Here is a 57,310-nt window from a genome sequence, read left to right as displayed (position 1 = left end):
GTTCACCTGCGACGGGCAGGTCGCGGAGTTCAGCGACGAGGACCGGCAGTACGCCGCCCGGTACGAACGCCTCAACTGACCAGTGAGGGCGCGGCCGATCGCGCCGGCCGCGCCCCCTATCTGGTCATGACCTGACGGCTCTACTCGGAGATCGCCTGCTGCTTCGACTCCGGCTGGTCGTGGTTGTTGCCGCCGGCCGCCCGCTCGCCGAGCCGGCTCAACAGGCCGGCCAGGTCCACCCCGGTCAGGTCGGAGCCGAGCTGCAGCCCTTGCGAGACGTTGGTCGCCACCGACTTGGTGAGCGACGTCGCCCCGTCGGTGGAGATGACGGTCATCTTGTCGATCGCCTTCATCGGCTCCGACGCGGCGCCCACCACATCCGGCAGCACCCGCACCAACAGGTCGAGCACGGCCGCTTCGCCGTAGTTCTCGAACGCCTCGGCCTTGAGCCGCATCGCCTCGGCCTCGGCCCGGCCCTTGGCCAGGATCGCTTCGGCCTCCGCCTTACCCTCCAACTCGACCGCTTCGGCGATCGCCGAGCGGCGCTGCTGCTCCGCCTCACCTTCCTTGGCGCCTTCGACCGCGGCGGCTTCGGCGAGCGCGGAGCGGTGCGCCTTCTCACCCTCACCGGTCAGTCGGGCCCGCTCGGCTTCGGCCTGGGCGGCGGCGATGGTCGACTGCCGGGCGGCGTCCGCCCGGAAAACGTCGGCGTTGCGGGCGCCCTCGGCCTCCTGCTCCACCCGGTACCGCGCCGCGTCGGCGGGCTTACGGATCTCGGTGTCGAGTTCCCGGTCCTTCAGCTCGGCCTGCCGCTGCGCCACCTTGTGCTGCTCGGTCAGGATCGCCTGGTCACGCTCGGCCTTGGCGAGCGGCCCGGCGGCGTCCGACTGGGCCTTGGCGGCGTCGATCTCGGCCTGGATGGCGGTGCGCTTGATCTCCAGGTTGCGCTCGGACTCGGCGATCGACTCCTCGGCGATCAACCGCTCCCGCTCCGCGGCCTGCCGGGCCTGGGCCTCGGCGATCGCCGCGTCCTTGAGTACCCGAGCCGCCTCCGGCCGGCCCAGATCGTCCAGGTAGGAGCCTTCGGCGAAGATGTCCTGCAACTGGAAGGTGTCGAGCACCAGACCCTGGTTGGTCATCGAGTGTTCGGCCTCTTCGGCCACGGCTGAGGCGAACGCCGCCCGGTCCCGGATGATCTCCTCGACGGTGAGCCGGCCGACGATCGAGCGCAGCGCGCCAGCGAGCACTTCCCGGGTGAACTGGTCGATCTCCGCCTGCTGGTGCAGGAACCGCTGGGCGGCGGCGCGGATCGCGGTCTCGGATCCGCCGACCTTGACGATCGCCACGCCCTGGAGATTGGTCCGGATGCCCTGCTTGCTCACCGCACCGTTGATCTCGACCCGGATGCCGCGGCTGGACAGGTCGAGAGTATGCAGCTTCTGGACCACCGGCAGCACGAACACCGAGGCGCCCATGACCACCTTCTGACCGGAGAGGTCACGGATCCGGGTGCCGTCGGCGGCGCTGGTGGTGCGGCCCTTGCGCCCGGTGACGATGAACGCCTCGTTCGGCCCGGCGACCTTTATCCGGGAGATGACGAAGACGATGAGGAGGAAGACCAGCAGCACGCTGCCGCCGATCGCGATTACGAGAGGTTCCATGCTTTCCTTAAGGTCAGGTGCGGGTGGGACGGAGCCGGCCACCGCACGGCAGCGCGGTGGCCGGGTGACTCGCTCAGGGAATGGTCTGCGTCGGCAACGGTTCGACGAAGACGCTGGTCTCGCTGCGGGCCGAGATGACGAAGACCTCTGCCCCCAACGGGACGGCGGTGTCGGCGGTGGCGCTGAACTTGACCGGCTGTCCGCCGAGCATGAGCCGGACTTCGCCGTACCCCTCGAGCGGGATCGGTGTGATCACGACGGCGAGCATGCCGGGCAGGTCGTCGGTGGTGGGCGTGGCGTCGGTGGCCATGTGTTGCGCCGCCCGGGTCAACCGCAGGGTCAGCCAGCCGGCCGGGATCGCCGCGACGACCCCGATGCCACCGGCGGCCAGCAGCGCAGGGAGGGGCCGCTGGTCGAGTGACGCGCTGGCGATCGCCGCGGCGAAGCCGAAGGCGCCCAGCCCGGCGGCGACCACCTCGACCGGCACGAAGCCTTCGATGTCGAGCAGTTCGACGCCGAGTAGACCCAGCGCCAGCAACAGCACGCCCACGCCACCGATGATCAGGAAGAGCACGGTCATCGCAGCCATCGCCACCCTCCCCTCTCTACACTCCCGTGAGCCGAGGATAGCCCTCGGCCGCCACCCGGGCCGCCCCCGCGCCGCTACCCGGGCCCCCACACGCCGTCCGCGCGTCGTCCACACGCCGCCCCCGCGCCGCCCGCGCGTCGTCCGCGCGTCGTCCGTGCGCCGCCGCCGACGCTGCGGACATTTCGGACTTGGTTGGCTGGGGAGGGATCTTGCGTCCGGTTATGTCCGACATTCCGGCATGCAAGATCCCTCCCCAGCCAACCAAGAAGCACAGCTCAACGGTGGGGTTAGCCCCCGATGACCCAGGTGATCATGCGGAAGACGCCGATCGCGGCGAGTATGCCGACCACCCCAAGCGCGATCATGACGAAAAGGCAGGGGATCGCGGCGGTGCGGCTACGGGAGGGCGACGAGAGTGGCCCATCGTAGGTGCTCGGCGGGCCGGCTGCAGCCGCCTCCTCAGTCAGCGCGGTCAGCCGCTCGCGAGCACCCGCGTCCGGCAGCGCACTAATTGGACTGTCCCAGCGCAGCAGCCGGAGCCGGAGCCACGGGTCAGGATTGGCCCGCTCGAACGCGGCGCGCTCCTCGTCGGTGACGTCGTCGAGCAGGAACGCCCATCGACCGGCCTCGACGAGGTTGCCGGTCTGCCGGTAGACGGTGGTGAGCAGATGGCGAAGCTCAAGGTCCTCGGGCTGGATCGCGACGAGGGTCCGGAGCCGTTGCGTCGCGGTGTAGGTGTGGCCGAGCGCAAGGTCCTGTTTGACCCGTGCGAGCACGTCCGCTTTTGCCACGCTCCGATCATCGGTGAGAATGGGTGTCCATCGCCACCCGTACTACCGGCAACCAGATAACAAAACGGTAACGCTCCCTATCGGAGGGTTGCGCTACGTCAGCCGATCAACCACTCCACGACAGTGGCCAACCCGAGTACGGCGAACGGGGTACCCGCCACCGACGCGGCGGTCAGTGCCCGGCGATGCCGACGAGGCAGCGGCGACCAGCGGGCGGCCAGTCGACGCCAACGATCCGCGAGCCCCGGCGCCGGCGCGGACTCCGCCCCGGCCACCGGTCGGTCCGGCCGCTTTGCCGTCGCGGGTGGGTCCGGCCGCTCGACCGTCGCCGTCGCCGTTGCGCTCGCTGTCGGTTTCGCTGTCGCGTTCGCCGTCGACGAGTCGGGTGGCGCCGTCGCTACCAGTTGGCCGGCGCGTCCGGCCACGACTGGTCGACCCGGTCGCTCAGCCTCTGCCGCGGCGATCAGTTTGGTGAGCCGGCGCCGCGCGTACGCCGTGGCTGCTTCACTGGCCCGGTAGGGCCAGCGCACCTGCCGCAACCGCACCGCCGCCGAGGGGAACGCCCGCTCGAAGGCGTGGGTGTCGCGGGAGTCGGCACCGATGGTGAGGTAGTCCCATCGCCCGGCCTGGATCCGGTTGCCCACCCGGCGGTGGACCGCGGCGAGCCGGCGCCGAAGGTCCAAATCGTTCGGGTACGCTGCCACGAGACTGCTTAGCCGCTGGATAGCGGGGTGGGTGGAGCCACGGGCCAGGTCGGCGGCCACCCGGTCAAGGACGTATGTCTTGCCCATGCCCTCACTATGAGTCTGCGCGGCGACGGAGTCCAGCCCTCGCGTCGATTCCCTCACTCGGCGTGATGGCCGACCCTGGCATCATCCGTTGTGATGAACCGTCCCCGGTCAGCGGCTTGTGATCATGCGAGCGGCCGCAGTTACCGTGACGGCCATCACTTCCCTCGGCGTGCCCTCTTTGATCACAAGCCGCTGATACCCCAGTCACTCTCCGCGGATGAACGCCTCGACTGCGGCGTGCGCCTCATAGTCGAAGAACTGCTTCGGGGGGGACTTCATGAAGTAGGCGGAGGCCGAGAGCACCGGTCCGCCGAGCCCGCGGTCCTTCGCGATCCGGGCCGCCCGCAGCGCGTCGATGATCACGCCGGCGGAGTTCGGGGAGTCCCAGACCTCAAGCTTCAGCTCGGCGTTGAGCGGGACATCGCCGAAGGTGCGCCCCTCCAGCCGGATGTAGGCCCACTTCCGGTCGTCCAACCACGGCACGTGGTCGGCCGGCCCGATGTGCACATCGTGGGCGTTCATCTCGTGCGGCACCTGCGAGGTCACCGACTGGGTCTTGGAGACCTTCTTGGAGACCAGTCGAGTGCGCTCCAGCATGTTCATGAAGTCCATGTTGCCGCCGAAGTTCAGCTGATAGGTGCGCAGCAGCTCGACGCCGCGGTCCTCGAACAGCTTCGCCAGCTGCCGGTGCACGATGGTCGCGCCGACCTGGGACTTGATGTCGTCGCCGACGATCGGCAGCCCGGCGGCCTCGAACTTCGCCGCCCACGCCGGGTCGGAGGCGATGAAGACCGGCAGCGCGTTGACGAAGGCGCAGCCGGCGTCGATCGCCGCCTGGGCGTAGAACTTGGCGGCGTCCTCCGAGCCGACCGGCAGGTAGCAGACCACCACGTCGGCCTGGGCGGCGCGTAGCACCTCGGCGACATCGACCGGGGCGTCGTCCGCCTCGTCGATGACCTCCTGGTAGTACTGCCCCAGCCCGTCCATGGTCGGCCCACGCACCACGCTGACGCCGGTGGGCGGGACGTCAGCGAACTTGATGGTGTTGTTCTCGCTGGCGACGATCGCCTCCGCGAGGTCCCGGCCAACCTTCTTGGCGTCGACGTCGAACGCGGCGACGAACTCGATGTCCGAGACGTGGTAGTCGCCGAACTGGACGTGCATCAGCCCAGGTACGCGGTCGGTGGGGTTAGCGTTGCGGTAATAGTGGACGCCCTGCACCAGGGACGAGGCGCAGTTGCCAACGCCAACGATGGCGACGCGGATCGGGCCCATTGCGGGTCCTCCCTTTCTGGTTGGTCAGTGCCCCAGGAAATCCTGTGGCGGGTTGGCTTGTGGAGCTCCCGACGTGCCGGGGCTGGGTTCGTCCCGGTGCGCCTGGGGTGGCCGGCCGGAGCGCTCATTGGCGATCAGCTCCTCCAGCCAACGGACCTCGCGCTCACATGCCTCCAGGCCGTGGCGCTGCAACTCAAGGGTGTACGCGTCGAGCCGCTCGGCGGCGCGGCCGAGCACGTCGCGCAGTCCTTCCCGACGCTCTTCGATCTTGCGGCGGCGGCCTTCGAGGATCCGCAACCGAGTGGCCCGGTCGGTCCGGGCGAAGAAGGCGAAGTGCACCCCGAAGCCGGCGTCGTCCCAGGTCTCGGGGCCGGCTTGGGCGAGCAGATCGTCGAAACGCTCTTTGCCCTCCGCGGTGATCTTGTAGACGATGCGACCCCGGCGGCTGGTTAGCGGCGGCACGGCGTCGTCGGTGGCCGGGGTCTCCCCCGATTCAGCGATCAGCCCGGTGGTTTTCATCCGGCGCAGCGTGGGGTAAAGAGTGCCGTAGCTGATCGCGGCCCGGATCGCCCCGAGCTTGGTGGCCAGCTGCTTGCGCAGCTCGTAGCCGTGCATGGGGCCCTCATGGAGGAGGCCGAGGACGGCAAACTCCAGCGTCGCCATGCCGTAACCTCCTTCCGGGGTGTCGCTCGATCTACCGAACCGATGTAGCGACCCGACGTGTCGAGCCGATGTATCGAAACGATACATCGGCTGGCGTGGCGATGGCAAGCGTGCTGGCGTGGGAGCCCCGTGCTGCGTACGCTTCTGCGCATGCGTACGCAGCGGCAGCTGGTCGATTACTCGCTTCGCCGGCGAGCGCTGCTGCGTGATGTCTACGCCGGCCTGGTCTCGACCTACGAGGTGTGTGACGCCTCGCCGTACCTCAAGAACGCCGCGAAATACCACGGCGACCCGATCGACGCGCGATGCCCGATCTGCCGCCGGGAGAACCTCACGCTCGTCCATTACGTATATGGAGATGAGCTGCGTCACGCGGCCGGCCAGGCCCGTCCCCGGGCGGATCTACCGGCGCTGGCGGCGCGGCTGCGCGAGTTCCAGGTGTACGTGGTGGAGGTGTGTCGGGGCTGTGACTGGAATCTACTCGTCGAACAGTTTGTGCTGGGTAGTGCGGTGCAACCGGTGACCGAACCAGCGGGACAGGCGGTGTCCACGCGACCGAGACGGAGTGCGCGGGCATGAGATGCTGGGGTGGCGTAGGTCACGTCTGTCCACTGGTGGGTCGTAAATCCGTCGGAGCGAGGGCATGGTGTAAGTGATGAGTTCGTACGACCACCCCCAGTCGTATCGCCGCACCGGTGGCTCCGGTGCGGCTTATGACGACGCGTACGACGAGTACGGGCAGTATCAGGACGCATACACCGCCGATTCCTACGGCGCCGACCCGTACCCGGCCGACTCCTATTCACGAGACCCGTACGCTCGCGATTCGTATCAGCCGGAGGCCCACCAGGGGCGGGGCGGCCGCCCCCAGGGCGCGGCGTCGCGCGACGAGTACGCCCGCGACCCCTACCCGTCCGGTGGCTACTCGCGAGGCGGTCAGCGGCACGACGACTACGAACCGACCGGCAGCGGCCGGGTCGTCTCCGGCCAGCCGGCTGGCCGCGCCTCGGTCGCCCGGGCGGCGGCGCCGGTCAGCGCCGGCTCGGCCGGCCGCGCCAGCGTGCCAGTGCCGACGCAGCCGGCCGCGCCCGACATCGACCACGACGATCCGCACCGCCCCCGGTATGACTGGTCCGGCGGCGCCGCCGCCGGTGCGGCGGCCGCGCCCACCGCGCCCGCCGCCGGTCGGGCGGTGGCGGGTCGCGCCACCGTTCCGGTCTCCCCCGGCGCCGGCCCGGCCGCGCCGGGTAGTCCCGCCGGCCGCGCGAGCGTCCGCCCGAGCGGCCCGGCGGGAGGTGGCCCAAGCAAGCCCGGCGCCGGCGCCGGTGACGGCGAGCCGAAGCCGCCACGGAAGAAGAAAAAGCGGCACTGGCTGCGCAACTCCGCGCTGACCGCGCTCGCGGTGCTGGTGATCATCTCCGGCGGCGGGATGGTGGCGCTCAGCTACTACGTCGAGTCGGTCCCGCCCCCCGAGGATTTCGACCTCGAAGAGGCCAGCACGATCTTCTACGCCGACAACAGCGAGATGGCCGTCATGCAAGAGGTCAACCGCGAGATCATCGACACCAAGGTGCCGGAGCTGCAGATCGTCCGGGACGCGGTGGTCGCCGCCGAGGACAACGACTTCTTCGACCACAGCGGCGTCGACTTCATGGGGATCATGCGGGCCGCCGTGAACAACATGCGTGGCGGTCCCCGGCAGGGCGCCTCCACCATCGACCAGCAGTACGTCGGCGTGGCCGCGGACATCCGCAGCGACGCCAGCTACAGCCGGAAGATGGAAGAGGCCGCCATGGCCTACAAGATGAACCAGGACTACTCCAAGCTGGAGATCCTCGACTTCTACCTCAACACCATCTACTTCGGGCGCGGCGCCTACGGCATCCAGGCCGCCGCCCAGTCCTACTTCGGTAAGGAAGCGCAGGAGCTGGACGCCAGCGAGGCGGCGGTGCTCGCCGGTGTGATCAGGCTGCCGGACGACCAGAGCGGCCTCTCCCCGTACGACCCCCGGCACAGCCCGGACGACCAGCAGATCGCCATCGACCGGTGGAATTACGTCATGGGTCAGATGGTGGCGACCGGCGTGCTCACCCCGGAGGAGCGGGCCGAGTTCACCGAGCTGCCGGAGGCGATCAACCCGGACAGCATCTCCGACTGGCACGAGGGCCCGCAGGGCAACATCGTCCGGCAGGTCCGGCGTGAGCTCGAGGCGATGGGGATCGAAGACCTCACCACCGGCGGCTACCGGATCACCACCACCATCGACCCGGCCGTCCAGGAGGCCGCGCTCGACGCGGTCCGCCGGCAGAACGACGCCGCCCACTGGGAGGACCTGCCGGAGAACGTCGACGCCGCGATGGTCGCGGTCAACCCGGAAGACGGGGCGGTGCTCGCCTACTACGGCGGCGAGGACGGCACCGCGTTCGACATGGCCGGCAAGAACTGGAACGAGGCCGAGCAGCGCTGGGAGGGCGGCCGGCCCCCCGGCTCCACATTCAAGATCTACACCCTGCTGGCGGCGATTCGCGAGGGCGTCTCGGTGGATTCGCACTGGCGGACCTCGGAGTACGATCCCGGCTTTGGCCGGCCGATCGAGAACGCCGGTCGGGACGCCCGGGAGACTGGCTGCGACGGCATCGCCCCGGACTACTGCACCTTGGCGTGGTCCACGGTCGAGTCCTTCAACGTGCCCTTCTTCCACTTCGCGGAGGCTGTCCCGAATGGCGAAGGCCCGGCTCGCATCCTGGAGGCTGCCCGCGACTCCGGCATCCAGCTGATCACGGGCACGTCCAATGACGGCGATGCCTTCCGGGCGGACCCCCGGGACCTCACCGAGATCGAGGACCTGAGCAGCCTGGGCCGCGAACCCTTCGACTACCACGTCTCTTTCGGCATGTACCCGGTCACCGTCCTGGATCACGCTAGCGGCGTCGCGACTCTGGCCAACAGCGGCATCTACAACGAGCCGCACTTCGTGGCTAAGGTCGAGCAGCGGATCGACGGCGAGTGGCAGACAGTTGAGTCCGCTCGGATCAATGGCCAGCAACGGATTGAGCCGGCACACGCGGACGCGGTGACCGGCGTGCTCACCGAGGTGCCCGGTTCGACCGGGGTGCCGCTCGACAATGGCCGGATCGCGGCTGCCAAGACCGGCACCTGGGAGCACGACAACGGTGGCAACGCCGACGCCTGGATGGTCGGCTACACCCCGCAGATCGCCGCCGCGGTCTGGGTCGGTGACGCCAAGGGCGATCCGATTCTGGACCAGTTCGGCAACAACATCGGCAGCTCCGGCCTGCCATCGCAGATCTGGAAGCAGTTCATGGACGCTGCCCACGCCGCGAAGGAGCTCCAGAACGCGGAGTTCCCCCAACCCTTGCCGGTCGGCGACCCGAACCACCAGTTCGCCAACGGTGAGCAGCCGCAGCAGGAGACCCGGGAGCCGGGCGACCCGCGGTGCCGCTTGCCCCACGTCAGCTGCCCGGAGCCCGATGACGACGAGGACCGCGGCGACGACAACGGCGACCCCGGCAACGGTGACGACAACGGCGACGAAAACGGCGGTGGTGGCAACATAGGTGTGCCACAGCCACCGCCACCCGGCTTCCCTGGTGACGAAGGAGACGACGGCGAACGGCAAGATCAGGGTTGACCGAGTCGGGCGATCTGGGGGGAGAGAGTGCTCCCAGGTCGCCCCGGCTTCGGTGCACGTGAGCCTGCCGGTACGTAGCGTCGATCGCATCAGGTGAATACCATCTGACGGATGACGGGTGTGAGCGACGGACGCCCCAGATGGTTCTCCCGTCGTGGGTATGTCCCGACCGGGGCCGTGGTCGTGACGATGTCCCTGCTGGCCCTGGGGTGCCTGGCCGCGCCGGTCCTCTACCTGCGACACCAGGCGCAGCAGGCGGTGGCTCCGGTGGACGAGCGCAGAGGGCAGGCGGAGCAGGCCGTCGCCGAGCAGGTAGAAGACTTCGCTGCGGCGGTCGCGGCGGAGGGTGGTGAAGACCTTCCCGACCTTCGCATCGACCAGCTTGCCACCGAGCGAGACACCACGGTGCGGCAGATCATCCGTGACCCACCGGGGGACGCCACGCTGGTCCTGGTCGTCGATTCCCAAGCGAGGTACAACAGCTTGCTGAACCACAGCGCGGTGGTGGACGCCTGCTACGAGCTGGTCTTCTCGCCAGCCGCCGCAGTTGACGCCGCCGCTGAGTGGACGGTGGCGGCGGTGGACCCGTGTCCGTCCACGCAACGCCGGCCGGAGCCGTCTCCCGCCCCCTCCTAGCCGCCTGCTGGTAGTCTCGGCCGCCGGTTGAGCTGGACGAGGGGCGTGTGGTGGTGAGCGAGCAGAGCGAGACCGAGCTGCAGTCGGAGGTGCTGGAAGATCTCCGGGGCGCCCGGCACTACCGGCGGTGGCTGGTGCGGCTGGCCGCGCCGTACCTCGGGGATTCCCCGATCGAGATCGGCAGCGGGATCGGTGACTACGCCGCTGAGTTGGCGGTCGGGCGGGAGAGTTACACCGCCACCGAGTACGACCCGCAACGGTTCGCGGTGCTCGCCGACCGGTTCGCCGACCACCCGGTGATCAACGCCCGGCGGCTGGGGTTGCCCACCGACCAGACCGGCGGTTACAGCGGCGCGGCGATGTTCAACGTGCTGGAGCACATCGAGGACGACAGCGCCGCGCTGCGCAGCCTCGCCGGGCTGGTCCAGCCAGGGGGTGCGGTGGTGGTCTACGTTCCCGCGTTCAACGGGGCGATGAGCCGCTTCGACCGGATGATCGGCCACTACCGGCGGTACACCAAGCGCAGCCTCGCCGCCACCATGACCGCGGCCGGGCTGCGGGTGGAGCGGCTGCACTACGTCAACTCGGTCGGCCTGATCTCCTGGTTCCTGCTGATGCGCTGCCTGCGGATGGTGCCGCGGGACACGCTGGCGCTGCGCTGCTACGACGCCACGGTGATCAGGTCGGTCTCGTGGCTGGAGCGGTTCCTGCGGCCACCGTTCGGCCAGTCGGTCTTCGCGGTGGGCCGGGTACCTGAGCGCCGATCATGAGCGTGTAAGCAGACACACCGCGCGTTTCTGTCAACACGCTCATGATCGGCGGGCACCCCGGTAACCCTGATAGCGTCAGCGCGTGGTGACCGGCCCCGATCAACCCCCGTCAACCTCCGCGCACGCCGGCCGGCGGCGTCCCGCGGTGGATGCCCCCAGCCGCAGCGACCGGTTCGTCGGCGGGCTCGCCGAGCTGATCGGCGGCCGGCTCGGTGATCATGCCGTGCCGGAGCCGGCCGGCGGCCGGCCGGGCCGGTTCTGGAGCGCCGGCCGGATCGTGCTCGCCCTGACCTGCCTCACCCTGGTGGCGCACTGGTTGCAGAAGTCGCCGTGCCGGCAGGGCGAGACCTGGGTGCTCTCCGGCCAGCTGTCCCAGTTCTGCTACAGCGACATCATGGCGCTCTACGGCGCCGAGGGCGGGCTGAGCCAGGGCGGACTGCCCTACCTCGACTATCCGCTGGAGTACCCGGTCCTCACCGGCTATCTGATGAGCCTGGTCGGCTGGCCGGTCAATCAGCTCGGGGCAGCGTTCGGGATCAACGAGTTCACCTGGTTCTACGACGGCAACGCGCTGCTGCTCGGGATCTGCGGCGTGGCGAGCGTCGCCCTGCTGCTGTCGCTGCGGCGACGCCGGCCGTGGGACGCGATGCTCTTCGCCGCGTCGCCGGCGCTGCTGCTCAGCGCCACCGTCAACTGGGACCTGTTGCCGATCGTGCTCGCCGTCGGTGGGCTGCTCGCCTGGGCCCGGCGGCGGCCGGTGCTCGCCGGGGTGCTGCTGGGGCTCGGCACCGCGGCGAAGCTCTGGCCCGGTTTCCTGCTCCTGCCGTTGATCGTGTTGGCGTTGCGGACCGGCCGGCACCGCCCGGCGTGGCTGGCGGTGGCGGCGGCGGTCGGCGCCTGGGTGGCGGCGAACCTGCCCGCGGTGGTGGGGGACTATCTGCGCAACGGCAGCATCGACAACTGGCTGCAGTTTCTGCGGCTCAACACCGACCGGGCGATCGACTGGGGCACCTTCTGGTATGTCGGCCAGTATCTCGACCGGCAGCTGCTCACCGGCCCGGGCCCGTTCCAGTGGCTGGGTGCCAACGTCGACCCGCATCTGAACTGGCTCACCTATGGCCTGTTCGCGCTGTCCTGCGTCGGGGTCGGGGTGTTGGCCTTGAAGGCACCGCAGCCACCTCGGGTGGCGGCGCTGGCGTTCCTGACCGTGGCGGCGTTCCTGCTCTTCAACAAGGTGTGGTCGCAGCAGTTTGTGTTGTGGCTGCTGCCCCTGGTGGTGCTGGCCCGGCCCCGGTGGGGGGCGTTCCTGGCCTGGCAGGCGGCGGAGGTGGCGTACTTCTTCACTTTCTACGGGCAGCTGCTGCGTGGGGTGGGCGACGCCGGGCGGCCAGAGGGCCAGTTCGTGATGCCGGAGGGGTGGTTCATCCTCGCCGCCACCCTGCGTTGGGGGACGGTGGTGCTGCTCTGCGTGTACATCATCCATGACGCGCTGCACCCGCGCGACGACGTGGTGCGCCGCAGCTACCGCGACGACCCGGCCGGCCCGGACCCGGAAGGTGGTGTCTTCAACGACCCGCCCGGCGGGTCGTCACGGACCGTCCAGGTGGAACAGCACCACCCCGTCGACATCTTCTCGCGCGACCCCCAGCTCCTCCCCGGTCTCCAGCAGGACGTCCTCCCACGGGGTGTCCACGATCCGGTCCGGCAGGACGACCACCGTCGCGACGCCGAGTGACCGCAGGTGCGAGACGCTCTCGTGGTCCGGGAAGGACTGGGTGACCTGCCGGGTCTCATACAGGGTGGCCGGGGTGAAGCCGGAGCCGCCGTTGACCACCGGCTCGAACCGGTCGGTCGACCAGAGCATCACCAGCTGGTCGGTGTCCTGGTTGGTGGGCAGCACCAACACCGGGCTGGCCACGGTGGCCAGCGGGGCCGGCGGGCGGGGCACCACCTCATGCGGCGTGGTGTTCAACCCTTCCAGCAGTACGAGCATGACCGGGACCAGCGCGGCGAACCGCAGCCACGGCCCCGGGGTGGCGGAGCCGTTGCGCACCAACGAGAACTCCCGGGACCGTTCCCGGAAGGCGGCGAGCGCGCCCGCGGCCAGGATGCCGAGCAGCAGCGTGATCCAGATGATCAGCCGACCGGGGGTGCGCAGCGCGTCCCAGCCAGGCAGGAACTCATGCAGCGGCCGGTAGAGCAGGCCGTCGAAGAACTCGGTGCCCATAGCCAGCAGCACGGTCACCACCACGCCGGCCGCGAGCGCCACCCGGACCCGCAGCGACCAGACCGAGAACCACACCCCGGCGGCGGCCAGGCCGAGCAGGGCGAACCCGGGCAGCAGCGCCATCTCCGGCGGCCAGCTGACCAGGTCCCGGCTGGGGGCGTGTAGCGCCCCCCACAACCAGGACTCCTCCGGTGCGGTGAAGAAGCCGCGCAGCGGTGGCGAAAAGTCGTAGAGCACGTTGAAGTTGCGGCGGGCCTGCGGGTGGGCGTCGACGACCGCCAGGTACGGCAGCGCCATCAGCACCGCCACGGCGGCGAAGACCGCACCACCGATCAGGTTCGCCACCACGATCCGCCGGATCCGCTGTCGGGGGCGGCGTCGGATCCGGCGGATCAGCCAGGTGATCCCCACCGCGGCGCACACGCCGAGCAGCACATAGGCGAACGGGAGCCCGATCCCCCAGCCCAGGCTGATCTGCCAGGCGGCGACCAGCCAACCCGCGATGATCCACCCCGGTCGTACCTTGCGAGGGGTGAACCCCTTGCGTCGCAGGGTCCAGCCGTGCCCGCGGGCCAGCATCGCCAGCGCCAACGCGATCGCCCCGGTGGAGAGCACGTGCAGGTGGCCCGCCTGGGCCAGCCGCCAGGGCGCGTACGCGAAGGCGAGCGCCGGCACCAGCGCGGCGATCCGGTCCACCCCGAGCTGCCGGGCCAGCGCGTAGGCGCCTACGAAGGCGAGCGCGTGCACCAGCACGTACATGATGTTGTAGCGGACCAGTGCGGCCTCCGGCCCGTCCCCGATCATGCCGGCCGGGGCGTACCCCAGCAGTGTGTCGGTGAAGACGTAGCTCCACCGGTCGGGGAAGAACGCGTTGCCGTGCCACAGTGAGCTGGGATCGTTGAGCAGAATGTGGCCGGGCCAGGCGAGCATCCAGGAGACCAGCGTGGGGTCGCCGAGGTCCTGCGGCAGGGTGTAGGCGGGGTACCGGAGCGCCGGCCAGGTCAGCAGCACCGCCAGGGCGAGCGCGCCGGCGCAGACCAGGGTCCACTCGTGGCCGAGTACGCCGCCGACCACGCCGGCGGCGCGGCGGATGCGGCCCGGGCGGCGCTCCGGGGTGGGCGCGAAGGCTGCCCACCGCTCCTCGGCCGGAACCTCCTCTGGTTCGGCGGCCTCGGCGGCCTCATCGGTTTCGGTGGTCTCGGCGGGCCCAGCGGTCTCGTCGGTCCCAGCGGTCCCAGCGGTCTCGGCGGTGTCGTTGGGCTCGGCGGCCTCGTCGCTCCCAGCGGGTTCGGCGAGGGGTTCGGTGGTGGGTTCGGGGTCGTGCTGTTCGGTCGTGGCCATGGCGGGTGACCCTCAGCCGGCGAGTTGGGTTCGCAGGAACGCGATGTCCGCTGCCTGGCCGGCCTCGCCGCCGGGAGTCTCCACCACCACCGGTGCCTGCGCCGCCCGCACCACCGCGACCACCAGCTCCGGATCGAGCTGGCCCTGGGTCAGGTTGTCGTGCCGGTCGCGGCGCGAGTCGAACGGGTCACGGGAGCCGTTGGCGTGCACCAGGTCGATCCGGCCGGTGATCGCCTTCACCCGGTCGACCAGGTCGAGTAGGGCTTCGCCGCCCGCGTGGGCGTGGCACGTGTCGAGGCAGAAGCCAGCCCCGAGCGGCCCCACCACATCCCACAACCGGGCCAGCGCGTCGAGGCTGCGAGCGCAGGCGTTGTCGCCGCCAGCGGTGTTCTCGATCAGCACCGGCAGCGGGAACCCGCCCTGGTCGGCGGCGTAGGCGAAGGTTTTCCGCCAGTTTTCGAACCCGGCTGCCAGGTCGTCGCCCTGGTTGACGTGGCCGCCGTGGACCACCAGCCCCAGGGCGTTCACGGCGGCGGCACCGTTGGCGTGGGCGAGCAGCAGCTTGCGGCTGGGGATGCGGACCCGGTTGTTGAGGGTCGCCACGTTGATCCGGTATGGCGCGTGGATGACGATGTCGACCTCGGCGGTCCGCAGCGCCTCGGCGTCGGCCCGCGGTTTGGGGTCCTCCCAACCCTGTGGGTCGGTCAGGAAGAACTGGACCACCTCGGCTTGGCGGGCGGCCGCGTCGGCGAGCGGGTCGGCCCGCTCGACATGGGCACCGATGCGCATGGGCTCCAACCCTATCGAGCCGCCGCGTCACCGGCGCGGGTGGCATCTCGTTGTGCCGGATGAGTCCAGGACGTTCCATTCCGGCCCGACCGCGCGCCGGGAGCGCAGACCCTGGGGGGCTGAGAGAAGGATGCCATCACCATTGCCATCGGCCCGGGCGCCGCGCCGGGGCCTCGCTGTCGTTGCCGCCGCCGCCCTGGTCGGGGCGCCGCTGCTGACCAGTTCGGTGGCGGGCGCCACCGGGGCAGCCGAGCCGGTGGCTGACCAGCCGCCGGTTATCACCTTCACCGGCGGCTGCGGGCTGCTGGGGATCGGCGGTATCTCGACTCCGGACGTGGCCACGGCCCAGGTAACCGCCGGCTCGCAGCTGCGGTTCGGCAACCAGCTCGGCCAGCGAGCCACGGTCTGGTTGGGTGAGCAGCCGGAGGCTTCGGTGCCGGCCGGTGGTACGGCGGATGTGACCTTCTCCGAGGTGGGCACAGTGCCGGTGAGTATGCAGATCAGCTGCCTGATCGGCAAGCCGGTCGGCGAGGTCACGGTCGATGTGGTGCCGAAGGGTACGCCCTCTGCCGGCCCTCCCTCTGCCGGTCCTCCCTCTGCCAGCCCGCCGTCCGCTAGCCCGCCGCCGGCGAGTGGCCCACCGGGTGGCATCGGCACGCCGACCGAGTCGGCCGGTGCTGGTGCGGGGGACGGTGTCGCCCCGCCTGAGAGCGGGTCCGCCGAGAACGGGTCCGCCGAGGGCGGGGGCGACTCGCCCAACGGTGGCGGCTCCGCGGCGTCGCCGGACGGGCCGGGTGCCGCGCCGCCGGCGAATTCGGACGGTAACCCCGGCGGCGGCCAGCTCGACTCGCCGGCCGATGGCCCGATGAGCGAGCCCGGCGGCGCGGAGCCGGCGCCGGACCGGTCGTCCGCCGTCGAGGGTGGCGCGGAGCTTGAGGAGGCGGCTACGGTTAATCCGCCGAATGCGGGCCAGTCGGGTGACATGGCGCCGGCTTCGCGGACCCGGGGTGACGACGGGCTGATCGGGTTGCTGGCGCTGGTCGCGACGATTTGCCTGGTGGGTGCGTCGGTGGGGGCGGCCCGGGTGCTCGTTAGTCGGCGCGTCAGCGCGGCAAAATGGGCATAGACTGCCTAAGGCGATAAAATACATATAAGCCCCGCGGGGCGCCAGAGGTCCATCCTCGTCGGTGTGGTCGTTCCTCCCCAGGTCCCACCCAAAAGAAGTGGATCCGGCGCCCCGCGGTCATCATCCGCGCGCTACGATGGCACGCGGCCTGGTGTAATCACCAGGCCGCACGCATGACCCTCCTGCCACGGACGGACCGTGGCCGCTGAGCCCACAGGAGGTGAGTGAGTCTTGCGTCATTACGAAGTCATGGTGATCCTCGACCCGAGCCTGGAGGAGCGGACGATCTCCTCGTCGCTCGAGAACTACCTGAAGGTCATCCGCAACGCGGGCGGCTCGGTAGAGAAGCTCGACGTCTGGGGCCGCCGCCGGCTGGCCTACGAGATCAACAAGAACACCGAGGGGATCTACGCGGTCATCGACCTGCAGTCCACCTCCGAGGCGGTAGCCGAGCTGGACCGTCAGCTGCGGCTGAACGAGTCCATCCTGCGCACCAAGGTCCTTCGGCCCGAGGTCCACTGACCAAGGTCACTGACCAAGGCCGACGTCCGTGTCGTACGGGCGTGACACTCTGCTGGCGAGTCCGAGACCCGCCAGTGAGGCAGGAGCAGTAACCGAGGAGAGGCAGCCATGGCAGCTGGAGACACCAACATCACGCTGATCGGCAACCTGACCGACGACCCGGAGCTGCGGTTCACCCCCTCCGGTGCGGCGGTGGCCAAGTTCCGGGTCGCGTCCACCCCCCGCTATCTAGACAAGCAGAGCGGTGAGTGGAAAGACGGCGAGGCGCTGTTCCTGACCTGCAACGTTTGGCGGCAGGCGGCGGAGCACGTGGCCGAGTCGCTGCAGCGCGGCTCCCGGGTCATCGTCTGGGGGCGGTTGCGGCAGCGGACCTACGAGACCCGTGAGGGCGAGAAGCGCACGGTCTTCGAGGTCGAGGTCGACGAGATCGGCCCGTCGTTGCGGTACGCCACCGCCAAGGTGCAGAAGATGTCCCGCTCCTCGGGTGGCGGCGGCGGCGGGTTCGGTGGCTCCGGGGCGGCTAACGACGACCCATGGGCCTCGGCGACCCCGGCCGCTCCGGCCGGCGCCTCCGCGGGCGGCGGCTACCAGGACGAGCCACCGTTCTGAGCCGCGCCCGGTGCGTGAGCGACCCTGGATAGGTTTCGAGCAGCAACTGGAGAATGAAGACAATGGCCAAGGCTGCGGCGGTACGCAAGCCGAAGAAGAAGGTGAACCCGCTCGATAAAGAGGGGATCACCTACATCGACTACAAGGACACCGCGCTACTGCGGAAGTTCATCTCGGACCGGGGCAAGATCCGTGCCCGCCGGGTGACCGGAGTGACCTCCCAGCAGCAGCGGCAGATCGCCCGGGCAGTGAAGAACGCCCGCGAGATGGCGCTGCTGCCCTACACCACCACCACTCGCTGACCGGAGGCCCTGATGAAGATCATCTTGACCCAAGAGGTGTCGGGTCTGGGTACCCCCGGTGACGTGGTGGAGGTCAAGGACGGTTACGGCCGCAACTACCTGCTACCCCGGGGGTACGCGATCCGCTGGACCAAGGGTGCGGAGAAGGAGGTCATCTCCATCCGCCGCGCCCGCGCCGCCCGGGAGATCCGCGACCTGGACCACGCGAACGAGATCGCGCAGCAGCTCTCCGGGCTGAACGTGAAGCTCTCCGCGCGGGCTGGTTCGGGCGGGCGACTCTTCGGCTCCATCACCCCGGCGGAGATCGTCGACGCGGTGAAGGCGGCCGGCGGCCCGTCGCTGGACCGGCGGCGCCTGGAGTTGCCGAGCCCGATCAAGTCGACCGGCTCCCACCACGTTCGGGTGCGGCTGCACCCGGAGGTGGTGGCGAAGTTCGACGTCGCTGTCCTGCAGAGCAAGTAACCCACGCCGAGCAGCGCCCGGAACCGGCGGTGCCGCCCCTGGCGGCACCGCCGGTTCCGGCGTTTCCGGCCCGCTCGGTCAGCGCCCCGCTCGATCCGTGACCGGCGCAGTTGGCCGCCCAGTCAGCGGGCTGTTCAGTTCAGCGCGCTCACCAGCAGCGTGGTGACGCCCGCGCCGATCACGCTCGCAGCGAACGCCACCTTGTAGCTACGCCAGGTGACCGCGATGTAGCGGATCCCCAGCGCCAGCAGCAGGGCGGCGCCGAGCGCCACCACCACCGCCGGCAGCACGTTCAGCAGGTTCGTCACCGCCTGCGCCCGTGGCCCCGGGCACGGCCCACCCGCCACATCGACGCACCCCGGCCGGGGCGTGGTGCTGAGCGTCGCCGCCCACCCGAGGTAGACCAGCAGCGGCACCAGGAACGCCCCCAGCGTCCACAGCAGGGTTCCCAGGAGCCCGGGCCGGGCCGGGGCCGCCTCGTCGACCGGCTCCACCGGTGACTCGCTCAGCGGCTCCGCGACCGTAGCGGCGGCGCGAGCGCCCGCCGCTGCTACGTGCGGCTGATGGTGGCGCTGCTGGGCCGGGTACGCCTGCTCCTCGTACCGATGTTCTTCGTACCGGTGGTCTTCGTACCGCTGGTCTTCGTAACGCTGCTCCGGGTAAGCCGGGCTCGGATACTGGTGACCCGCGTACTGCTGGCTCTCGTACTGCTGGCGCTGGCGCGCCTGGTCTTCGTACCGCTGGTCTTCGTAAGGCAGATAGCTGGGTTCCGGGTCCTGCTCCGGCGGCGTCGGCGGTCGATTGGTGCGCCACGCCCAGCCTGGTTCGGCGACCGGCTCGGCGGGCCCGATCGGTGGCTCGGCGGCGGGTGTCGGTGGTGGCAGGTACGGCGGGAACGCTGGCCGCTGGTCGGCCTCGGGCACACCCCACTCGCCAGCCGGCTGCTCCGGCGGCGTAGGTGAGGATCCCGGCCAGCGGTCGTCCACCGCCGCAGCGTGGCCGATGTCACCACCGGTCCGCCATCGGCCGGACAGCCGGAGTTGGTCGGCGGATTACTGGCCGGCCGGACTAGTTTCTTCTCCCCACACCTTGGGGACAATGTCTGCCCAGCTCAACCGAGAATTGCACGGTTGTCCCCAACAGTTGTCCACAGGCTGTGCACAGCTCTACGCACATGCTTTCCCGGGGCTGTCCACAGGTTTCCCCCAGACTCATCCACCGGGGATGGTTGAAGGTCGCGCCCGACCCGCCTACCGTGGCTGCCCGGGGATCAGTGGGCCGTGCCTGGCCGCCGGACCGGCTCAAGACGGCTTCGGTCGAGGGCTGGCGCCGGAGGTGGCGACGACTGTCGGACGGTCCTGAGATGGTTGCCGGCGACACAGCGGAAGGGGGGCCGGGGTGTCAGTCACCGAAGAGCTCACGGCACCGGCGGCTACTCCGCCGGCCAGTGACGGCCAGTTCGACCGCTCGCCGCCGCAGGATCTGGCCGCCGAGCAGAGCGTGCTCGGCGGGATGCTGCTCTCCAAGGACGCCATCGCCGATGTGGTGGAGATCCTCCGCTCCAACGACTTCTACCGGCCCGCCCACGCCACCATCTTCGACGCGATCCTCGACCTCTACGGGCGCGGTGAGCCGGCCGACCCGGTGACCATCACCGCGTTCCTCACCAACGCCGGGACCATCGGCCGGGTCGGCGGCATGTCGTACGTGCACGACCTGGTGCACACCGTGCCGACCGCCGCCAACTCCGCGTACTACGCCCGCATCGTCGCCGAGCGGGCGGTGTTGCGCCGGCTGGTGGAGGCCGGGACGAAGATCGTCCAGCTGGGGTACGGCGCGGCGGCCGGCGCCGGCCGCGATGTCGAGGACGTGGTCGACATCGCCCAGCAGGCGATCTACGACGTCACCGAGAAGCGGACCACCGAGGATTACCAGGTCCTCGCCGAGGTGCTGCAGCCTACGCTGGACGAGATCGAGGCGATCGGCGCCCGCGACGGCGTCATGACCGGCGTCCCCACCGGCTTCGCCGACCTGGACACGCTGCTCAACGGGCTGCACCCGGGCCAGCTGATCGTGGTCGCCGGGCGACCGGGCCTCGGCAAGTCGACGGTGAGCCTCGACTTCGTCCGGCACGCCTCGATCCGCGCCGGCCTAGCTGCCGCGGTCTTCTCGCTGGAGATGAGCAAGGTCGAGATCGTCATGCGGGTGTTGTCGGCCGAAGCCCGAGTGCCGCTGCACGTGCTGCGGTCCGGCCAACTCTCCGACGACGACTGGACCAAACTGGCCCGCCGGATGGGCGAGATCAGCGAAGCTCCGCTCTACGTGGACGACACCCCGAACATGACCCTGATGGAGATCCGTGCCAAGGCCCGCCGGATGCGGCAGCGGTTCGACCTGAAACTGCTGGTCATCGACTACCTCCAGCTGATGAGCTCGGCGAAGCGGACGGAGAGCCGGCAGCAGGAGGTGTCGGAGCTCTCCCGTGGCCTGAAGCTGCTCGCCAAGGAGGTCGACTGTCCGGTGATCGCGGTCGCCCAGCTCAACCGGGGGCCGGAGCAGCGGACCGACAAGCGGCCGCAACTGTCCGACCTGCGGGAGAGTGGCGCCATCGAGCAGGACTCCGACGTGGTGCTGCTGCTGCACCGGGACGACTACTACGACAAGGAGTCGCCGCGGGCGGGTGAGGCCGACTTCATCGTGGCCAAGCACCGGAACGGCCCGACCGACACCATCACCGTCGCCGCCCAGCTGCACTTCTCCCGGTTCGTAGACATGGCCATCGGCTGACCGTTGGTCGATCCGTCGCCCACGCTGCCTCCGGGGAAAAGAGTGACCAGCACGTTCGAATGGCGCGGCCGCTTCGGCAACTCCGAGCTGAACGAGCTGCACAGCGCGTGCTTCGACCATCCGGTCCGCGGGTCCGACTGGTGGGGGCGGGTCAGCCGGCACAGCCTCGGCTGGGTCTGCGCTCGGGAGGCGACGCTGCGACTGGTGGGCTTCGTCAACGTGGTGTGGGACGGCGCCGACCACGCCTTCCTCCTCGACACTATGGTCGCGCCGGATGCGCAACGGCGGGGTATCGGCGTCCGCCTGGTCACAGCCGCCACCGACGGTGCCCGGGATGCCGGCTGCGCCTGGCTGCACGTCGACTTCGAGCAGCAGTTGCGGGACTTCTACCTCGATGCCTGCGGGTTTCGGCCGACCGCGGCCGGGCTGATCGCGCTGTAGCGAAAGCCCGCCCCGCTGACCCAGCTTGGTGGGCTGAGTGGTTGATCAACTAACCTGTGAATCGGGTCAAGCATGGCGAATCAGGCGCCACTCAGCCCACCAAGCTGCGGTCCACCACAGGGCCTCAGCTCATCAAGCTGCGGTGGGGCGGCGGCCTGGGTGCGGGCGGCGTCGAGCAGCTCCGCCACGGGGGTCCCGGTCTCCGTCGCGAGCGCCAGGGCGTCGTCGTACTCCGGTTGCACGGTCACCAGCGTGCCGTCCAGGTAGCCCCGCTTCACCCGGACCGTGCCCTGCGGCAGCGCCACCGACACCTGGTCGCGGCGCAGCGCCCGGCGCGCCACCGGCTGCAGCCGCACCCCCAGGGTGGTGGTCTGCTCGAAGACGATCCGGCAGGCGAGGTCGACCTGCTCCGGCGAGACCAGCACCGTCAACACCTGACCAGGTCGACCCTTGCGCATCAGCGCCGGGGTGCACCAGGCGTCCGCAGCCCCGGCGGCGCGCAGCTGCGCCAGCAGGTCCGGCCAGATCCGCGGATCGAGATCGTCCACTGTGGTTTCGAGCTGCACCAGCTGCTCTTCCCGCCACGGCTCCGGGGTGGCCGCGGCGGCCGCGTCACCCAGCAGCACCCGGACCACGTTGGGGTGGCTCGGCGGATCGGCGCGGCCGGCGCCGACCCCGACCGCTCGCAGCCGGCCCGCCGGCATCGGACCCCAGTCGGTGGCGAGCGTGGCGAGCAGCGCCGCCCCGGTCGGCGTACACAGCTCCCGCTGGGCCGGGTGGGCGGCGACCGGGGCCGCCGCCTGGGCGAGCAGCTCCGCCACTGCCGGGGGCGGCACCGGCAGCCGGCCGTGGGCGGCGTTGATGGTGCCGGAGCCGACCGCGACCGGGCTGACCACCCGCGGGCCCACCGTCGCTGGGTCGAGCAGGCCCAACTGGTCGAGGGCGAGCGCGCACCCGACCACGTCGGCGATCGCGTCCAGCGCCCCCACCTCGTGGAAGTGGATCGCGTCGACGTCGACGCCGTGCACCCGCGCCTCGGCCTGCCCGAGCCGGCCGAACGTCGCCACCGCGAACTCGGTGACCGCAGCCGGCAGGTCGGCGGCGCGGATCACCTCGATGACGTCGCCGAGCCCGCGGTGCACGTGGCTCGCCGGCGCGTCGATGGTCACGGCCGCCGCCCGGAAGCCGTGCCGGTGTACCTGCTCGACGGTGACCTCGACCCGCTCCACCGGCAGCCGGGCCAGGCCGGCCCGCACCGCCTCGAGGTCCGCGCCGGCGTCGAGCAGCGCCGCCAGCAGCATGTCGCCGGCGGCGCCGTTGCCCGCGTCGACCCACAGGGTCTTCACCGGTCACCTCCGCCGACGCTCTGGCGGGCGATCCGGGCGGCGGCGACCCCGGCGCCGAACCCGTTGTCCACATTTACTGTCACCACGCCGGGGGCGCAGCTGTTCAGCGTCGCCAGCCAGGCGGTGAGCCCGTCCAGGTGCCAGCCGTAGCCGACGCTGGTCGGCACCGCGATCAGCGGGGCGCCGATCAGACCACCGATCACCGACGGCAGCGCCGCCTCCATGCCGGCGACCGCCACCACCACCTCGGCGGCGGCGAGCTCGGCGCGGCGGGAGAGCAGCCGGTGCAGCCCGGCCACGCCCACGTCGACAATCTGGTGCGGGGTGGCGCCGAAGACCCGTACCGTGGCGGCGCATTCGCGCACCACCGGCAGGTCGGCGGTGCCGGCGGCGACCACCGCCACCCGCCCGCGGGGCGGCACCGGCCGGCCGAGGGTCGCCACCCGTCCCAGCTCGTCCAGCTCCGCCTCCGGCAGCTCGGTGCGGCACCGCGCCAGCGCCTCGTCGGTCAGCCGGGTGGCGAGCACCGCGCGGCCGGGGTGGGCCTGGTGCAGCGCCCGCAGCGCACCGACGACCTGTCCGGGTGTCTTGCCGCCACCGTTGACCACCTCCGGGTCGCCGGTGCGGCCGGCGCGGTCCACGTCGAGCTGCGCGAAGCCGAGATCCAGGACCGGCTCGGCGACCGGGTACGGTTCGGACATCGACACCTCCTCGCGATCGGAGTACGCGCTCTTGGACGATACGTCGTCGCTGCCGGCGCCCGAGCGGCTGCTGGCAGCCTTCCACGGGTACGGCCGTACGCTGGTGGCCTTCTCCGGCGGCGTGGACTCCAGTGTGGTGCTGGCCGGCGCGGCCCGGGCGCTCGGCGCCGATCGGGTGGCGGCGCTCACGGCGGTGTCGCCGTCGCTGCCGGGGGTGGAGTTGGCAGCGGCGCAGCAGTTCTGTGCCGAGCTGGGGGTGGTGCACCGGGCCGTCGCTACTGACGAACTGGCCGAGCCCGGCTACCGGGAGAACGGCCCGCAGCGCTGCTACTTCTGCAAGCGGACGTTGCTGACCGAGGCGGTGGCGCTCGCCGCGGCCGAGGGGTTCGACGTGATCGCGACCGGCACCAACGCCTCCGATCTCGCGGCCGGGTTCCGGCCAGGCATCCGGGCGGCGGCCGAGCAGGGCGCCCGTACCCCGTTGGCCGACGCCGGCCTGGATAAGGCGGCGGTGCGCCGGATCGCCCACGGCTGGGGTCTGCCCACCTGGGACAAACCGGCGGCGGCGTGTCTGTCCAGCCGGATCGCGTACGGCGTGTCGGTGACACCGGCCCGGCTAGCGCGGGTGGAGCGGGCCGAGTCGGCGGTGCGGGCGCTGCTGGCTCGCCACGGGGTTCGGAACCTGCGGGTCCGGGATCTGGGCGAGGCGGTCCGGTTGGAGGTGGACGCCGAGGCGGTGCCGGTGGCGCGGGCGGAGTCAGCGGTGGCGATGGCGGTCGCGGCGGCTGGGTTCGGGGCGGCGCCGCTGGTGGTGGAGCCGTTCCGCTCCGGCTCGATGAACGAGCTGCTGCCGGACCCCGACCGCTGGCGCTGACCGCTCGTTATCCGGGCCTGTGTCGGATATACTCGCGGTGGTCCTATATTCAAGGGGGTGTCGGGTGGCCAAGACTCTAGTGGATATCGACGATGAGTTGCTCGCGGAGGCGACGATCGCGCTCGGCACTACGACCAAGAAGGAGACTGTGACCAGCGCGCTGCGGGCCGCGGTGACGGCGAGCCGGACCCGCCGCAGCCACGCGCTCGCCGAGCTGCAGCAGGTCGCGGACGAGGGCGGCTTCGACTTCGACCGTTACCACGAGCTGGACGAGTGACCTACCTGATCGACACCAGTGCGCTGGTGCGGGTGCTGCGCCGGCAAGCGTCGCTGGTCCGGCAGGAGCAGATCGAGCGGGGGCTGATCGCGATCTGTGATCCCGTCGTCGCCGAAGTTCTGACCATCGCTGACGCGAAACATTATCAGCGAGTCGAGCAAGGGCTCCACGATGCCTATCCGTGGGTGTCGATGCCGGACGACCTCTGGGGGACGGTGAACGAGGTGCGGCGCGAGCTGGCCGGGCACAGCCAGCATCACGGGCTCTCCGTCGCCGACCTGCTCGTGGTGGCGAGTGCGTTGCGGCACCGGTTGACCGTGCTCCATGAGGATGGTGACTACGAGACCGTCTCCCGGATCGTGCCGGACCTCCAGCAGGAGCGGCTGAGCGCCTACTAGCGCCAGGTGTGGGGTGGTTCGGTGCGGGGCAGCGGCCGGCTCGACTCCCAGATCCGCCGCCACGACGCCGCAGGCGGCCCGGTCGGCAACGACAACTCGCCCCGTTGCTCCGCCCGCAACGACTCATACCACCCCAACTCCTCCTCCGCCCAGAGCCGGGAGATCGAGTCGGCGAGTCGGGTGTTGAACCGGCGGGTCTCTTCGCCCTCGCTCGGAAACAGTGGTGTGCCGTAGCGGACGACGACCCGCGGCCGGCCCGGGGTGGGCCAGTTCCGGCCCCGGGGCATCGCCGCATAGGTGCCGCGCAACGCGATCGGCACCGCCGGCACCTGCCGGGAGACGCACAGGTGGGCGGCGCCCAGGCGCAGAGTGGACATCCAGCCATCCTCGCTGCGGGTAGCCTCCGGGAAGAGCAACAGGCTCCACCCGCGCGCTAGCAGGTACGGGGCGAGACTACGTAGTCGTGAAGATCGATACCGTTCCACGGGAAACGCATTGAAGACCAGAGCGGTGACTGCGGCCCGCCAGCGGGCGTCGAAGAAGTAGTCGGCGGCGGCGCCGACCGCGACCCGGTCGGCGAGGTGGGGCGGGAGCGAGCCGAGGATCAGTGGCGCGTCCAGGTGGCTACTGTGGTTCGCGACCAGCACCACTGGGCCGGTGAGTCCAGCCAGCCGGTCGACCCCGGTCACCTCCGGCTTGGTCTGGGTCCAGGTGAGCGGCGTCAACACGGCGCGTTGTACGGCGCGGCGGGCGGCGTGGGCGGTGCGGGTGCGGGCCCAGCCGGTGGGGAACTCACGGGCCGGCTCGGCGGTCTGGTGCCCGTTGGCGGACCGGGGCAGCCGGGAGCGGCCGCGCCAGTCCCGCCCGCGGGTGAGCACCCGGATCTCCCGGATCAGTCCCATCGGTTCCCCTCTCTCGTCGCTGGCCCCGCCCGCCAGTTCACCGATCAATGAGCCGGGGGCCCGGCCGATCATGAGCTAGTTGATCGACACGCCCGGCGTGTCTGTCAACACGCTCATGATCGGCCGGAAGGGGCGGCGGGCAAGGCCGGCTCAGCGGACGTCGGCCATGGTCATCGGTGGTGCGTGCAGGTAGGTGATACTGGGGCTGCGGCCGACCCGGTCCCGGGCGATCTCCAGCGCGTCGTCGAGCGTGGACGCCGACCGGAACCCCATCACCGAAGTGGTCTTCCGGTCTCCGCCCACGAAGATCACGTCCCCGAGATGCTCCATCGCATGAGCACCCCAATACCACATGTAGAGCGGATGCACCCCGTGGTACGCGTAGCTGTTGCGGTACAGGTGGACATACCACGGGTCGGTGGCGAACTGCTCCTCGTACTTCGCCTCGATCGCCGCCGGGTCGGTCGTCTCCGCCAGCACCTCCTCGAAGAAGTCGATGTAGCTCGGGTGGTGCACCGGATGGAACTCGTTGCGCACCGGGTGGTAGAAGATCGCCACCCCGCCCGGCCGGACGATCGGCTGGTTCCGGTACAGGTTGAAGAAGTACCCCAGCCCGAGGCTCATCACCAGAATCGGGTTCATGATCGAGTTGACGTTGTACGGGCAGATGTAGGGCAGCCCGAACACCCCGACATCGGCCGGCCCGGCCACCTCGGTCAACTGCTGCCGCAGCACCTGCCGCAGGGTCACGTCGTGGACCTCGGCCGGCGCCCCGGCGGTCACCGAGGTCACCCCGTACGGTGCCGCGGTGCGGTGCCAGAGTTGCCGTCGCCGCCGCGGCGGCAACAGGTCGTTGCCGCGCTTGACCGCCAGGTAGGCCGCCTGGTCCTTCAACGACCACTCCCACTCCCGCTTGTTGAGGAAGTCGACCTGGGCCGGGAAGGTGTCGTTGTTGAGGGTGGTCTCGATCTGGAAGATCTTCAGATGCTCGTCGAGCACCCCGGCCATCCGGTGGTACGAGTGGTGCATCGCCGAGTTCGGCGGGTCGTTGAACGACTTCGAGTGCCGCAGCGTGTGTACGTTGTGGTGGTGCTTCAGGCTGCGGTAGGAGGCCAGCCCCACCGAGACCGACTTCGGGCCACCGTTCATCGCGGTCAGCGTGATGTTGACGTAGACGATCAAGTCGCTCTCGGCCGCCCGCCGGTTGATCTCCACCGCCTCGCCGTGCCGGGTGGTGCCCACCTCGACCAGCTGTGCCCGGTCCTCGGCGTCGTGGTTGACCAGTTGGTTCGGGAAGAACGACCGGAACACCCGCTCGCCGACGGTCCGCTTCAGCTCCGCCGGGGTCATGCGCCGGTGCAGCGCGTTCGCGGCGATCAACGCCACGTCGTCCACCCCGGCGGCCGCCGCCAGCTCCAGCACATGCTCGATGATGCGTTGCCGGATGTCCGGGGTGCGCATCGGCGGCAGCGGCAGCGACAGGTCGTCGAAGACGATGGTGAGCCGCATCCCGGGCTTCAGCAACGCCGGCAGCGGCTCGGAGCCGAGCGGGTTCGTCAACGCCTGGTGGATCCGGCGGTCCAGATCGGTCAGCCCGGGCAGCGACTCCGGCGGGTAGATGACCCGGCTGCCCAGCGGCAATCGCTCCAGCCGGAAGCCTTCACCCTGGTGGACCAGCAACGCCGGCGTACGCTCGTCCACCTCCAGCACGAAGCCGGGTCTGCTCACCGTACCTCCCCTTTGTCTACTCGCGGTTGGGATCGAACGCGACCTTGACCGTGCCGAGCCGGCCCGCCGCGTAGGCGTGGCCGATCGCATCACGCCACCGGGACAGCGGATAGATCGCGTCCACGAATCCGGTGAGCGGGGCGGTCCCGGCCAGCGCCAGCGCGTCCGGGAAGTCGCCGCTGCCCGAAGCGTACGCCCCGACCAGCGACAGCTCCCGGAACCAGGTCGGGGTGAGATCGACCGGCTGGTTGGGCATTCCGGTGAGCACCACCGTGCCGCCGGCCCGGGTGACCCGCAGCGCGGTGTCCAGTCCGGAACCGCCGGTGCACTCGAAGACCAGGTCCACCCCGCCGAGTAGGAACTCGCCGCCGCGGTCCGGGCTGGCCAGGAACCCGCCGGTGGCCCGGCGCAGCGCCCGGGCGGCCCGCTTCGGTGACAGCACGTCGGTAGCGCCCATGGCCCGGGCCCGTTCCCGCTGATGGCCGTAGCGGGCGAGGGCGTAGATCGGGCCGGCCTTGGTGTACTCGCGCAGCGCCAGCACGGTCAGCAGGCCGATCGCCCCGGCGCCGACCACCAGCACGCTGGCCCCGTCGGGCACCGCCACCCGGCGCACCGCCCGGATCGCGCACGCCAACGGTTCGACCAGCACCGCCGTGGCGTCGTCGAGCGGGTCCGGCACCGGGTGCAGCTGGCTGCGGTGGGCGACCAGCATCCGGCTCCAGCCGCCGCCGGTGTCGGCGCAGAAGCCGGTCTGCAGCCCGGCCGAGACCGTGCCGGCGGTGATCCGGTCGCACCGGTTGGGCAGCCCGGCGGCGCAGCCCGGGCAGGCGGGCACGTCCCGGGCGGCGCAGCCGAGCACCGGGTCGAGCACCACCCGGCTGCCGCGGGGCAGGTCGGGCAGGTCGTCGAGGGTCTGCCCCACCACCTCGTGGCCGGGGGTGAACGGCATCGACACCACTGCCGACAGGTACGGCGAGTTGCGGCCGGTCAGCAGCCCCAGGTCGGAGCCGCAGACGCCGGAGAGCAACGGTCGCACGCGGGTCCAGCCGGCCGCCGGCGGCCGTGGGTCGGGCCGGTTCAGCAGCCGCAACGGCGAGAGGTTCGCCGCCAGGACGCCGCCGGCGCGGGCGCCGAGCGGGGTGGCGGTGGCGGCCCGGCCGCTGAGGTACCGCACCGGTGACCGGTGGTATTCGAGGGTGAGGTTCACGCGACCGTCTCCGCGAAGGTCTCGGCGGCGGGCAGGGTGTGGCTGGTCCACTCGGCGACCGCCCACCGGTGGCGGCGGGCGTGGCGGTAGAGCTGCGGGTCCGGGTTGACCGCGACCGGGTTGCCGACCGCAGCCAGCAGCGGCCGGTCGGAGTAGCTGTCGCCGTAGGCGTACGAGTCGGTCAGTGACACCCCGGCGGTCTGGGCGTAGCGCCGCAGCCACGCCGCCCGCGCCTCGCCGACCAGCGGTGGTGATTCGAGGAACCCGGAGTAGCGACCGTCGCGGGTGTGCAGCCGGCTCGCCACCACCTCGTCGAAGAGCGGCGCCAGCGGCTGCACCAGCACATCGATGGTGCCGGTGATCAGCACCGTACGGTGGCCGGCCGCGCGATGCTGCCGAACCCGCCGGAGCGCCTGCGGGTAGGCGCGGCGCAGCAACGCCCCGCCGAGCCGGTCGGCGACCAGCCGGTGCAGCGCGGCCTCATCAGCGTCGGCGTAGCGGCGCAGGAACGTCCGCAGGAACTCCCCCCGGTCGCGCCGCTCGGCAGCGAAGTAGCGGGGCAGCCCGCGGGCCAGGTCGGCGAGTTCGGCGAGCCAGTCGCCGCGGGGGGTGTCGGCGAGCCGCGCCAGCAGATAGGTCTCGATCACATTGGAGGCCACCAGGGTGCCCTCCAGGTCGAAGATCGCCACCCGGTCGGCGTCGGGCCGGCCACCGTTGCCCGCCACCGGTGGGGCGCTGGCCGCCGTACCCGGCCGGCCCGCGGTGGCCCGGCGTACCGTGGCGGTGATCGCCGGGCAGTGGACCTGCTGGAGGTAGTGGGGCCAGTCGATGGCGGCCGCGTCGAAGCCGTGCTCGTCGATCCGGTCCGGTGGCAGCGCCCGGTGCAGCGCCAGCAACCGGGAGTCGCTGTAGAGCACCTCCGCCTCGGTGTAGACCCCGTACAGGTCGGCGTAGCGCCGCAGGAAGTCGAGCTTGTCGCGTTCCCGGGTGAGGTCGTCCTGCCAGCGGCGGGTGCGTTGGCCGGCCGGGGTGGCCAGCAGCGTGCGTTGCGCCGCGGTGAGCACCCGCTCGCCGGTTCGCAGCATCCGGCCGACCCGGCGGGCCCCAGGAAAGTCCCAGGTCGGGACCTTGATCTGACCCCGGCCGCCGTCGGGCATCGGGTGGTCGGTGAAGTACTCGCGGACGTTGTCGTACATCGCCCGGAAGGTCAACGGGTTCCGGGCGCCCGAACCGACGTGATAATAGGCCGGTTCGGCGACCGGCGGCGGCGCCGCCGCGGCGGCGATGGTGGCGTTGACCACCAGGTCGACCGGGATGACGTCGAGCACCCCGTCGGGCAGGCCCGGGAACTCCGGCAGCACCCCCCGGCCGAAGGCGATGATCAGCGGGTCGGCCATCTTGAACCCGTCGATCCACCCCGGGTACGGGTGGCGCAGCGCGCTCTCCACGATCGCCGGCCGCACCACCGACAGCGGTGCCACGCCGGTGAGTAGCTCCTCAGCGGCTCGCTCCCCGAGCGCCTTGGTCAGCGTGTAGACATCGGGCCAACCCAAGGTCTGTGCGCGTAGCCGGCCATACTCGATCAGCTGCCGGTCGACCCATTCGCGGCGCCACTGCTCGGCCGCGGCGGCGGTCGACTGCGGCCCAGCCTTGCCGTGTTCCCGCCGGGCCGTAGCGAGCGCCCGGCGCAGCACCTCGGGGCGCCGGGAATCCTGCTCCACCCGGTCCCGGGCGCCGCTGGCGGCGGCCAGCTCGGTCCGCCACGCCACCTGATGGTCCAGCGACTCCTCCGGGACGCTGCCGCGGCGGGTGCCGGCCACGTAGGCGGTGGAGACGTGCACCACGTGGGGTGGTTGGTCGAGCTGGCGGATCGCCTGGTAGAGGTCGACCACACCCTGCACATTGGTCCGGAACGCGTCGTCGATCGGCGGGTCGAATGAGACCGTGGAGGCGGCGTGGATCGCCGCGGTCAGGTCGCCCGGCAGCGCCAGTTCGGCGCTGCCAAGCTCGGCATCGAGCACCGTCACCCGGTCGGCGACGATCTTCGCGGCCTGCTCCTCGCCGACCCGTTCGCGCCAGGTCGCGAAGACCGGCCGGCGGAGCAGCTTCGTCAGCCGGTCCCCGGCCGAGGCGCTGCCGCGGCCCCGGATCAGCAGGGTGACCCGGGTCTCCGGGTAGCTGGTGAGCACCCGCTCCAGCAGTGCCTGGCCCAAGAAGCCGGTGGCGCCCGTCAGCAGGAGGTGTGAGTGTGGCGGCATCTATCTCAGGGTTACACGCCGACCACAGCAGATCAACACTGCCGGGCTGCCGACCGGGCGTGTCTGTCTGCTCAGGTCGGCGCCAGCGTCCGGGTCGAGGTCCGACCGCGGGCCGACCGGGGCGCCGGATAGTACGGTGTGGCCTCGCCGGTGCGGGGTCGGAACGCGTGACTGAGCAGCGCGTCGACGTGCCGCACCCGGAACTGGTCGGGCAGCGGGATCCAGAACCGTTCCCGGATCCCATCGACGCCGGTAACGGCTAGCTCGATCGCCGGCGCTCGTTCGTCCGAGATCCAGATCACGTTGGTCAGTTCCCGGAGCGGTGCCGACAGGTGCAACTGCGCCCGGCGCAGCAGCCGCCCCTCGCGGGAGATGACCAGTCGGCGGTTGGTCAGCAGCAACAGAAACGCCCCGGCCATGGGGGTGGCGGGGCGTTGGCAGCGGGTGACGAGCACGGTCGTCTCTTCCGGTGTGACACACCGGCGAAGCACCGGCATGTGCCGGCTGACGACCGGAATCGCCAGCCCGGCCTCTGATGTGGCGGGAAGGAAGGTACGCGAGAACACGTCCATACCCTTCTAACGAACCGCCACGCCGGCCGTGACGTCACGATCGCGTCACATACTGTGATCAGTCGAGTCGTTCGAGGATCGTGGCGTTGGCCATGCCGCCGCCCTCGCACATCGTCTGCAGCCCGTACCGCAGCTCGTGATCCCGTAGGTAGTGCAGCAGGGTGGTCATCAGCCGGGCGCCGGAGGCTCCCAGCGGATGGCCGAGCGCGATCGCGCCACCGCGCGGGTTGAGGCGGGCGGGGTCGCCGCCGGTCTCGGCCAGCCACGCCAGCGGCACCGGCGCGAACGCCTCGTTCACCTCGTAGACGTCGATGTCGGAGAGGCGCAGGCCGGACCGTTGCAGGGCCTTCGCGGTCGCCGGCAGCACCGCGGTCAGCATGATCACCGGGTCGTCGGCGGCGACCACCGCGGTGTGGATCCGGGCCAGCGGCCGCAGCCCGTGCGCCAGCGCCCAGTCGCTGGTAGTGATCGCGAGCGCCGCGGCGCCGTCGGAGATCTGGGAGGCCGAGCCGGCGGTCACCACCCCTTTCGGGTCGAACGGGGTTGCCAGCTCACCGAGCTTCGCCAGCGAAGAGTCCCGGCGGATGCCCTCATCGTCGGTGACCCCGGCGACCGGGGCGATCTCGGCGGCGAACTCACCCTGATCCTGCGCCGCCGCGGCCCGCTGGTGGCTGCCGAGCGCGAACTCGTCCAGTTGGGTGCGCGGCAGCCGCCACCGGGCGGCGATCATCTCCGCACCGACCCCCTGATTAAAGGGCACCACCGCGTCGCTGTCGAACCCGTCGGCGCCCCGGTAGCGGGCCCGGATGTCGGCTCCAAAGGGCTGCTGGTCGGCCACGTTGGCGCCCATCGGCACCCGGGTCATGGACTCGACTCCGCCCGCCACCACTAGATCGGCCTGGCCGGAGATCACCGCGGCGGCGGCGAAGTGGACCGCCTGCTGGCTGGAGCCGCACTGGCGGTCGACGGTCGTGCCGGCGACCGACTCCGGCCAGCCCGCGGCGAGCACGGCGCTGCGGCCGACATTGTTCGACTGTTCGCCGACCTGCCCGACGCAGCCCCAGATCACGTCGTCGACAGCGACCGGATCGAACCCGCCACGCGCGGCGAGCGCGCCGAGCAGCTCCCCGGAGAGGTCCACCGGGTGCCGCTGCGCCAGCCCGCCCTTACGGCGCCCGACCGGCGTGCGCACCGCTGCGACGATCACCGCATCTCGCATCAACCTGTCACTCCTGTTCCGCTCGCCGACCGCCCGCACTACCGACACTACTCATCGGTAACCTCTGGTTCCTCCCATGCTAGCCGCTTTCCGCCGGTACCCGCTCTGGCCTAGGGTGACGGGGTGACGACGTTGCAGCGCGACTGGCGGGTGCCGCGCAAGGTGCCGATCGGAAAGCTGGTGGTCGCGGCGCTGCTAGCGGCGGTGGCGGCGCCCGGCGTGCTCGCCAGCGGCCAATGGTGGCAGTACGCCCTCGCCATCGCCGCAGTGGTCGGGCTGATCGGTTGGGCCGCCCGCGACCTGATCGCACCGGTACGGCTCACCGCCGACCCGGACGGTCTCACCATGCTCTCCGGCTTCGCCCGCCAGCACCGGGTGACGTGGTCCGAGGTCGAACGGATCCGGGTCGATGCCCGGCGTCACTCCCGGATGCTGGAGGTGGACACTGGCGAGCAGCTCTACCTGTTCAGCCGGTACGACCTCGACGCCGACCTGGACGAGGTGGTCGCTGAGCTCACCTCGATCCGAGCCGAAGCCCGCCCCTAGCTCAGTCCGGCGTACTGCCAAGATCATAGTGACGGGGCGGCTGTGTGGGCAGCCAGCTCATCACCATGATGATGGCCGGGACCGCTAGCCGGGCGAGCATGAACATCTGTTGCTGTTGGTGCGACAACGAATGCACAACCTTGCTTCGCGACCACCGGGTGCCGCCGGGCGAGCCGTCCACCCCGAGGCGGATCGGCCCGGACGGATCATCGGCCCGTGTCGGCTTAGGTCAGCAGCAGGGTGCGGGTGATGGTCAGCGCGGTGAGCACGACCACGATCCCGACGATGGTGGCGAGCTGGATCGGGTTGCGGTGTTGTCGGGGTGCGTAGGCGAGCCCCAGCGCCACCAACCCGCCGGTTACCAACCCGCCCAGGTGGCCCCAGATCGAGATCTGCGGGATCACGAAGGTGAGGATCAAGTTGACCACCAGGATCATGGTGATCATCGACGTGTCCCGGCCGAGCCGGCGCATGATGATGAAGAAGGCCGCGAACAGCCCGAACACCGCGCCGGACGCGCCCGCCGCGACGGTGCCCATGCTCGCGAACAGGTAGGTCGCCACCCCGCCGCCGATCCCGGAGACCAGGTAGAGGGCCAGGAACCGGAGCCGCCCGAGTAGGGGTTCCAGCACCCCGCCGACCACCCACAGTGCGAACATGTTGAGCGCCAGGTGGAACACGCCGTAGTGCAGGAACATCGAGGTGAGCAGGCGGTAATACTCGCCCTCGGCGACCCCACCGGTGCCCCGCAGCAGCCGGTCCCCGACGATCTCGGTCCAGATCTGTGGGCCGGGCTGTAGACCACCCCATAGGTGGGCAGGGGTCAGCCCACCGAGTAGGCCGCCCCAGCCGCCCGCGGCAGCGGACTGGGTGCCTCCGATCACCAGCACCATCGCGGCGACCGCGACGTTGAGCGCGATCAGCGCGATGGTGACGTGCCCGTGCCTGCCGGCCTGGGTGCCGCCGAAGGCGGTGCGAGCGGAGCGTTGGCTGCGCCGCCCCTCGGCGACGCAGTCCGGGCAGTGGTGACCGACCGCCGCGTCGTTCATGCACGACGGGCAGATCGGGCGGTCGCAGCGGCTGCACCGCAGGTAGGTCTCGCGCGACGGGTGCCGGTAACAGACCGGGATGGTCGGCTGGCTCACGCCGCTACCCTAACGTGTCCAGCCGTCGCTGGCCGCTCCCGCGGGCAATGGCCGGTCGGGTATCAGCCGACCTCGACCCGTTCGATGACCACGTCGGTACGCGGCCGGTCGTTGCGGTCGGTCGCAGTGGTCGCGATCGCGTCCACTACCCGGGCTGGCCGGTCCGGGGTCCACGTAGTCCGACCGCCGGTGGCGAGTGCGGTGAAGTTCTTGACGGTCTCCGGCGCGTGGTTCGGGAACAGGTTGAGCCGGATCGCGCTTCGCCTGCGCTGGTGTGCAGGGTGGCAGAGGTCGCCACGGAACCACCTCAAGTGTGAAGGTCAGGTACCGGCAAGTCCTCCCATGTGACGTGTTTCGCCGGTGCGGCGGCGTGGGACAAGAGAGGATGGCCGGGGAATCAGCCCGCCGCGGGGAGGCGGAAGCACAGCCAGGAGGTACATACAGTGTTGCGACGTAAGCAGGAAACTAGGCATGCCGAACTCGCTCGGGTCGAGCTCGGCGAGTCGCTGGATCACGCGCTGCGGGCTGCCGGCCACGCCGCGGGCGGGGTACGCGCCACCGTCGGCCCCCGGATGGCGCCGGCCGCGCAGCGGGTCCGCACCGTGGCCTCCGACGGGTGGGATTCGACCCGGGCCGCGCTCGCGCCCCTCAGCGAGGCGGCCGTGGGCGATTCGAAGCGGAGCCGGAAGCGGGACGCGAAGCGCAAGCTCGGCGGTGGCCAACCCGACCAGGGTCGCCGCCGGTGGCCGGCGCTGGTCGGGTTGCTGGCCGGCGGGGTGGCGGTCGGGGTGGTGGTAGCGGCGGCGGTGCGCCGCAGCCGGGAGCAGGAGTGGGAGGAGTACGACGCGACGCCGGCGGAGGAGCTGCCGGCGACGTGATTGCGCCAGCGGCGCGGGCCGCTGTGGAGAGATGTAGCGGCGCGGGCCGCTGTGGAGAGATGTAGCGGCGCGGGCCGCTGTGGAGAGATGTGGCGGCGCGGGCCGCTGTGGAGAGATGTAGCGGGGGGACCGGTCCCCCCCGCTAGGCCCAAGATGTGGGGCGCCGGGTGGACCGACCGCTGCGGGGGGGGGTGGGGTGCGAACGGCCCACCCGGCGCCTTTTTGGGGGGCGGGTGTCATGTCTGTGGGTATTCTGTTCCATCCCGCGCCCAGTTGGGAACCCCTGACCGCGAGTAATCGTCACAACTTTCTGTAGAAAGTAGATAACTCTCGGTAAGAGTCAGTGCTCAGCGCCGTACTTCGTGGACGGCTGCCGCGAGTCGCTCGACGCCCTCCGGGATTTGATCCTCAGTAACCGCCGAGTAGGCGAGGCGTAGCGAGGTGTCCCCACCGGAGAGCAGGAAGTCGCTGCCCTTCACCACCGCCACGCCGCGGTCGGCGCAGGCCGCTACCAGCCGATCGGCCGGCACGTCGCCCGGTAGGTCGATCCACAGGAAGTAGCCCCCGTCCGGCTCCTGGAACTTGGCCTCCGGTAGCTGCTTGCGCAGCTCATCGGCGAGCAGGGCCGACCGGCGCGCCAGCGCCGTCCGGACGGTCTCGATCGACCGTTCCCACCGGCCGGAGACACAGAAGTGATAGACGATCGCCTGCGCCACCATGCCGGGCGAGATGTAGGTCTGGGTCGCCGCCGCGGCGATCGCGGCGATCGTCTCGGCCGGCGCCACCAGGTAGCCGACCCGGACGCCGGGGCAGACGGTCTTGGTGAAGCTGGAGGCGTGCACCACCGATCCGTGCTGGTCGAGCGAGAGCATCGAGGGCAACGGCTCGCCCCGGAACCGGATCTCGACGTACGGGTCGTCCTCGAAGATGGTGAACCCGTACTCGGCCGCGAGCGCCAGCAGTTCGTGGCGCTTGGCCAGCGAGAGCGTCACTCCGCCAGGATTGTGGTAGTTCGGAATAATATGGGCGAGGCGTGGCCGGACCCCGCTGGCGAGCAGCGACTTCAGCTCGGCGACGTCGATCCCGTCCGCCTGCAGGGTGACCTGGTGGACCCGGGCCCCGGACCCGGTCAGCCGGAGCAGGGTGCGGTCGTAGGTCGGGCGCTCCACCACCACGTCGGTCCCCTCGCCCACCACCTGGTCGAAGAGGAACGCGTCGGCCTGCATCGACCCGTTGGTGATCAGCACCTGGTCGACGGCGACTCCGTGTCGTTGGGCGAGCCACTGCCGCAACGGCAGGTAGCCCAGCGACGTGCCGTAGCCGACCATGCCGGCCGGGTCGGCGGCGAACGCCTCGGTAGCCGCCTCGGAGAGTCCGGCTACGTCAACGATGTCGGTCGACGGGGCACCACGGGCGAACGAGATCGTCGAAGTCATGGCTCCCCAGCGTAGGGCAGTCAGCCGCGGGCTCCGCCAGCGGCAGCGGTGGGCCGGAGAAATTCTCGGTGCGATTGGGGCGTACTACCCCCTCCGTACGGATCGGTGGGCGTCAACTGTTGACCTCGTCACACCGCGCCAGATATCTTCCGGACAACATTGCCGAAACTTTCCGAAACTTCCGGGAAATTGGGCCGGCAACCATCGGCTCCGAGAGGAGAACCCATGAGACGCAGGGGGACCGTAGCCACCATCGGCGTGCTCGGTCTGCTGGGGACGGGATTAGCGGGGGTGCCGGCCGGTTCCGCGCTCGCCGAGACTCCTGACCCCGAGGTAGTGGTACTGGCCAGCGACTTCGAGGACGACGCGACGGACGGCTGGTTCGGCCGGGGCGACGCCGAAGTCGAGATCAGCACCGCCCAAGCACACACCGGAGCAGCGAGCCTGCTCACCACCGGCCGCGACGCCGACTGGCACGGGCCCGGCCGGGACCTGCGGGAAATCCTGCAGCCCGACATCACCTACCAGGTCGAGGCGTACGTGCGGTTGGCCGACGCGGACGCGGCCGACCTGCACCTGACCGTGCAACGGCGACCCGCCGGCGGCGACACCGAGTATGAGCGGGTGGACTCCGACGTCGTAGCCACCGGCGACGAGTGGGTGCGCCTCGCCGGCAGCTACCAGTTCAGCAGCTCGGTCAACGACGAGCTCGAACTCTATGTGGAGAGCCCGGACCAGACCGTCTCGTTCTACCTGGACGACGTCCGGATCACCACCACCGAACTGCCCGACCAGGTGTTGATCGGCACCGACTTCGAGAGCGGCACCACCGAGGGTTGGGTGGCGCGCGACACCGAGCAGGTCGAGGCCGTGCAGGGCGTCGCCGCCAGCGGCGAGTGGAGCCTGGGCGTGCGCGAACGCGACGAAACCTGGCACGGCCCGGCGCTCGACGTCACCGAGTATGTGACCCCGGGGGCCAGCTACGGCATCTCCGCCGCGCTGCGGCTCGCCGATGGCGAAGACCCAGCCAGCCTGCGGCTCAGCCTGCAGACCGACGCCGATGGCGACTCCAGCTTCACCAACCTCACCCCGAACGCGACGGTCACCGCAGACGAGTGGACCACCGTCAGCGCGGTCTGGACTCCCGCGGGGGAGGCGGACGCGTTCACCATCTACGCCGAGTCCAACGAGGCGCTGGTCGACTTCCATCTCGACGACTTCGTCCTCACCGGGGTGACCCCGCCGGAGGTCGAAGACATCTCGTCGCTGCATGAGGAGCTCGCCGAGCACTTCCCGCTCGGCGCCGCGATCGATGCCCGGGAGACCAGCGACCCCTCGGCGGAGCTGCTGCTGCGACACTTCGACGGGATCACCGCCGAGAACCACATGAAGCCGGAGGAGATCCAGCCGGTCGAGGGCACCTTCACCTTCGACGCGGCCGACGAACTGGTCGCCTTCGCCGACGACCATGACCTGCGGGTATACGGGCACACGCTGGTGTGGCACAGCCAGACCGCGGACTGGGTCTTCGAGGATGCCGATGGCAACCCGCTGACCGACAGCCCGGAGCACCAGCAGCTGCTGCTGGACCGGATGCAGACCCACATCGAGGCGGTCGCCGAGCGCTACGGCGACCGGATGTGGGCCTGGGACGTGGTCAATGAGGCGATCGACGAGAGTCAGGACGACGGGCTCCGGCGCAGTGAGTGGTACCGGATCCTCGGACCGGATTACCTTGCCCACGCGTTCCACTTCGCCCGGGATGCCTTCGGCCCGGACGTGCAGCTCTACCTCAACGACTACAACACCGAGTTCCCGGCCAAGCGGGAAGCCATGTTCCAGGTGGTCTCCGACCTGCTCGACGCGGGAGTTCCGCTCGACGGGGTGGGGCACCAGCTGCACCTGAACCTGGTCCGGCCGGTCGCCATGGTGGAAGACACCCTGGAACGCTTCCGGGAACTTCCGGTGCAGCAGGCCGTCACCGAGCTGGACGTCAGCATCTCCCAGACCGCCGAGGAGTCGCTGCCGACCGCGCCGCCGGAGCGGCTGGTCCGGCAGGGGTACTACTTCCGGGATCTGTTCGACGTGCTCCGGGCCTACGACGATGTGTTGACCCAGGTCACCGCCTGGGGCCTGCACGACGGCCGGAGCTGGCTGCGGACCTGGCCGGTGGACCGGCCACACGAGGCGCCGCTCTTCTTCGACGACCAGCTGCAGTCCAAGCCGGCGTACTGGGGTGTGGTCGATCCGGACCAGCTGCCCCACTTCCCGCAGTCGCTGAATGTCCCCGGGGACACCGTCGAGGTGGACGGGGAGCGGGAACTCGGTTGGCAGCTGCTACCGGACACGGCGTTGACGCCCGGCGGCGAGACTGGATTCCAGGTCCGGTGGGACACCGAGCACCTGTACGTGCTGGCGGAGGTGACCGACGAGGTGGCCGACTCGGGTGACCGGGTGGAGCTGTACGTCGATGACAGCAACGCCAAGGCCGGCGACTACCAGGAAGGTGACGCCCACTACACGGTCGAACGGGACGGCACGGTAACCGGGGACGGCGCGGTGGCCGAGGTGCTGGCGACCGACACCGGATACCAGCTGGAGGCGGCGCTGCCGCTGGTTACCGATGGCGAGCAGGGCCGGGAGGTCGGCTTCGACATCCGGGTCACCGACGGGGCCACCGGCGAGCAGCTCTCGTGGAGCGACCAGAGCCACGAACAGGACAGCGACACCTCCCGGTGGGGGACGCTGAGCCTGATCGAGCCGTTGCGGCACGTGGACGTGCCGTTCGCCGACACCGCGCCGGTGATCGACGGTGAGATCGACCCGGTCTGGGAGACCGCGCCGAGCGTGGCTACCGAGGTGCTGGTGGAGGGCTCGGCCGACGGCGCCCAGGCGGAGGTACGGCTGCTGTGGGACGACGACCGGCTCTACCTGCTCGCGGAGGTGGCCGATCCACACCTGGACGCCAGCAACTCCAACTCCTGGGAGCAGGACTCGATCGAGATCTTCGTGGACCCCAACAACACGAAGAGCGGTCCCTACCAGGCCGACGACGGCCAGTACCGGATCAACTTCGAGAATCACCAGACCATCAACGGCATGCTCGATGTGATCGGGGACAACCTGACCAGCGAGACCGCCGTGGTCGACGGTGGCTACCGGATCGAGGCGTCGGTCGAGCTGAACACGATGGAGCCCGAGCCCGGCTCGTTCGTGGGTCTGGAACTGCAGATCAACGACGCCACCGACGGGTCGCGGACCTCGGTGCACAACTGGCACGACCCGACCGGCCAGTCCTACCAGGACACCTCCCGGTGGGGGGTGGCCAGGCTGGTGGCGGCCGACGACGGCGGGCCGGACTGCGACCGGACGATCGATGGCCGGCACACCGGGCCGCTGACCGTATCCGGGGAGACGCTCTGCCTCACCGAGGGTGCGGAGGTCTTCGGTCCGCTGACGGTACGGGACGGCGGGTCGCTGATCGCGACCGGTGCGGTGGTGCGTGGTCCGGTGTCGGTGACCGATGCCGTGGTGGTGCAGTGGGACGACACCGAGGTCAGCGGACCGGTGACGATCGCGGGCGCCACCGGACTGGTCGAGCTGGCCGGCAACCGGATCGCCGGGCCGGTGACGGTGGCCGGTAACCAGACCGGTGCCGAGCCGATCGTGATCTCCGGGAACACCATTACCGGGCTGCTGCACTGCCGTGGGAATGACCCGGCACCGGTCGATGGCGGGGTGCCCAACTCCGGGCACGGGCCGCGCTCGGGCCAGTGCGCGGGATGGTAGCTCGACCCGGGGTTGGGTTCGAGAAGAGCTGAGGGGGTGTGCCGGCGGCGGAGCCGCCGGCACACCCCCTCAGCGGGCTCGCTGGGGACCTCGCCCCGGGCAGATGGGAGCGGGTGGCGGGCGAGGGGTGCGCTAGCCCCCCAGCGTCACCTCGCTCCGCCACCCCGTCCCCAGGGGATTCGCCCGAATGACCCGCTGGGTCCTCCCGGTTGCGAAGCCTAGCGAGCAGTGCTGGGTGATTTGTCGGGAAACTCCGGCGGACTCCCGGGTCGGTCACGGTTTCTGCCGCTGGTTCTGCCGGTCCGGTTCTGTGGTCCGGGCGAGGCGGGTCGGGCAGCGGGATGGACCTCGTCGCGGATCTCCCGGAGCCGGACCACCAGCTGGGTCCGCTCCGCCGCCGAGAAGTGGCCGGTGAAGTGCCGATCCAGCAGGGCCAGGTGGTCGGGGAGGGCCGCACTGAGCCGGCTTTGGCCGGTGGCGGTGAGCGCCGTCCAGGAGCCGCGCCGGTCTTCGGGGCAGGGCCGGCGACGAACCAGGTCCTCGCGTTCGAGTCGGTCGACCACCCGGGTGATCCCGCTGGTGGTGAGCGCCACCTGGCCGGCCAGCTCGGTCATGCGCAGCTGCTGCGCAGGAGTGCGGGCCAGTCTGACCAGCACCTCGAACTCGATCAGCGCCAGCCCATGCTCAGCCAGCTGCGCCGAGAAGCGGGTCACCAGCCCGGTATAGACCTCCGCGAAGAGGCCGAATGCGGTGATTCGCTCGTCGTCGTACAGCTCGGCTTCCATCGCCAGATCGTACCAACTCTTGACCAATCGATAATTGATCAGTCAAATAAGTTCTCGACTAGCCGAATCAGCCTCTGGTTCCCTACCGTAGAGACGCCACCACCGAACGCAGCCGGAGGCCTCATGGGCAAGGATGTCGAGCCGCTGGCCTTCTCCCGGGAAGACCGCACCCGGTATCGATTGAAGGTCCGCCGGTGCCTCGACGTGTTCGCGCTGATGCTGGACGCCTTCGGCTTCGACACCGAACGGCCGATGACCGGGCTGGAGATCGAACTCGACCTGATCGACGGTGACGCCCAACCAGCGATGCGCAACGCCGAGGTCCTCGCCAGCCTCGCGGACCCCACCTTCCAGACCGAGCTCGGGCAGTTCAACCTTGAGCTCAACGCCCGGCCCCGGCTGATCGAGGGCGACGGACTCGCCGCCTACGAGGCAGACCTCGCCGACAGCCTCGGCCGCGCCGACCAGCGCGCCGCCAAGGTGGACGCCAGCCTGCTCATGATCGGCATCCTGCCGACCCTAACCCCGGCGCACACGGTGCTCGAAAATCTCTCGCCCAACCCTCGGTACCGACTGCTGAACGAACAGATCGTCGCCGCCCGGGGCGAGGACATCGCGCTCGACATCCGCGGCGTGGAACGGCTACAGGCGACCACCGAGTCGATCGGCCCCGAGGCGGCCGGCACCAGCGTGCAGTGCCACCTGCAGGTGGCGCCGGAGACCTTCGCCAGCTACTGGAACGCCGCCCAGGCGATCGCGGCCGCCCAGGTCGCGGTGGGCGCCAACTCGCCGTACCTGTTCGGTCGGCGGCTCTGGCACGAGACCCGGATCGTGCTGTTCGAACAGTCCACCGACACCCGGCCGGACGAACTCAAGGCGCAGGGAGTACGACCTCGGGCGTGGTTCGGCGAGCGGTGGATCGCCTCGATCTTCGATCTTTTCGAGGAGAACGTCAGGTACTTTCCGCCGCTGTTGCCGATCTGTGAGGACGAGGACCCGGTCGAGGTCCTACACACCGGCGGGGTGCCCCGGCTCGGCGAACTTCGGCTGCACAACGGCACCGTCTACCGTTGGAACCGGCCAATCTACGACGTCATGGCGGGCCGCCCGCACCTGCGGGTGGAGAACCGGGTCCTGCCGTCCGGGCCGACGGTGGTCGACCTCCTGGCCAACGCCGCCTTCTATTTCGGGCTCACCCGGACCCTCGCCGAGGAAGATCGTCCGATCTGGAGCCAGCTGACCTTCTCCGACGCCGAGGAGAACTTCCACACCGCCTCCCGACACGGCATCACCGCGCTAGTGCACTGGCCCCGGCTCGGCGAACTCCCGGTTAGCGACCTGGTGCTGGAGCGGTTGCTCCCGAAGGCGTACGAAGGGCTGGACCGCTACGGGGTCGCCGCGCCGATCCGGGACCGGTTGCTGCGGATCATCGAGCAGCGGTGCCTGACCCGCCGCAACGGCGCGGTCTGGCAGATCGAAGCCGTGGAGGCGGCGGAGCGGCGGGGCTACTCCCGGCCAGCGGCGCTGCAGCTGATGCTCCAGCAGTACGCGGCGCACCAGCGGACCAACGAGCCGGTGCACAGCTGGCCGGTCGAGTAGCGCCCAGCCTTACATGTCCGCGCCGGCGTCGGTGTCCGCGGCGGTGTCGGTGGTCTTCGGCCGCCGGCTCTTGGCTCGGCCACCGCGGCCCTTGGGCGACGATGGCGTCGCGCTGTGCTCGGCCGGTGCTCCCGACTCCGACCCGCCGAGGCTCGGCTTATCGCCGTCGGTCGCCGGCGCCTCGTCGACCGACCGGGACCGGATGGGCTGGCTAGGCACTGTCACCGAGCCAGTCGACCCGGCCGGCGACGTCGGCGATGCGGGTGAGGTGGGAGTCACCGCCGAAGCCGGAGCGCCTGGTGAAGTGGGAGCGGCAGGCGAGGCCGGCGAGGTGGGGCCGACCGGCGGCGCCTCGGGTGGGCCGCTGGCCCGACGCCGCGGCACGGCGGTGGCGAGCAGCGAACCGAGCAACCCGGCGATCACCAGGTGGGGGACGACCAACTGCCGGGAGAGGTCGATCGCGGCCGCACCGGTCAACTCCGGATGGGTCACCAGGTACGCGGCGGCGACCACCACCGGGCCGGCGGCGCCGGAGAGCACCACCCCAACCGGAGGGTCGCCGCGCCGCGCGCCCGGCAGCGCGGCGAGCGCACCGATCAGCAACGCGGCGCCGATGGCCAGCGCCGCATCGGGCAGCAGCACGCTGCGGAACCATGGCCCAGCGGCGTCGAACTCGAAGAAGGCCAACGGGATCCTCGCCCACTCCCGGCCGGAGACCACTCCCTCGATCACGGCGATCACGGCGAGCAGCCACAGCCAGCCGGCGGTGGTGAGCAGATTCGCCGCGACCGACCGGGCGGTCAGCGCAACCACCGCGATGACCAGGCCGATCGCCACGCCGACCAGGGCGTAGCTGCCCGCCTCGGCCTGTGGGGACGGGGTGCCGGCGACCTCGGCGACCCGGGCCGGCACCGCCACCAGCACCGCGGTCGCGCCCGCGCCCAGCGCCGCCGCGACGGTGACCGCCACCCGCCACAGCACCTGATTGGTCCGCTCCAGCTCGGCGGGCGCGGGTTGCAGCCGAGCGGCCACCACCGCGCCGATGATCGTGGCGCTGGCGGCGATCCAGGCGGCCCAGGTGAGGCTGGCGATCCAGGCCTCGGCGCTGCGCTCGCTCGCGACCGGCCAGCTGATGATGTCCATTCCGTAACCGAGGCCGAGCTGCGCGGCACCGGCCGCCGCGGCCGCCCCCGCCGCGGCAGCGACCGCCCCACCCCATCCTCGAACGACCATGCCGGGGAGCGTAACGCCCGCCGGCCAGCGGCGCGACCCGCCCGAGCGCAGTGACCGTCCTCAGTCGGGTCGCTAGTACCGTGGCGCTGTGTCGAGCGATCCCACCCCCAAGGAGCCGGAGCGCCCCGAGGAACCGGCCGAGCCGGCCGAGACCGAACCCGAGCCGGCGGCAGCGCCGGACCCGGATCCCGACCCCGACCCCGACCCCGAGCCGGAGCCGGAGCCCGAGCCCGACTCGGAGCCGGAGCCCGACTCGGAGCCCGACTCGGAGCCCGAGCCGGAGCCCGACCCGGAGCCGGAGCCCGAGCCGGAGCCGGAGCCCGAGCCCGACGCGGAGCCCGACGCGGAGCCGGAGCCGGAGCCCGACGCGGAGCCCGACGCGGAGCCGGAGCCGGAGCCCGACGCGGAGCCGGAGCCGGAGCCGGAGGTGTTCGCTCAGCCTGGCGAAGCCGACACTCAGCAGATAAGCCGTGAGCTGGGTGACACCCAGCAGTGGCCGTCGGATTCGGACGCGACCCAGCAACTCGCGCGTGATGTGGGTGACACCCAGCAGTGGCCGTCGGACGCGACCCAGCAGCTGGTTCCCGAGCCCGGCGACGCCACCGCACAGCTACCGGCAGCGGACCCGGACGCCACCGCCGCGCTGCCGGGGCAGCCGGACGACACCCGATTCGACACCAAGATCGATTCAGCCGCCGGGGATTCCGCTGCCGGGGCCTCCGCCGCCGGTACGCCCGCCTGGTCTGGCCGCGCCCAGGTGCGCCCGCCCGATCCGCGGGACCGCGGTCTCACCAGCACCGACGAGTGGAGCCAGGACTGGCCCAGGGCGTCGCGTCGGCGTTGGTGGCTCCCGGCGCTGCTCGGGTTGGTGGCGCTGGTACTGCTGGGGGCGCTCGGCTTCGGTGTCTTCCTGATCGCGCAGGCGCTGGGCGAGGATGACCCGATCGTGCCGCCGGCCTCGCCGTCCCCCACCGCCACCGAGTCCCCGAGCCCGACCCCGACCACCCCGGATGCGCCGCCGCCGCAGGAGCCGCCAGACCAGCAGCCGGAGCCGCCGCCACCGGCGGATCCGCCGGAGCCACCGCCGGAGTCACCGGAGCCGCCGCCGGCCCCCTCGCCGCCGCCGACGGGCGGCGATGACGGCGGAGATGACGATGGCGATGACGGCGGAGACGATGACGATGATGACGATGACGATGACGGCGGCGACGGCGGCGGCTAAGTGAGGATGCCTCGCAACCCGGCCTCACCAGAGCCGGCGTCGCCGGGCCACCATCACCGTGCCGATCACCGATAGCGTGAGCGCCACCAGCCCGGACACCACCATGGAGTGGGCGAAGTCAAGATCGGCCTGCGCTGCCGGCGGCTGCTGTTCGGCGACAGATACCGTCGACCCGGCTGCGTCGGCTGCGTCGGCTGCGTCGCCCGTGACCGGCTCGGCCGGGCCGGCCGGCGCGGCGCCCGCGAGGAGTCCGGCGGCGAGCAGCGCCGCGACGAAGACCACCACCCCGAGCAGTAACGCCCGCAGCAGGGTGGCCGGCTCCGGTCGGCCTGCGTCGTAGTGGGCGGGCCGTCGATGCGGCGGCGCCGGTGCGCGTACCCAGTGCTTGTTGTCGATCATGCCGTCCCCCGAAGATGTGGGGTCCAGCGTGGGAGGGTCGGCAGGCGGTGGGGTGCTAATGCCGATGATAGTCGCGGGCCCGGGGGCGCGGCGGGGCTTTGCGGTCAGACTCCGGCGATGGGCGGCGGTGGGGCCGGCGGGGAGGTGCCGGCGGTGCGGCGGCCGCCCCGGCCGCCGGGCCGCGGATTCTTCGCAGGGGTGGGGCCGGACACCCGTCGCAGGCCAGCGGTCTGGACGAAGATCGACCGCCGTTCGGTCGCCTCACCCGCGTCGTTGAGCTGGTATCCGTCGAGCCACACCCAGCCGGCGTACGTCGGCCAGTCGTGGACCCGGATCACCCGGAAGTAGATCGGCACCCGGAACTGGACGCTGGCTTCACGGGTGACCTGCAGGACATCCCCGGAGCGGGGTAGCTCCGGCTCCCCCGCGGCCAGGCTGGGACGGTCACATCGACCCATACCGGTCATGTCTACCTCCCGAGGTACGCCGGGCTGTACCGGCAGCCTGCCGCACCGGCGGGCGCCGCGCAACCGACACCGGGTGCGACCTGCGGTTGCTTCGCGTCTTCGGCCAGCGTCGCTCGTTGCACCGAGAAGACAGGCGTCGGACCGAAGGCGAGTACGTGACTATGAGCCCGGAGACGATCAGTGGTGGACACGTGGGAAGTCAGGAACGGTACGGCACGGTGATGGGTACGACCTACCACTCGGCGGCCGACGGTGCGGCCGACGGCGATCAGCACAACGGTACGACCTATGAGAGCAGCGGTGCCGAGAAGCCGCGGCTGCCTTCGCTCGTGGACCTGGAGGTGCCCGTGGAGCCGGATTTCGCCACCGACGGCTGGCTGGACGGTGGCCCCGGCAACCTGGCCGACCATCCGCTGTTGCGGGGTCTGCTGCTGGAGCTGCCGCCCAAGGGGTCAGCGCCGCCGCCCGGCTGGCTGGACCGGTGGTTCGAGGCTGCCCGGTCGATCCTGGACCTCTTCTATGACATCGAGCCCACCCGGCGCTGAGCCGACCGGCGGGTCGCGTCGGTGATCTACGCCGCCGCTCCTACCCGGGGAACGAGGGGAGCTGCTCGGTGGCCGGGGGCGGGGGCGCCGGCCGCCAGAGCCGCAGCAGCTGGCCGCCGAGCCGCGCCAGGTACGCCGGGTTGAGGATGACGTAGCGCCGCCACAGCCGGCGCGGCTCCAGGCCGAGCCGCCACAACCACTCGAGGCCGGCCCGTTGCATCCACGGTGGCGGGGTGCGGAGCAGGCCGGCGTGGTAGTCGAAGGCGGCGCCCACGGCCAGCAGCGGGGCGTCGAGCAACGGACGCATGGCGTAGGTGAACAGCTCCTGCCGGGGGCAGCCGAGGCCGACCAGCACGACCCGGGCGCCTGACGCCCGGATCCGGGCGGCGACTTCCGGCGCCTCGTCGGCCCTGATCGCCCGGAACTGGGAGCTCTCCTGCCCGGCGATCTTCAAGCCGGGCAGCTGTGCGGTGAGCCGATCGACCAGCCGGTGCAGGGTCTCGTCGGTCGACCCGTACAGGTAGACCGGCAGGCCCTGCTCGGCGCAGGCGGCGAGCACCCGGAACGTGAGCGTCGGCCCGTACACCCGGTCGGACAGCCGGCACCGGTGAAGCAGATTCAGCGCCCAGCGGACCGGTTGGCCGTCCGGGGTGACCAGGTCGAACGAGTTCAGCCGGGCGGCGTGGGCCCGGTCGGTGGCGCCGGTCATCACCCCGTGGACGGCGAGCGCCGTCACCGCCAGCGGCCGGCGGTCGCGGGCGGCGGTGAGGATCTGGTCGATGGCGGCCTCGTAGTCGACGGCGTCGACCAGGACCCCCAGCACATTCCGCTTACCGCGGTTGATCATGCGCGACCCAGTTCTCGACCTGCGCGTCGTAGATCTCCCGCAGGATGGTGGGCACGTCGTAGGTGATCTGCCAGTCCGGGTAGTGGGCCTGGAACTTCGCCATGCTGCTGATCCACCACTGGTGGTCGCCGACTCGCGGCTGGTCCACATACACGGTCTTCGCCTCCCGGCCGGTGATCTCCTCGGCGATCCGGAACGCCTCGATGTGGGAGGCATTGGCGAAGCGGCCGCCGCCGAGGTTGTAGACCTCGGCGGAGCGGGGGTTGCGGAAGAACGCCTCGAAGGCGGTGAGCACGTCGTGCGAGTGCAGCGCGTCGCGGACCATCTTGCCCTGGTAGCCGTAGATGGTGTAGGTCCGGCCCGCCATCACGCAGCGCATCAGGTACGCGAGGTAGCCGTGCAGCTCGGCGGCGGAGTGGGCGGGCCCGGTCAGCGTGCCGCCCCGGAAGCACGCGGTCTTCAGCCCGAAGTAGCGGCCGTACTCCTGCACCATCACGTCGGCGGCGACCTTGGAGACACCGAAGATCGAGTGCAGGCAGTCGTCGATCGACATGTCTTCGGTGATCCCACCGGCGTACGGGTGGTCCTCGGCGATCTCGTACCGGGTCGCCAGCTCCCGCAGCGGCAAGAAGTTCGGACGGTCGCCGTAGACCTTGTTGGTGGAGCAGTGGATGAACGCCGCCTCCGGGCAATGCAGGCGGGTGTTCTCCAACACATTGAGGGTGCCGCCGGCGTTGACGTCGAAGTCGGTGTACGGCTCCTTCGCCGCCCAGTCGTGGCTGGGCTGCCCGGCGGTGTGGATTACCACCGAGATGGCGGCGCCGTACTTCTTGAAGATCTGCTCCAGCCCGTCCCGGTCGCGGATGTCCACGTCGAAGTGGGTGTACCCGTCGCCCAGGTCGTTGGTGAGCCGCAGCAGGCTCCAGGCGGTCGAGCCGTCGTCGCCGAAGAAGTAGCGGCGCAGGTCGTTGTCGATGCCGACCACGTCCAACCCGAGTCCGGCGAAGTGGCGGGCGGCCTCCGAGCCGATCAGCCCGGCGGAGCCGGTCACCAGCGCAACGCTCACTTCAGACCCTCCTGGTCGTGGTCGGGTGGGTATGCCCTGAGTCAGCGCGAGCATAACCCGTCCTACCTGGGCTGATCCGGTCGGTTCGGCCCGGCGGGTCAACGCGCGGCAATGCCCCCGGCCAGAGTTGACCAGGGGCATCGAGTGGTGTGTCAGTGGTGGGGAAGGGGGGAGTTGAACCCCCACGCCCTTTCGGGCACACGGACCTGAACCGTGCGCGTCTGCCATTCCGCCACTTCCCCGCGGCAGCCGTCATAGCCTACCTCCCCGCCCGCCCGTCCCGCGAGGGGGGTTTCGCCCCGGTCCCCCGGCTTCCCGGTCGCCCCGAGGGCGTCGGCTGGCCGCCGGTGGCGGCCGCACGCTCCGGCGGGAGATTTTCGCCGATAGCGCGTATGGTTGCCTCGCTGGGCGCGACAGCTGGCGCAGGCGGACTAGGCGGTCGGCCTGCGGTCGGGGGGTGCGCGCAACCGATACCATCAACTTCTCGGGCACGAGGAGGAGCCGGTGAGTGTGCTGCAGCGCTTTGAGAAGCGACTAGAGGGTCTCGTTGAGGGGGCCTTCGCGAAGGTATTCAAAGGGGTCGTCCACCCAGTGGAGATCCTCAACGCGATGCAACGGGAGGCCGAGGCGCACAAGGCGATCCTAGCCGGCGGTCGCACGCTGGTCCCGAACCGGTATGTGATCGACCTCTCCCCGTACGACCACAGCCGGCTCGCGCCGTACGCGGCGGCCCTGGCGCAAGAGCTGGCGCAGTCGCAGGCCGAGTTCATCGGTGAGCAGGCCTGGACGGTCTACGGGGATGTGATCGTCGAGATCGAGCGGGGGGAGGGCCTGGACACCGGCATGTTCCGGGTCACCGCCGAAGTGTTCAGCGGAGATCCGGCGCCGCCCGCCGCCCCGACCGCATACGACCAGCAACATCAGGGCTATCCGCCGCAGTACGAGCAGGCCCACCAGTATGAGCAACCCCAGTATGAGCAGCATGGTCACCCGAGCGGCCCGCCGGCCGGTCCGGGTGGCGGCTTCCGGAACCCGCGGCTGATCTCGGGTGATGGGCGCAACTACCCGCTGGCGATCGGCTCGACCGTGATCGGCCGGGGTGACCAGGCGACGCTGCGCCTGCCTGACGTCGGGATCTCCCGCCGGCACGCCCGGCTGGACTTCGACGGGGCCCAGGTGGTCCTTACCGACCTCGGGTCGACCAACGGATCGATGGTGAATGGTCAGCGGATCTCCGCGGTGGCGCTCAACCCGGGCGACATGATCCAGATCGGGACGACCACGCTCACCTTCCGGGTGGACGGCTAACCGACCTTGGACGAGCTCGTCTTGACTGCGGCCCGGATCGGGCTGCTGGTCCTGCTGTGGATCTTCGTGTTCGCGGTGGTGGGGGTGGTGCGGCGGGACATGTTCGCCGGCGGCCGTTCCCGGCGGGTGGTCGCGCCGCCGCGTGCGGCGGCGGCCGCCGCTGGGGGCGGCGGCGGCGGTCAGGCGCCGGCCAAGGTCCGCAAGGGCCGGGCCGCCCACCAGCTCGTGGTGACCGCTGGCCAGCTCGCGGGCACCCGGATCAGTCTGGGCGAGACCCAGATCACCATCGGCAGGGCGGAGGACTCTACACTCGTCATCACCGACGACTACGCATCAGCCAGGCACGCTCGGCTGGTGCCCCGCGCCGGACAGTGGTATATCGAAGATCTTGGCTCGACCAATGGCACATATCTGGATCGGTCCAAGGTTAGTGGCCCCACCCCCGTACCTATCGGCGTGCCGATCCGGATCGGGCGAACATCCATAGAGCTACGTCCCTAGAAGCTACGGCCCATGAATCTGACCCTGCGCTACGCGGCTCGCAGTGACCGCGGCCTGGTGCGAGACGGTAATCAAGACTCCGTCTACGCCGGCCCGCGGCTGCTCGCCGTGGCCGACGGCATGGGCGGCATGGCCGCCGGTGACGTCGCCAGCAACATTGTCATTGCCGCACTCGCGCCACTGGATGAGGACGTGCCGGGGGACGCGATCCTCGACACCATCCGGGGAAGCGTGGATACGGCCAACCAACAACTACGCGACACCGTCGAAGCGAATCCGCAGATGGAGGGCATGGGCACCACGCTCACCGGGCTGCTGTTCGCGGGCTCGCGGGCCGGTCTGGTGCACATCGGTGACTCTCGCGCCTACCTGCTGCGCTCCGGCGAGTTCCACCAGATCACCAAGGACGACACCTACGTCCAGATGCTGGTGGACGAAGGCCGGATCAGCGCGGAGGAGGCCGGCAGCCATCCCCAGCGGTCGCTGCTCACCCGGGCGATGGACGGCCGGGACATCGACCCCGAGTATTCGGTCCGGACGGTGCTCCCCGGCGACCGGTATCTGATCTGCTCCGACGGCCTCTCCGGGGTGGTCAGCGAGGAGACCATCGCCGACACCACCCGGGAGTACACCGATCCGCAGGAGTGTGTGGAGCGGCTGATCTCGCTGGCGCTGCGCGGCGGCGGCCCGGACAACGTCACCGTGATCGTCGCGGACGCCACCGACCAGGACATCATGGAAGGCACGCCGGTGGTGGGCGGGGCCGCAGCCCGCGGTGAGGCGAGCGGCGACAGCACCGAACACGAGTCCACCCCGGCGGCGCGCGCCTCGGCGTTGAACCCTCGCCCGCCCGCGCCGGAACCGGAGCCGGAGTCGGCGGCCGTCGAGGAGGAGGCGCCGGCCCGCCCGCCGCGACGTCCGCTGCGTACCGCCCTGATCGTGCTGGTCCTGCTGGCGCTGCTCAGTGGCGGGCTCTGGTATGGCTGGTCGGTCACCCAGTCCACCTACTACGTCGGGGCGACCGAGGAGGGCGAGGTCGCGGTCTTTCAAGGGTTGCCCGGCCGGGTGGCCGGCCTCGACCTCTCCAGCCTGCACACGGTCAGCGACTACGCGGTCGACGACCTGCGGCCACACGCCCAGGAGCGGGTCCGGCAGGGCAGCATCCGGGCCGGCAGCTCCGGCGAGGCGGAGCAGCGGATGACCGAGCTGCTCAACGACGAGCTGAAGCCGCTGTGCCGGCCGACCCCCAGCCCGACCCCCACCCCGACCCCCGCCGACGACGAGGACGAACCGGACCCGGAGGAGACTCCGGACCCGGCGGCGACCGCCACCGGGACGATCGATCCTTCCCCGGACGGGGAGCCGGTCAACCGGACCCCACCCCGGACCGACCCGACGGACTGCCGGACCGAGTAGGAGAGACGGAACCCCGGTGACTGCGCCAGCCACCATGCCTGTGCCGCCGAGCTCTCGTAGCTCGACCGGCCGTGGCCGCGCGTCCCGCAACCCGCGGAATGCCGAGCTGGGGCTGCTGCTGCTGGCGATGGGGGTGATCGCCGGCTTCTCCGCCACGGTGGAGTTGCAGCTGCTCGACACGCTGAGCGCCTCGTTCTGGGTGCAACCGGCGGTGTTGACCGTCACCTTCCTCGTCGCACACGTGGCCCTACGGATCTTCGCCCCGTACGCCGACCCGGTGCTGCTGCCGGCGGTGGCCCTGCTGAACGGGGTGGGGGTGGCCTTTCTTCGGCGGCTCGACCTCGGCGTCACCAATCCTGACGATGTGGGGGAAGGCGCGTCACCGTTCAGCGGCATCGGCGGGTCGCAGCTGATCTGGACGGCGGTGTCGATCGCTGGCGTGGTCGGCGTGCTCTGGCTGGTGCGGGACCATCGGCTGATCTCCCGCTACGCCTGGACGCTCGGGCTGGTCGGGATCGTCCTCATGATCATCCCAGGGTTGTTGCCGGCGAGCATCTCCGCCAGCGAGTACGACGAGTCGGCGAAGCTGTGGATCCGGATCGGCCCGTTCTCCATCCAGCCCGGCGAGTTCGCCAAGCTGGCGCTGCTCTGTTTCTTCGCGTACTACCTGGTGCGCAAGCGGGAGGTGCTGTCGCTCGCCGGCAAGCGGTTCCTCGGCATCGACTTCCCCCGCGGGCGCGACCTCGGCCCGGTGGTGGTGGTCTGGCTGCTCTCGCTGCTGGTCCTGGTGATGCAGTTCGACCTCGGCATGTCGTTGATGTATCTGGGCATGTTCGTGGCGATGCTGTACATCGCGACCGAACGCATCAGCTGGATGATCATCGGGTTCCTGCTGTTCACCGGCGGGGCGGTGCTCGCGTACGTGCTCGGCTCCACGATCGGCGGGCCGTTCTACAACTTCTCCTGGCGGGTCGATGTCTGGCTGGACCCGTTCGCCGACCCGACCGGCGCCGGTTATCAACCGTTGCAGTCGCTACTCGGGCTGGGCACCGGCGGCCTCTTCGGCACCGGCCCGGGCGCCGGCCAACCCACCCAGGTGCCGGAGGTCCATAACGACTTCATCTTCGCCGGCATCGGTGAAGAGATCGGCCTGTTCGGCCTGACCGCCCTGCTCATGGTGCTGTTGGTAGTGGTCACCCGGGGCATTCGGATCGGGTTGGCGGTGCGGGACTCGTTCGGCAAGCTGCTCGCCGGCGGGCTCGCCTTCACGCTCGGGTTGCAGATCTTCGTCATCCTAGGTGGGGTGACCGGACTGATCCCGCTGACCGGACTGACCACCCCGCTGATGTCAGCCGGCGGGTCGGCGCTGATGTCGAACTGGATTCTGGTGGCGTTGCTGCTGCGGATCTCCGACGCCGCCCGGCAACCCGCCACGCCGCCGGTGGTCTCCTCCCCGATGCCGGCGCGTCCGGGTGCCGAGCGTTCCGGTGCCGAGCGTCCGGGTGCTGAGCGTCCGGGTGCCGACCGTTCCGGTGCCCAGCACCACCCGGCCCCGGGCGGTGGCCAGGGCGCCCCGGACGGGGGAGCCGCCCCGCCCGGGCGAGGGCTCGCCGACGGGCAGGCGGCGCAGAAGGGATGGTCCGAGTGAACGCACCGCTGCGCCGGGTCGGGATCATCGTGATGGTGATGTTCGGCCTGCTCTTCGCCAACCTGAACTGGGTGCAGGGGTATAAGGCCGACGAGTACCGCAACAGCCCGCACAACGCTGGCCGGGTCCAGATCGCCGAGTACCAGCGGGAACGCGGCCCGATCCTGGTCGGCCGGGACGGCACCGCCGCGGCGGTCAGTATCGAGACCGACGGCCGGCTAACCTACCTGCGCACCTATCCGGAGGATGGGCGCTGGGCGCACGTGGTCGGCTACAAGCCGGTAAACCTCGCCGCCACCGGCATCGAGCGGTTCGAGAACGACTCCCTCGCCGGCACCGGCGACCGGTTCTTCGTCGACCGGATGCGGGACCTCTTCACCGGCGACCAGAGCGCTGGCGGCACCGTCCAGACCACGCTCTCCCGCGGCGGCCAGCAGACCGCGTTCGAGGAGCTGAACGACAACCAGGTCGGGGCCGACCGGGGCGCGGTGATCGCCATCGACCCGCGCACCGGCGGTGTGCAGGCGCTGGTCTCGATGCCCAGCTTCGACCCGAACCCGCTCGCCTCCCACGACCCGGACGTGGCGCAGGATGCGTACGAGGCGCTCGACGCCGACCCGGAGCGGCCACTGGCGAACCGGGTGCTCTCGGAGCGGTTCGAACCCGGCTCGGTCTTCAAGGTGATCGACGCGGCCGCGGCGCTGGCGAGCGGGGATTACCAACCAGACAGCAACCTGGAGGGCGGCGCCCAGTACACCGCCCCCACCGCTGGCTCCCCGATCGGTAACGCCCCCGGGGTCAGCTGCCCCAACTCGATCACGCTGGAGCAGGCGCTGGTGGTCTCCTGCAACACCGCCTTCTCGTGGCTCGCCGCCGAGCAGCTCAGCGGTGACGAACTCAGCGGCATGGCGGACGCGTTCGGGTTCCGCGACGACGAGCTCTCGGTGGGCCGGCTCGACGGCGAAGGCATGTCGGTCGCCACCAGCCAGCTCGGGGAGCTGCACCGGGAAGACGGCCAGTACGACCAGCCCACCCTGGCGCTGACCGCGATCGGGCAGGCGAGCGTGCAGATGACCCCGATCCAGGGGGCGCTGATCGCGGCCACCGTCGCCAACGGGGGCACCCAGATGGCGCCGTACCTGGTGGAGCAGCTCCAGGATGGACAGCTGCGCCCGGTGTACCAAGCCTCCCCGGAGTCGCTGCGCGAGCCGATCACCGGTGAGGTCGCCAGCGAGCTGGAAGACATGATGGTGGCCGCGGTCGAACGTGGCACCGGTACCAACGCGCAGATCCCCGGCTACCGGGTCGGGGGCAAGACCGGCACCGCCGAGACCGGCGACGGCGCGGCCGAACACGGCTGGTTCGTGGGCTTCGTGATCGACGACGGCGAACCGATCAGTGCGGTCGCGGTCTTCCTGGAGAACGCCGGGAGCGGCGGCAGCGGGGAGGCGGCGCGGATCGCGGGCCAGGTGATGCATGCGGTCGTCAACGACCAAGGGGGAAGCTGATGCACGGCGCCGGGATGCAGCTGGGTGGTCGATACCGGCTGGATGAACGGATCGGCGGCGGCGGCATGGGCGAGGTGTGGCGCGGCACCGACGAGGTGCTGGGCCGGACCGTCGCCGTCAAGATCATGCTGCCGGCGTTGTTGGACGAGCCGGGCTTCGCCGAGCGGTTCAAGGCCGAGGCGCGCACCATGGCCCGGCTCAAGCACCCCGGTGTGGTCAACGTGTACGACTACAGCAGCGACGCCACCACCGCGTTCCTGGTGATGGAGTACATCGACGGTGACCCACTGTCGCGTACCCTGAACCGGGTGGGGCGGCTGACCGCCGCCCGCACCATGGCGTTGATCGCGCAGGCGGCCGACGCGCTGGAAGCGGCGCACGCGGCCGGCATCGTCCACCGCGACGTCAAACCAGGCAACCTGATGGTGCGGGCCAACGGCACCCTGGTGCTCACCGACTTCGGCATCTCCCGCTCGGAGATGGCCGGCATGACCGGCACCGGCACGGTGCTCGGTACCGCCTCCTACCTCTCCCCGGAGCAGGCCGCCGGCCAGGTCGCCACCCCCGCCTCCGACGTGTACGCGTTGGGCGTGGTGGCCTACCAGTGCCTCGCCGGGCGCCGGCCGTTCGAGGGCGACAACCCGCTCGAGATCGCGATGAAGCATGTCCGCGAGACCCCGCCGTCGCTGCCCGGCGACACCCCGCCCGCGGTCCGGGAGATCGTGATGCGAGCGCTGGCGAAGGACCCGGGCAACCGGTGGCCCTCGGCCGCCTCGCTCTCGGCGGTGGCCAGGCAGGCGTCGGCCACGCTCGGTCAGGGCGTGGTGATTCCCGGTCCGCCCGCTGGCACCGCCCCCAGCTCCCCGGCCCCGGTCTCCGGCGGCCAGCCCAATCCTGGGCAGGCGATGCCGGGGCAGCCGGCGGCCCACCCCTCCGCGCCACCGCAGCAGCCGGGGCCGCCGCCGTCCAGCGGGGCGCCCCACCATGGCTACCAACCAGGCCACGCCCCGCTCGCCACCCAGCAGGTGCACTACCAGCCGCCCGCGTCCGGGGCGCCGGCCTCCGCGCCGGGCGCCGGCGGCCCGGCGCGCGGCGACCGCCCGTCACCGCTAGCGATCGCCGCGGTGATCCTTTTCGCGGTCGCGATCGTAATGTGTGCTGGGCTGAGTGCTTACCTGCTCCGGCAGGCCACGGACGGTGGGCTCTCCAACCTCTTCACCATGGTCAAGGTTGATCATCCCATCGAAGGATCAATGACGATATGAGCGCGCCAGAGCGGCTGCTGGGCGGCCGGTACGAGGTCGGTGAGCTGCTGGGCTACGGCGGCATGGCCGAGGTGCACCGGGGGCGGGACCGGCGCCTGGGCCGCGACGTAGCGATCAAGATGCTGCGCACCGACCTCGCCCGCGACCACACGTTCCAGCTCCGGTTCCGCCGGGAGGCGCAGAACTCCGCCACCCTGAACCACCCCGGCATTGCCGCGGTCTACGACACCGGCGAGGAGAAGGCCGCAACCGGCGAGGCGCTGCCCTACATCGTCATGGAGTTCGTCAACGGGCAGACCCTCAAGGACGTCCTCGCCGCCGAGCAGGTGCTGCAGCCTCGGCGGGCGCTGGAGGTCACCGCGGACATCTGCGCCGCGCTGGAGTTCAGCCACCGGCACGGGATCATCCACCGGGACGTCAAGCCCGGCAACGCGATGATCACCACCAATGGCCAGGTCAAGGTCATGGACTTCGGCATCGCCCGGGACCTCGCCAGCGGCGCCACCACCATGACCCAGACCTCGGCGGTCATCGGCACCGCCCAGTACCTCTCCCCCGAGCAGGCGCGCGGCGAGGCGGTCGACGCCCGCTCCGACGTGTACGCCACCGGCTGCCTGCTCTTCGAACTGCTCTGCGGCGACCCGCCGTTCACCGGCGACAGTCCGGTCTCGGTCGCCTACCAGCACGTCCGGGAAGACCCCAAGGCCCCCTCCGAGGTGAACCCGGAGATCGGGCCGGACATCGACGCGGTGGTGCTGAAGGCGCTGGCGAAGAACCCGGCCAACCGCTAC

At 70.7% G+C, this 57,310-nt stretch carries 52 protein-coding genes, 1 tRNA gene and 2 pseudogenes (2 of these 55 only partly in view); 29 read left to right on the top strand and 26 right to left on the bottom strand.

Going from position 1 to position 57,310, the window contains the following annotated elements; translation table 11 throughout:
* Positions 1-79, top strand: partial view of a hypothetical protein gene (locus tag JQS43_RS25860; RefSeq protein ID WP_239676964.1) — the 3' end only. The gene continues 581 nt to the left of window position 1, outside the view; the window shows 79 of its 660 coding nt (coding positions 582-660); the start codon falls outside the window, past its left edge; its stop codon occupies positions 77-79.
* Between the two features lie 61 nt (positions 80-140).
* On the opposite strand, the gene JQS43_RS25855 is transcribed toward JQS43_RS25860, so the two are convergent.
* The 6 genes from JQS43_RS25855 to JQS43_RS25830 all read right to left on the bottom strand — a co-directional run bounded on the left by JQS43_RS25855 (position 141) and on the right by JQS43_RS25830 (position 5,770).
* Positions 141-1,661, bottom strand: coding sequence for a flotillin family protein (locus tag JQS43_RS25855; protein ID WP_239676963.1), 1,521 nt, complete (start codon positions 1,659-1,661; stop codon positions 141-143).
* 73 nt (positions 1,662-1,734) lie between these two features.
* Complete coding sequence (locus JQS43_RS25850) at positions 1,735-2,250, bottom strand: hypothetical protein (RefSeq protein ID WP_239676962.1); 516 nt, start codon at positions 2,248-2,250, stop codon at positions 1,735-1,737.
* A 287-nt stretch (positions 2,251-2,537) separates the two neighbouring features.
* Complete coding sequence (locus tag JQS43_RS25845) at positions 2,538-3,041, bottom strand: DUF6584 family protein (protein WP_239676961.1); 504 nt, start codon at positions 3,039-3,041, stop codon at positions 2,538-2,540.
* A 98-nt stretch (positions 3,042-3,139) separates the two neighbouring features.
* Positions 3,140-3,832 carry a DUF6584 family protein gene (locus tag JQS43_RS25840; RefSeq protein WP_239676960.1) on the bottom strand — a complete coding sequence of 231 codons (693 nt, stop codon included), beginning with the start codon at positions 3,830-3,832 and terminating at the stop codon, positions 3,140-3,142.
* A gap of 204 nt (positions 3,833-4,036) precedes the next feature.
* A complete protein-coding gene (locus JQS43_RS25835; protein ID WP_239676959.1) occupies positions 4,037-5,107 on the bottom strand; it encodes an inositol-3-phosphate synthase in 1,071 nt (356 codons plus the stop codon).
* A gap of 24 nt (positions 5,108-5,131) precedes the next feature.
* Positions 5,132-5,770, bottom strand: coding sequence for a PadR family transcriptional regulator (locus JQS43_RS25830; protein ID WP_239676958.1), 639 nt, complete (start codon positions 5,768-5,770; stop codon positions 5,132-5,134).
* A gap of 150 nt (positions 5,771-5,920) precedes the next feature.
* Between JQS43_RS25830 and JQS43_RS25825 the strand changes: the two genes are divergently transcribed.
* From JQS43_RS25825 to JQS43_RS25805, 5 genes are all read left to right on the top strand, one after another.
* Positions 5,921-6,349 (top strand): DUF5318 family protein, encoded by a 429-nt coding sequence (locus JQS43_RS25825; RefSeq protein WP_239676957.1) that lies wholly within the window; start codon positions 5,921-5,923, stop codon positions 6,347-6,349.
* A 76-nt stretch (positions 6,350-6,425) separates the two neighbouring features.
* Complete coding sequence (locus JQS43_RS25820; RefSeq protein ID WP_239676956.1) at positions 6,426-9,422, top strand: transglycosylase domain-containing protein; 2,997 nt, start codon at positions 6,426-6,428, stop codon at positions 9,420-9,422.
* Positions 9,423-9,533: 111 nt separating this feature from the next.
* Positions 9,534-10,058, top strand: a complete 525-nt coding sequence (locus JQS43_RS25815; protein WP_239676955.1) for a hypothetical protein — start codon at positions 9,534-9,536, stop codon at positions 10,056-10,058.
* Positions 10,059-10,108: 50 nt separating this feature from the next.
* Positions 10,109-10,828, top strand: a complete 720-nt coding sequence (locus JQS43_RS25810) for a class I SAM-dependent methyltransferase (protein ID WP_420847628.1) — start codon at positions 10,109-10,111, stop codon at positions 10,826-10,828.
* Positions 10,829-10,910: 82 nt separating this feature from the next.
* Positions 10,911-12,563: a glycosyltransferase family 87 protein gene (locus JQS43_RS25805; RefSeq protein WP_420847627.1), complete on the top strand. Its 1,653-nt coding sequence runs from the start codon at positions 10,911-10,913 to the stop codon at positions 12,561-12,563.
* A gap of 1,845 nt (positions 12,564-14,408) precedes the next feature.
* Here JQS43_RS25805 and JQS43_RS25800 read toward each other — a convergent pair.
* On the bottom strand, positions 14,409-15,185 hold the full coding sequence (locus JQS43_RS25800) for a deoxyribonuclease IV (protein ID WP_239676953.1): 777 nt from the start codon (positions 15,183-15,185) through the stop codon (positions 14,409-14,411).
* Between the two features lie 130 nt (positions 15,186-15,315).
* Between JQS43_RS25800 and JQS43_RS25795 the strand changes: the two genes are divergently transcribed.
* The 5 genes from JQS43_RS25795 (at position 15,316) to rplI (ending at position 18,206) form a co-directional block, all read left to right on the top strand.
* On the top strand, positions 15,316-16,311 hold the full coding sequence (locus JQS43_RS25795) for a hypothetical protein (protein WP_239676952.1): 996 nt from the start codon (positions 15,316-15,318) through the stop codon (positions 16,309-16,311).
* A 231-nt stretch (positions 16,312-16,542) separates the two neighbouring features.
* Positions 16,543-16,833: a 30S ribosomal protein S6 gene (gene rpsF / locus JQS43_RS25790; RefSeq protein ID WP_239676951.1), complete on the top strand. Its 291-nt coding sequence runs from the start codon at positions 16,543-16,545 to the stop codon at positions 16,831-16,833.
* Positions 16,834-16,941: 108 nt separating this feature from the next.
* Positions 16,942-17,442: a single-stranded DNA-binding protein gene (locus tag JQS43_RS25785; protein ID WP_239676950.1), complete on the top strand. Its 501-nt coding sequence runs from the start codon at positions 16,942-16,944 to the stop codon at positions 17,440-17,442.
* 62 nt (positions 17,443-17,504) lie between these two features.
* Complete coding sequence (gene rpsR / locus JQS43_RS25780; protein ID WP_239676949.1) at positions 17,505-17,744, top strand: 30S ribosomal protein S18; 240 nt, start codon at positions 17,505-17,507, stop codon at positions 17,742-17,744.
* Between the two features lie 12 nt (positions 17,745-17,756).
* Positions 17,757-18,206: a 50S ribosomal protein L9 gene (gene rplI / locus JQS43_RS25775; protein ID WP_239676948.1), complete on the top strand. Its 450-nt coding sequence runs from the start codon at positions 17,757-17,759 to the stop codon at positions 18,204-18,206.
* Between the two features lie 134 nt (positions 18,207-18,340).
* Here rplI and JQS43_RS25770 read toward each other — a convergent pair whose 3' ends face one another.
* Positions 18,341-19,192, bottom strand: a complete 852-nt coding sequence (locus JQS43_RS25770) for a hypothetical protein (RefSeq protein ID WP_239676947.1) — start codon at positions 19,190-19,192, stop codon at positions 18,341-18,343.
* A 412-nt stretch (positions 19,193-19,604) separates the two neighbouring features.
* On the opposite strand from JQS43_RS25770, the gene dnaB reads away from it, so the two are divergent.
* Together dnaB and JQS43_RS25760 are read left to right on the top strand one after the other, a co-directional pair.
* Positions 19,605-20,993, top strand: a complete 1,389-nt coding sequence (dnaB, locus tag JQS43_RS25765) for a replicative DNA helicase (RefSeq protein ID WP_239676946.1) — start codon at positions 19,605-19,607, stop codon at positions 20,991-20,993.
* 42 nt (positions 20,994-21,035) lie between these two features.
* On the top strand, positions 21,036-21,434 hold the full coding sequence (locus tag JQS43_RS25760) for a GNAT family N-acetyltransferase (RefSeq protein ID WP_239676945.1): 399 nt from the start codon (positions 21,036-21,038) through the stop codon (positions 21,432-21,434).
* Positions 21,435-21,514: 80 nt separating this feature from the next.
* Here the strand turns inward: JQS43_RS25760 and larC are convergent, their stop codons facing one another.
* Together larC and larB are read right to left on the bottom strand one after the other, a co-directional pair.
* Positions 21,515-22,780, bottom strand: a complete 1,266-nt coding sequence (larC, locus tag JQS43_RS25755; RefSeq protein ID WP_239676944.1) for a nickel pincer cofactor biosynthesis protein LarC — start codon at positions 22,778-22,780, stop codon at positions 21,515-21,517.
* Positions 22,777-23,481, bottom strand: coding sequence for a nickel pincer cofactor biosynthesis protein LarB (gene larB, locus JQS43_RS25750; protein ID WP_239676943.1), 705 nt, complete (start codon positions 23,479-23,481; stop codon positions 22,777-22,779). Before larB ends, larC begins: the two co-directional genes overlap by 4 nt.
* A 31-nt stretch (positions 23,482-23,512) precedes the next feature.
* Here larB and larE point away from each other — a divergent pair, with 31 nt between their 5' ends.
* The 3 genes from larE to JQS43_RS25735 all read left to right on the top strand — a co-directional run bounded on the left by larE (position 23,513) and on the right by JQS43_RS25735 (position 25,030).
* On the top strand, positions 23,513-24,355 hold the full coding sequence (gene larE / locus JQS43_RS25745) for an ATP-dependent sacrificial sulfur transferase LarE (RefSeq protein ID WP_239676942.1): 843 nt from the start codon (positions 23,513-23,515) through the stop codon (positions 24,353-24,355).
* Positions 24,356-24,419: 64 nt separating this feature from the next.
* Positions 24,420-24,632 (top strand): type II toxin-antitoxin system VapB family antitoxin, encoded by a 213-nt coding sequence (locus JQS43_RS25740; protein WP_239676941.1) that lies wholly within the window; start codon positions 24,420-24,422, stop codon positions 24,630-24,632.
* Positions 24,629-25,030, top strand: a complete 402-nt coding sequence (locus tag JQS43_RS25735; RefSeq protein ID WP_239676940.1) for a PIN domain-containing protein — start codon at positions 24,629-24,631, stop codon at positions 25,028-25,030. The genes JQS43_RS25740 and JQS43_RS25735 overlap by 4 nt, the downstream gene beginning before the upstream one ends.
* Here the strand turns inward: JQS43_RS25735 and JQS43_RS25730 are convergent.
* From JQS43_RS25730 to JQS43_RS25705, 6 genes are all read right to left on the bottom strand, one after another.
* Positions 25,027-25,932 carry a lysophospholipid acyltransferase family protein gene (locus tag JQS43_RS25730; RefSeq protein WP_275580985.1) on the bottom strand — a complete coding sequence of 302 codons (906 nt, stop codon included), beginning with the start codon at positions 25,930-25,932 and terminating at the stop codon, positions 25,027-25,029. The genes JQS43_RS25735 and JQS43_RS25730 overlap by 4 nt on opposite strands.
* Before the next feature lie 150 nt (positions 25,933-26,082).
* Positions 26,083-27,660, bottom strand: a complete 1,578-nt coding sequence (gene larAH, locus JQS43_RS25725; protein WP_239676939.1) for an NPN-dependent hydroxyacid isomerase, LarAH14/15/16 family — start codon at positions 27,658-27,660, stop codon at positions 26,083-26,085.
* Positions 27,661-27,676: 16 nt separating this feature from the next.
* A complete protein-coding gene (locus JQS43_RS25720) occupies positions 27,677-28,867 on the bottom strand; it encodes a zinc-dependent alcohol dehydrogenase (protein ID WP_239676938.1) in 1,191 nt (396 codons plus the stop codon).
* The gene (locus tag JQS43_RS25715) at positions 28,864-31,125 is read right to left on the bottom strand and encodes an HAD-IB family hydrolase (RefSeq protein ID WP_239676937.1); all 2,262 of its coding nucleotides are present in this window, start codon (positions 31,123-31,125) and stop codon (positions 28,864-28,866) included. The genes JQS43_RS25720 and JQS43_RS25715 overlap by 4 nt, the downstream gene beginning before the upstream one ends.
* 71 nt (positions 31,126-31,196) lie before the next feature.
* The gene (locus tag JQS43_RS25710; RefSeq protein ID WP_239676936.1) at positions 31,197-31,697 is read right to left on the bottom strand and encodes a hypothetical protein; all 501 of its coding nucleotides are present in this window, start codon (positions 31,695-31,697) and stop codon (positions 31,197-31,199) included.
* Between the two features lie 58 nt (positions 31,698-31,755).
* Positions 31,756-32,916 (bottom strand): acetyl-CoA C-acyltransferase, encoded by a 1,161-nt coding sequence (locus tag JQS43_RS25705; RefSeq protein ID WP_239676935.1) that lies wholly within the window; start codon positions 32,914-32,916, stop codon positions 31,756-31,758.
* Positions 32,917-33,039: 123 nt separating this feature from the next.
* Here JQS43_RS25705 and JQS43_RS25700 point away from each other — a divergent pair, with 123 nt between their 5' ends.
* Positions 33,040-33,462 (top strand): PH domain-containing protein, encoded by a 423-nt coding sequence (locus JQS43_RS25700; protein WP_239676934.1) that lies wholly within the window; start codon positions 33,040-33,042, stop codon positions 33,460-33,462.
* A 224-nt stretch (positions 33,463-33,686) separates the two neighbouring features.
* On the opposite strand, the gene JQS43_RS25695 is transcribed toward JQS43_RS25700, so the two are convergent.
* Together JQS43_RS25695 and JQS43_RS25690 are read right to left on the bottom strand one after the other, a co-directional pair.
* Complete coding sequence (locus JQS43_RS25695; RefSeq protein WP_239676933.1) at positions 33,687-34,607, bottom strand: rhomboid family intramembrane serine protease; 921 nt, start codon at positions 34,605-34,607, stop codon at positions 33,687-33,689.
* A gap of 141 nt (positions 34,608-34,748) precedes the next feature.
* Positions 34,749-34,905: pseudogene (locus JQS43_RS25690) on the bottom strand (peptidylprolyl isomerase); the annotation flags it as partial.
* Between the two features lie 145 nt (positions 34,906-35,050).
* Between JQS43_RS25690 and JQS43_RS25685 the strand changes: the two are divergent.
* Positions 35,051-35,485, top strand: coding sequence for a hypothetical protein (locus JQS43_RS25685; RefSeq protein WP_239676932.1), 435 nt, complete (start codon positions 35,051-35,053; stop codon positions 35,483-35,485).
* A gap of 347 nt (positions 35,486-35,832) precedes the next feature.
* Here JQS43_RS25685 and JQS43_RS25680 read toward each other — a convergent pair whose 3' ends face one another.
* Positions 35,833-36,921: an aminotransferase-like domain-containing protein gene (locus JQS43_RS25680; RefSeq protein ID WP_239676931.1), complete on the bottom strand. Its 1,089-nt coding sequence runs from the start codon at positions 36,919-36,921 to the stop codon at positions 35,833-35,835.
* Between the two features lie 225 nt (positions 36,922-37,146).
* On the opposite strand from JQS43_RS25680, the gene JQS43_RS25675 reads away from it, so the two are divergent.
* A complete protein-coding gene (locus tag JQS43_RS25675; protein ID WP_239676930.1) occupies positions 37,147-40,710 on the top strand; it encodes an endo-1,4-beta-xylanase in 3,564 nt (1,187 codons plus the stop codon).
* A gap of 218 nt (positions 40,711-40,928) precedes the next feature.
* On the opposite strand, the gene JQS43_RS25670 is transcribed toward JQS43_RS25675, so the two are convergent.
* The gene (locus tag JQS43_RS25670) at positions 40,929-41,495 is read right to left on the bottom strand and encodes a MarR family winged helix-turn-helix transcriptional regulator (protein WP_239676929.1); all 567 of its coding nucleotides are present in this window, start codon (positions 41,493-41,495) and stop codon (positions 40,929-40,931) included.
* Between the two features lie 123 nt (positions 41,496-41,618).
* On the opposite strand from JQS43_RS25670, the gene JQS43_RS25665 reads away from it, so the two are divergent.
* On the top strand, positions 41,619-43,094 hold the full coding sequence (locus JQS43_RS25665; RefSeq protein ID WP_239676928.1) for a glutamate-cysteine ligase family protein: 1,476 nt from the start codon (positions 41,619-41,621) through the stop codon (positions 43,092-43,094).
* A gap of 9 nt (positions 43,095-43,103) precedes the next feature.
* On the opposite strand, the gene JQS43_RS25660 is transcribed toward JQS43_RS25665, so the two are convergent.
* Complete coding sequence (locus JQS43_RS25660) at positions 43,104-44,327, bottom strand: Hansenula MRAKII killer toxin-resistant protein 1 (RefSeq protein WP_239676927.1); 1,224 nt, start codon at positions 44,325-44,327, stop codon at positions 43,104-43,106.
* An 88-nt stretch (positions 44,328-44,415) separates the two neighbouring features.
* Between JQS43_RS25660 and JQS43_RS25655 the strand changes: the two genes are divergently transcribed.
* Entirely contained in the window at positions 44,416-45,549 is a 1,134-nt protein-coding gene (locus JQS43_RS25655) for a hypothetical protein (protein ID WP_239679598.1), read from the top strand.
* 24 nt (positions 45,550-45,573) lie between these two features.
* On the opposite strand, the gene JQS43_RS25650 is transcribed toward JQS43_RS25655, so the two are convergent.
* Both JQS43_RS25650 and JQS43_RS25645 read right to left on the bottom strand, forming a co-directional pair.
* The gene (locus JQS43_RS25650) at positions 45,574-45,948 is read right to left on the bottom strand and encodes a hypothetical protein (RefSeq protein WP_239676926.1); all 375 of its coding nucleotides are present in this window, start codon (positions 45,946-45,948) and stop codon (positions 45,574-45,576) included.
* A 104-nt stretch (positions 45,949-46,052) separates the two neighbouring features.
* Complete coding sequence (locus JQS43_RS25645) at positions 46,053-46,406, bottom strand: hypothetical protein (protein ID WP_239676925.1); 354 nt, start codon at positions 46,404-46,406, stop codon at positions 46,053-46,055.
* A 200-nt stretch (positions 46,407-46,606) separates the two neighbouring features.
* Here JQS43_RS25645 and JQS43_RS25640 point away from each other — a divergent pair, with 200 nt between their 5' ends.
* Positions 46,607-46,960: a hypothetical protein gene (locus JQS43_RS25640; RefSeq protein ID WP_239679597.1), complete on the top strand. Its 354-nt coding sequence runs from the start codon at positions 46,607-46,609 to the stop codon at positions 46,958-46,960.
* A gap of 40 nt (positions 46,961-47,000) precedes the next feature.
* Here JQS43_RS25640 and JQS43_RS25635 read toward each other — a convergent pair whose 3' ends face one another.
* The 3 genes from JQS43_RS25635 to JQS43_RS25625 all read right to left on the bottom strand — a co-directional run bounded on the left by JQS43_RS25635 (position 47,001) and on the right by JQS43_RS25625 (position 49,115).
* Positions 47,001-47,807, bottom strand: coding sequence for a WecB/TagA/CpsF family glycosyltransferase (locus JQS43_RS25635; RefSeq protein ID WP_239676924.1), 807 nt, complete (start codon positions 47,805-47,807; stop codon positions 47,001-47,003).
* The gene (locus JQS43_RS25630; RefSeq protein WP_239676923.1) at positions 47,791-48,873 is read right to left on the bottom strand and encodes an NAD-dependent epimerase/dehydratase family protein; all 1,083 of its coding nucleotides are present in this window, start codon (positions 48,871-48,873) and stop codon (positions 47,791-47,793) included. Before JQS43_RS25630 ends, JQS43_RS25635 begins: the two co-directional genes overlap by 17 nt.
* Before the next feature lie 156 nt (positions 48,874-49,029).
* Positions 49,030-49,115, bottom strand: a tRNA-Leu gene (locus JQS43_RS25625).
* A 262-nt stretch (positions 49,116-49,377) separates the two neighbouring features.
* Here JQS43_RS25625 and JQS43_RS25620 point away from each other — a divergent pair.
* From JQS43_RS25620 to pknB, 7 genes and pseudogenes are all read left to right on the top strand, one after another.
* Positions 49,378-50,181: an FhaA domain-containing protein gene (locus tag JQS43_RS25620; protein ID WP_239676922.1), complete on the top strand. Its 804-nt coding sequence runs from the start codon at positions 49,378-49,380 to the stop codon at positions 50,179-50,181.
* Between the two features lie 6 nt (positions 50,182-50,187).
* Entirely contained in the window at positions 50,188-50,682 is a 495-nt protein-coding gene (locus JQS43_RS25615; RefSeq protein WP_239676921.1) for an FHA domain-containing protein FhaB/FipA, read from the top strand.
* Positions 50,683-50,694: 12 nt separating this feature from the next.
* A complete protein-coding gene (locus tag JQS43_RS25610; protein WP_239676920.1) occupies positions 50,695-52,098 on the top strand; it encodes a PP2C family protein-serine/threonine phosphatase in 1,404 nt (467 codons plus the stop codon).
* 16 nt (positions 52,099-52,114) lie between these two features.
* Positions 52,115-53,560 (top strand): annotated as a pseudogene (locus JQS43_RS25605) (FtsW/RodA/SpoVE family cell cycle protein); the annotation flags it as partial.
* A gap of 182 nt (positions 53,561-53,742) precedes the next feature.
* Positions 53,743-55,254, top strand: coding sequence for a penicillin-binding transpeptidase domain-containing protein (locus tag JQS43_RS25600; protein WP_239676919.1), 1,512 nt, complete (start codon positions 53,743-53,745; stop codon positions 55,252-55,254).
* Complete coding sequence (locus JQS43_RS25595; RefSeq protein WP_239676918.1) at positions 55,254-56,519, top strand: serine/threonine-protein kinase; 1,266 nt, start codon at positions 55,254-55,256, stop codon at positions 56,517-56,519. Before JQS43_RS25600 ends, JQS43_RS25595 begins: the two co-directional genes overlap by 1 nt.
* Positions 56,516-57,310: the 5' portion of a Stk1 family PASTA domain-containing Ser/Thr kinase gene (pknB, locus tag JQS43_RS25590; protein ID WP_239676917.1), read on the top strand. It continues 1,122 nt past the right edge of the window; 795 of the gene's 1,917 nt are visible here — the first part of the coding sequence; the start codon lies at positions 56,516-56,518; its stop codon lies off the right edge, out of view. The genes JQS43_RS25595 and pknB overlap by 4 nt, the downstream gene beginning before the upstream one ends.

The organism is Natronosporangium hydrolyticum (assembly GCF_016925615.1).
Classification (GTDB): domain Bacteria; phylum Actinomycetota; class Actinomycetes; order Mycobacteriales; family Micromonosporaceae; genus Natronosporangium; species Natronosporangium hydrolyticum.
This window is presented reverse-complemented; position numbering and strand designations above follow the sequence as displayed.

Bases quoted from the DNA above. Each gene is read 5' to 3' on its own strand.
- JQS43_RS25825 (WP_239676957.1), top strand. From the start codon at position 5,921: ATGCGTACGCAGCGGCAGCTGGTCGATTACTCGCTTCGCCGGCGAGCG.
- JQS43_RS25785 (WP_239676950.1), top strand. From the start codon at position 16,942: ATGGCAGCTGGAGACACCAACATCACGCTGATCGGCAACCTGACCGAC.
- JQS43_RS25815 (WP_239676955.1), top strand. From the start codon at position 9,534: ATGACGGGTGTGAGCGACGGACGCCCCAGATGGTTCTCCCGTCGTGGG.
- JQS43_RS25835 (WP_239676959.1), bottom strand. From the start codon at position 5,107: ATGGGCCCGATCCGCGTCGCCATCGTTGGCGTTGGCAACTGCGCCTCG.
- JQS43_RS25715 (WP_239676937.1), bottom strand. From the start codon at position 31,125: ATGCCGCCACACTCACACCTCCTGCTGACGGGCGCCACCGGCTTCTTG.
- JQS43_RS25680 (WP_239676931.1), bottom strand. From the start codon at position 36,921: ATGACTTCGACGATCTCGTTCGCCCGTGGTGCCCCGTCGACCGACATC.
- JQS43_RS25595 (WP_239676918.1), top strand. From the start codon at position 55,254: ATGCACGGCGCCGGGATGCAGCTGGGTGGTCGATACCGGCTGGATGAA.
- larB (WP_239676943.1), bottom strand. From the start codon at position 23,481: ATGTCCGAACCGTACCCGGTCGCCGAGCCGGTCCTGGATCTCGGCTTC.
- JQS43_RS25820 (WP_239676956.1), top strand. From the start codon at position 6,426: ATGAGTTCGTACGACCACCCCCAGTCGTATCGCCGCACCGGTGGCTCC.
- JQS43_RS25830 (WP_239676958.1), bottom strand. From the start codon at position 5,770: ATGGCGACGCTGGAGTTTGCCGTCCTCGGCCTCCTCCATGAGGGCCCC.
- JQS43_RS25800 (WP_239676953.1), bottom strand. From the start codon at position 15,185: ATGCGCATCGGTGCCCATGTCGAGCGGGCCGACCCGCTCGCCGACGCG.
- JQS43_RS25645 (WP_239676925.1), bottom strand. From the start codon at position 46,406: ATGGGTCGATGTGACCGTCCCAGCCTGGCCGCGGGGGAGCCGGAGCTA.
- JQS43_RS25670 (WP_239676929.1), bottom strand. From the start codon at position 41,495: ATGGAAGCCGAGCTGTACGACGACGAGCGAATCACCGCATTCGGCCTC.
- JQS43_RS25660 (WP_239676927.1), bottom strand. From the start codon at position 44,327: ATGGTCGTTCGAGGATGGGGTGGGGCGGTCGCTGCCGCGGCGGGGGCG.
- JQS43_RS25840 (WP_239676960.1), bottom strand. From the start codon at position 3,832: ATGGGCAAGACATACGTCCTTGACCGGGTGGCCGCCGACCTGGCCCGT.
- JQS43_RS25635 (WP_239676924.1), bottom strand. From the start codon at position 47,807: ATGATCAACCGCGGTAAGCGGAATGTGCTGGGGGTCCTGGTCGACGCC.
- JQS43_RS25665 (WP_239676928.1), top strand. From the start codon at position 41,619: ATGGGCAAGGATGTCGAGCCGCTGGCCTTCTCCCGGGAAGACCGCACC.
- rplI (WP_239676948.1), top strand. From the start codon at position 17,757: ATGAAGATCATCTTGACCCAAGAGGTGTCGGGTCTGGGTACCCCCGGT.
- JQS43_RS25675 (WP_239676930.1), top strand. From the start codon at position 37,147: ATGAGACGCAGGGGGACCGTAGCCACCATCGGCGTGCTCGGTCTGCTG.
- JQS43_RS25610 (WP_239676920.1), top strand. From the start codon at position 50,695: ATGAATCTGACCCTGCGCTACGCGGCTCGCAGTGACCGCGGCCTGGTG.
- JQS43_RS25710 (WP_239676936.1), bottom strand. From the start codon at position 31,697: ATGGACGTGTTCTCGCGTACCTTCCTTCCCGCCACATCAGAGGCCGGG.
- JQS43_RS25650 (WP_239676926.1), bottom strand. From the start codon at position 45,948: ATGATCGACAACAAGCACTGGGTACGCGCACCGGCGCCGCCGCATCGA.
- rpsR (WP_239676949.1), top strand. From the start codon at position 17,505: ATGGCCAAGGCTGCGGCGGTACGCAAGCCGAAGAAGAAGGTGAACCCG.
- JQS43_RS25730 (WP_275580985.1), bottom strand. From the start codon at position 25,932: ATGGGACTGATCCGGGAGATCCGGGTGCTCACCCGCGGGCGGGACTGG.
- JQS43_RS25855 (WP_239676963.1), bottom strand. From the start codon at position 1,661: ATGGAACCTCTCGTAATCGCGATCGGCGGCAGCGTGCTGCTGGTCTTC.
- JQS43_RS25705 (WP_239676935.1), bottom strand. From the start codon at position 32,916: ATGCGAGATGCGGTGATCGTCGCAGCGGTGCGCACGCCGGTCGGGCGC.
- JQS43_RS25850 (WP_239676962.1), bottom strand. From the start codon at position 2,250: ATGGCTGCGATGACCGTGCTCTTCCTGATCATCGGTGGCGTGGGCGTG.
- JQS43_RS25795 (WP_239676952.1), top strand. From the start codon at position 15,316: ATGCCATCACCATTGCCATCGGCCCGGGCGCCGCGCCGGGGCCTCGCT.